Origin of the sequence: Tenacibaculum sp. MEBiC06402 (genome assembly GCF_049239625.1) — a bacterium.
GTDB lineage: Bacteria > Bacteroidota > Bacteroidia > Flavobacteriales > Flavobacteriaceae > Polaribacter.
The window spans coordinates 57,672-115,342 of the sequence record NZ_JBMKKT010000086.1 but is presented as its reverse complement, the minus strand read 5'-3'; the positions used below and the strand labels follow the sequence as shown (position 1 = coordinate 115,342).

Here is a 57,671-nt window from a genome sequence, read left to right as displayed (position 1 = left end):
CCTTTCGAATTTTTAGTAAAAGCGAATATAGAACTTTGTTCTTGTCCAGTAGGAAGTTGGTAATACTTTGGATTTCCTTTATAAAAAGCTTGTTTCGAGTATTTAACTAAATTGTTTACGGAAATTGGTTTTGATAATTCAGGAAAAGTTTCAATTGTTTCGTTTAGCTTTTCCATTTTTTTCAGAGTAGAGAGCTTCATAACACCTTTATCTCTTTTTGTGTCTACCAAAATTTCTAACGGCATAATCCCTCCAAACTCCTTCTCGAAAAACTTAATGTCTTTATAGAACTGTTTTCCTTTAGGCATGTCTTCAATTAAGCTTCCTGAAACTCTTATCATATAAAGACCAACCATGCTTAATATAATGATAACTACGGTTGTAATATAAATTGAAATTCGTTGGTGTCTTACGGTGCGCTCCATCCAATTTACTACATTTTCCATCCATTTTTTCTCAAGATGGTTCAGATGTTTCTTTTGTGGAAGAGGCATGAAACTATATAAAATAGGTATAATCAATAATGCTAATATGAAAATACTAATGATATTAATTGATGCTAAAATTCCAAACTCTCGTAATAGTTGACTTTTTACGAAAACGAACGTTGCAAATCCTGAAGCTGTGGTAATATTGGTCATTAACGTTGCGTTTCCAATTTTTGAAATCACACGTTGTAATGACTTAGCTTGATTACCATGTTTTTTAACTTCTTGCTGATATTTATTAATTAAGAATACTGCATTTGGAACACCAATAACAATAATTAAAGGAGGAATAAGGGCTGTTAAAACGGTAAGTTCATAACCGAGCAAACCGATAAAACCAAAGGCCCAAGTTACACCAATTCCTACTACTAGTAGGGTAATGAATGTAGCTCTGAAAGATCTAAAAAAGAAAAAGAATATAATCGCTGTGATGAGTAATGCACCTGCTACGAAGAGTAACATTTCATCCGCAATATTTTGAGAGTTCAATGTTCTGATGTAAGGCATACCTGAAATACGTACATCTAATTTATTGTCTTTTTCAAATTGTGCTACCTCGGGAATAAGATATTTGTTGATGAAATCGGCTCTTTCAGGAGTATTAACTATGTCTTTTTTGAGATAAATGGCTGTTTGAATCGTGCCCTCATCATTATATAGAATGTTTTTATAAAAAGGTAATTTGTCAAAAAGTTCACTCTTTATTTCTTCTATATCATCTTCAGTTGTTGGTTTTTTGTCAAGAAGTGGGGTAACTTCAAATTTACGTTCTTTTCTGTTAGCCTCGAGTTTTTTGATATCTGTTATAGATACAGTAAGTTCAACTTGCGGGTTATTATCTAGTTTTTTTGCAAGATCGTTCCAAGCATTGAACTTTTTTACATTGAAAACCGTGCTGTCCTTAATACCTAAGATGATAAGATTACCTTCTTCACCAAAAATTTCAAGAAATTTGTCATACTCAACATTCACTGGGTGATTCTCAGGTAGTAAGTTTGCTTCTGAGTAGGAAAATCGAATATTATGAGTTTGGGAGACTAAATATGCAGTAATACCAATAATTATAGCTAATACTAGGTAGCGATTTCGTAAAATAAATCCTGCGATTTTAGTCCAAAAAGTCATTCAAAAAAATTTGTGCAAAGGTAGGTTAAAAAGAGGTAATAGAACAAAAAAAAGAGTGTTGTAAACACTCTTCTTGAAAATTATTTCATTGAATTATACTGTCATAATTTCTTTTTCTTTAACAGTATACTTTTCGTCAATCTGTTTTACGTAATTATCAGTTAAATTTTGGATATCTGCCTCAGTATTTTTCTTCATATCATCCGAAACATCCAACTTTTTAATTTCGTTGTTTGCGTCTTTTCTAGCATTCCTAACACCAACTTTAGCATTTTCAGCTTCAGCTTTGGCTTGTTTTGCTAAATCACGACGACGTTCTTCTGTTAACGGTGGTACATTTATAATAATGTTTTCTCCGTTATTCATAGGGTTAAAACCTAAGTTAGCAACCATTATTGCTTTTTCAATTTCTTGCAGCATGTTTTTTTCCCAAGGTTGAATAGAAATTGTTCTAGCATCAGGTGTATTTACGTTCGCAACTTGACTCAAAGGAGTTGCAGATCCATAATAGTCAACTTGAACATTTGCTAACATTGCAGGCGAAGCTTTTCCAGCTCTAATACTACGTAATTCTTTCTCTAAATGAGAAATTGCACTATCCATTGCTTCTTTGGTGCTGTCTAATATAAAATCTATTTCTTCAGTCATTTTTAGAAAAATTTGTAAGTCGGGTTATTCATCCGATTTTATTTGTAATCAACTATTGTTCCAATTGGTTCCCCAGAAACTAATTTAATTAAATTTCCTTTTTTATTCATATCAAAAACAATAATTGGTAATTTATTTTCTTCACTAAGAGTAAAAGCAGTCATATCCATTACTTTTAAACCTTTTTCTATTACATCTTTAAACGTAATAGTTTCGAATTTAATTGCATCTTTATTTTTTTCCGGGTCGTCGTTGTAAATACCATCAACACGGGTCCCTTTTAAAATAGCATCCGCATCAATTTCGATGGCTCTTAAAACAGCTGCTGTATCAGTCGTAAAATATGGGTTACCTGTACCAGCACCAAAAATAACAACGCGTCCCTTTTCAAGATGTCTTATTGCTTTTCGCTTTATGTACGGTTCAGCAACTTCCTTAATTTCTAAAGCAGTTTGCATTCTTGTATATACACCTTCATCTTCGAGTGCGCTTTGCAAGGCCAAACCATTAATACAAGTTGCTAACATTCCCATATGATCTCCTTGAACTCTATCCATTCCATTAGCTGCACCAGCAACACCTCTAAAAATATTACCACCTCCAATTACAATGGCAACTTCGATACCTTTTTCAACTACTTGTTTAATTTCTAAGGCGTATTCTTTTAGTCTTTTTGGGTCAATTCCATAATCACGTTCCCCCATAAGGGCTTCTCCACTTAATTTTAGAAGTATTCTTTTGTATTGCATAGTTTTGTTGAAAGTTGTGCAAATATACAAATATTAGTAACAAAAAAACCTTGCCAAAAGGCAAGGTTTTTTACGAATTTATGTTCAATTAGAATTATCCTAAAGTAACTCTAACAAAGTTTTTAACTTCTACATTACCGTAAGAAGAAACATATTCAGCAACAGTTTTCTTCTCATCTTTAATGAAGTTTTGGTCCAACAAACACTGCTCTTGATCTAAAGTAGTGTTATCAGAAATAAATCTCTCCATTTTTCCTGGTAAGATTTTATCCCAGATTTTTTCTGGTTTACCTTCAGCTTTTAATTGCTCTTTAGCAGCTTCTTCAGCTTTAGCTAAAGCTTCGTCAGTTAACTGTAACCTAGAAACAAATTGAGGAACGTTCTTTAAAGTTTTACCTAAACGAACTAACTCTTCATTATCTTTAATGATAGCAGCAATTCTTGCATCAGTTTCAGCAGCAACGTACTCAGGAGAGAAATCTTTATATGATAAAGTTGTAGCTCCCATTGAAGCAGCTTGCATAGCTAAATCTTTAGTTAATTCAGCAGCTTTTTCAACTGGCTCAGTAATTCCAACTAAAGCAGCAATTTTACCAACGTGAGTATAAGATCCTACGTAAGGAGCTTCGATTCTTTCAAAAGAAGGAATTTCAATTTTCTCACCGATTACACCAGTTTGCTCGATTAATTTTTCAGCAACAGTGTTACCATCACCAAAATCAGCAGCTAAAAAGTCTTCTTTATTAGTAAAGTTAATAGCGATGTCAACAAATTGCTGAGCTAATTCTTTATAACTATCATTTTTAGCAACGAAATCTGTTTCACATGCTAAAACGATTGCTACACCATAAGTGTTGTCATCACTAACTTTAGCGATTGCTACACCTTCAGATGAATCACGATCTGCTCTTTTAGCAGCAATTTTTTGTCCTTTTTTACGTAAGATTTCAATTGCTTTATCGAAGTCTCCTTCAGCTTCTACTAAAGCTTTCTTACAGTCCATCATTCCTGCACCAGTAGTTTCTCTTAACTTTTTTACGTCTGCAGCGCTAATTTTTGACATTTTATGTTTTTTTATTAGTTGTATTAATAATTACAATGATATAATAAAATAAAGGTTTCAATATGATGAAACCTTTAAATTAAAATTTATTTAGCTTCTTCAGCTTTTGCTTCAGTAGTTTCTGCTTCTTTATCAGTTTTAGCCTTTTCCTTGTCAGCTTTTCTTTCAGCTAAACCTTCAGAAATTGCTTCAGTAACATAAGATAAAACTTTGTCGATTGATTTAGAAGCATCATCATTTGCAGGAATTACAAAATCAATCGGTCTTGGATCTGAATTTGTATCAACCATTGCAAAGATTGGAATGTTTAATTTTTGTGCTTCAGCAACAGCAATGTGTTCTTTTTTTACATCAATTACGAATAACGCACCTGGTAAACGAGTCATGTCAGAAATAGAACCTAAGTTTTTCTCTAACTTTTCACGTTGACGGTTGATTTGTAATTTCTCTCTTTTAGATAAAGCATCAAAAGAACCATCTTGCTTCATTCTATCGATAGAAGCCATTTTTTTTACAGCTTTACGAATAGTTACGAAGTTAGTTAACATACCACCTGGCCATCTTTCAGTAATGTAAGGCATGTTTACTGATTTTGCTTTTTCAGCAACGATATCTTTAGCTTGTTTCTTAGTAGCAACGAATAAGATTTTACGTCCTGAGTTTGCTATTTTTTGTAAAGCTGCAGTAGCTTCGTCAATTTTAGCTGAAGTTTTATACAAGTCAATGATGTGAACACCATTACGCTCAGTATAAATGTAAGGAGCCATGTTAGGGTTCCACTTTCTAGTTAAGTGACCGAAGTGTACTCCGTTTTCTAATAATTCTTGAATGTTTGCCATTTTAAAAAAATGTGTTTACGTTCTGTTTTCGCAATATTTCAGTAGTTATTAAGTCTGAAATATTTAGATACTAAACTGTTAATTAATAATATACTCTTATAAATAACAGTCTCAAAACATTTAAATGATGCCGAAATAAATTCAGCATAAATATTAACGTTTAGAGAACTGGAATTTCTTACGTGCTTTCTTCTGACCGAATTTCTTACGCTCAACCATTCTTGGATCACGAGTTAATAATCCTTCTGGCTTTAATACTGCTTTGTGCTCTTCATTGATTGACACTAAAGCTCTGGTAATAGCTAAACGAATTGCTTCAGCTTGTCCAGTTACACCACCTCCATAAACATTTACTTTGATGTCATAAGAATTTAAGTTCTCAGTTAACATTAAAGGTTGTTGAACTTTATATTGTAAAGTTGGAGTAGTGAAGTAGTTATTTAATTCTCTCTTGTTGATAGTAATGTTTCCATTTCCTTCAGAAACATATACACGAGCAACAGCTGTCTTTCTTCTACCGATTTTGTGAACTGTATCCATTATTTAAGATCGTTAAGGTTAATAGATTTTGGCTTTTGAGCTTCTTGTCCGTGCTCAGTACCAGTGTATACGTATAAATTTCTAAATAACGCGCTACCTAATTTGTTTTTAGGTAACATTCCTTTTACTGCTTTTTCTACTAATCTTGTAGGATCTTTTTCGAAAATTTCTTGCGCAGTAAGCGATCTTTGTCCTCCTGGATAACCAGTGTGACGTAAGTAAGTTTTGTTAGTCCACTTACTTCCTGTTAATTTTACTTTGTCTGCATTAATGATAACTACGTTATCACCACAGTCAACGTGTGGAGTGTAGTTAGGTTTGTGCTTACCTCTAATAAGTTTTGCAACTTTAGAAGCTAAACGACCTAATGACTGCCCGTCCGCATCAACTAAAACCCACTCTTTGTTTACAGTAGCTTTGTTAGCCGATACCGTTTTGTAACTTAATGTGTTCATACACGATTTAGTTTTTGTCTGTTAATAATTTTATTTATTTCCTTAAAAAAGGAGTGCAAATTTACAATTAATTATTTATCTGACAAATAGTAAGTTGCTTTTGTTTTAATTTGTTAAATCGAGATTTTAAATTAACATATTATTAAGAGAATTTGGCGGTACTTTTGAAAACAGATTAAAAAGTACTAATGAGAGTCAGAAAATTACTTCCTTTTCTCGTACTGTTTCTATTTCAAAATGCATTCAGTCAAGAGAATTCGAATACTACTGTAGTTCCGAAGAAGATATACACTACCAAAAAAATGATAACACTCCCAAAGATTGATGGTGTAATTACTGATAAGGCTTGGGATCATTTAGATTGGGGAGGAAACTTTACACAAAAAGTTCCTGATGAAGGTAAAGCGCCCACTTATGATACTAAATTTAAAATAGGTTATGATGAAAAGTATTTATATGTAGCCTTAAGAGCTTTCGATGATGAGCCTGAAAAAATTGAAGAGCGTCTTTCTAGAAGAGATGGTTTTGCTGGGGATAGAATAAATGTTATCATCGATAGTTATCACGATAAACGTACAGCTTTTGTTTTCACTGTAACAGCCGCTGGTGTAAAAGGAGAGGAATTGGCTACTCAAAATGGACAAGATTGGGATGCAAGTTGGAATCCAATTTGGTATACAGATGCTGTTGTAGATGATAAAGGTTGGACAGCGGAAATGAAAATACCTTTAACTCAGTTGCGTTTTGGTAAATCTGAAGAGCAAATTTGGGGATTGAACATCAATAGAACTTTATTCAGAAAACAAGAAAGATCCCTTTGGCAAAGAATTCCAAATGAGGTTTCGGGATTTATTAGTGAAGCTGGAGAGTTGCACGGATTAAAAGGATTGAAGTCGCAAAAGCAATTGGAAATCCAGCCATTTACAGTTTTTCAATATGACACCTATGAGAAGGAAGGAAGTAATCCTTTCAGAGATGGTAGTGATTTTAGTGTTAATGCAGGTTTAGATGCGAAAATTGGAATTACAAATGATTTAACGCTGGATTTAACGGTAAATCCTGATTTTGGTCAAGTTGAAGCGGATCCAGGAGCAATTGCTTTAGATGGATTTCAAATTTTCTTTAATGAACAGCGTCCTTTTTTCGTAGAGAATAAAAATATTTTTGATTTCCGTTTTGCTAATGGGCCAGATAATGTTTTCTATAGTAGAAGAATTGGTAGAGCTCCACAAGGTAGCGTGAGTTTAGCAGATAATGAATTTGCGGATGTTCCTATAAATACAACAATTTTAGGTGCTGCAAAGTTTTCAGGGAAAACAAAAGATGGCTGGTCGATTGGGGTTTTAGAAACAGTTACTTCCAACGAATATGCGGAAATAGATAACAATGGTAATAGGAGAGAGGAACTTGTTGAGCCGTTAACCAATTATTTTGTAGCAAGAGTTCAGAAAGATTTTAATGAACGAAACAGTTACATAGGTGGTATTTTTACATCAACAAACAGAAATCTAACAGACGATTTAAGTTTTCTGAGAAAGAATGCTTACACAGGAGGTTTAGATTTTCGTCATGAATGGCACAATAGAGATTATTATATTCAAAGTAATGTTGTGGCTAGTCATGTTACAGGTAGTAAAGAAGCGATTCAAGCAACACAAGAATCTTTAACGCATTTATTTCAAAGAGTAGACGCAAGTCATGTTGAAGTTGATCCTAATAGAACTTCATTAACAGGTACTGGAGGTCGAGTTTTTGGAGGGAAACGAGGTGGAGGAAACTGGAGATATTGGGCTGGAGTGAATTGGCGTTCTCCTGAGTTAGAGTTGAATGATGTTGGGTTTTTAAGACAAGCAGATGAAATTAGACAGTTTGCAAGTATTCGATACCTATGGCAGGTTCCAACTAAAACATATAGGGATGCAAGTGTTCGATTCCGTCAATTATCTTCTTTTGATTTTGAGGGGAATTATAATCGTATGGAATATAGTCTTCAAGGAAACATCAACTGGATTAATAATTGGTGGACAGAATTAGAATTAGTGCATAAACCAAGAATATTTATCAATACATTTTTAAGAGGAGGGCCAAGATGGCGTTATTCTGAAGAGAATTTCATGGTCTTATTTTTTGGTTCAGATCAGAGTAAGAAGTTTAACTTTAGAACGGGATATATTAAAAGTGGAACAGAACAAAACAATTTCTCTTTTACAAGATATGTATTAGGATTTAATTATCAGCCTTTTGATTCTTTTAGTGCCTCCGTAACAACTGAGTTTACTGAAAATCCTAATAAGACTCAATATGTAGGCGAAGCAGATTTTGGTTCTGTTAAGAGATATCTTTTAGGAAATATCGACCAAAAAACTTGGAGTACAACACTGAGGTTAAATTATAGTATCAATCCTAATTTGTCTATTCAGTATTATGGACAACCATTTATTTCTAGAGGTAGATATAATAATTTTAACTACGTAAATAATTCTATTGCTAAAGATTTAAATGAGAGAGTAACTTGGTATGATGATAATCAAATTCAACAAGCACCAGGAGGAGATTATTTAGTTGATGAGGATAGAAACGGTGTTGTTGATTATCAATTTTCTGATCCTAATTTCTCATTCGTACAGTTCCGTTCTAATTTAGTTGCTCGATGGGAATACATTCCGGGATCTGAGTTATTTTTAGTTTGGGCACAGGGAACTACTGGAAATGTAGATTCTGATAGATCTTTATTAGGAGGATTGAATAATCAAATTTTAGATAATACTTTAGAAAATACATTTTTAATCAAGGCCACATACAGATTCATGTAGAAAGTTATGATTAAAGATAATAAAAAAGCCATCGAAATTTCGATGGCTTTTTTATTTGTATTTTATAATAATTCTATTCTACTTTTTGATCTAGTAAATCAAAGAATTGATTTAAACGAGGTAAAATAATAATTTTTGTACGTCTGTTTTTAGCTTTATTAGCTGGAGTGTCATTTGTTGCTAAAGGAATATAGCTACTTCTACCTGCAGCAATTAAACGCTCAGGAGCAACTTCATATTTGTTTTGTAGTTCTCTTACAATTGCTGTAGATCTTCTAACACTTAAATCCCAGTTATCTTTTAAAGCAGAGTTCTCAGCAATTGGTGTATTGTCAGTATGACCTTCAATCATAACATCCATTTCAGGTTGTGCATTTACAACGGTAGCAACTTTTTTAAGAACTTTTGATGCTTTATCTGTAATTGTATAGCTTCCGCTCTTAAATAATAACTTATCAGAAATAGAGATAAATACTACAGTTTTCTCAACATTAACCTCTATATCTTCGTCATCAATTCCATCTTGTAATTCTTTCTTTAAATGGAAAGCAACAACTAAGTTAAGAGAGTCCTTTTTAGAAGCTGCAGCTCTAATTTTATTGATGTATTTATCTTTCTTGCTTAATTGAGCTAATGTTTCCTTGATGTTATCGTTAGCTCCTTTAGTAAGAACTGTTAAGTTTTCAACTTGTTGAATAGTATTTTCTTTATCCTTTTTCAGTTCTTCGATTCTCGACTCTAAATCTTTTGATCTGTCTTGATACTTATCTTTTTCTACTAAACATTTAGTCAAGTTAGTTTTTACTGTTAACAATTCATCTTTAGTTTGTTCGTGTTTCGCTTTTAATGCTTCAAGTTCTTTATTAGCAGCACAAGACACTAACAAAATAGTGGCTGATACAAATAATACTATTTTTTTCATCATATTTTATAGTTATTGGTAAGATACAAATTTAACAAAATGATTAAACTATGAGGTTATCTTAACGCTATTTTAGCGCAGATTACTTTATTTTTGTTAAATAAACTTAAATCAAACATGTTAAGACAATACCAATTACTTTCAATTTTTTTATTTATAGTTTTTTATGCCTGTAAATCTGAAGAGAAAGATGTTTATTCAAAATTAAGAGGAGATGTTTTTGGTACAACCTATACTATTGTCTATAAAGATAATCAGAATTATCAAGAAGAGATAAATGAGGTCTTCAAAGCTTTTAATAATTCCTTATCTACATACATTCCAAATTCGATAATTTCAAAAGTTAATAATAATGAAGGTTCTGTTATTGTTGATGAATACTTTGTCGAAGCTTTTGAAAAAGCCAAAAGAATTTACAAGGAGACAGATGGTTTTTTTGACCCAACGATTGGTAAGTTAATTAATGCTTACGGTTTCGGTTCTGGAAAAGAAAAGAAGGATTTAATACAAGAAGAAATTGATTCATTAAAAAAGTTAATGGGTTTTGATAAAATTGTTCTTGTTGAAAATAAAGTTCTAAAACCAAATGATATTGAATTTAATGTAAATGCATTTGCTAAAGGTTTAGGAGTTGATGTAGTAGGTAGGTTATTAGAAAGTAAAAATATTCAGGATTACCTTGTTGAAATTGGAGGTGAGATTAGAGCGAGAGGGAAAAGTCCAAGAAATTCTTTGTGGAAAGTGGCAATCGATGATCCTAATACAGATGGTTCAAGAAGTCAATCAAGAACAATTGAGTTAAACAACCAATCGATGGCAACTTCTGGAAATTATAGAAAGTTTAAATTAAATAGTAATGGGGAGAAAGTAGTGCATACTGTAAATCCGAAAACAGGTTTAGCGCAAGAAAATAATTTGTTAAGTGCTTCTGTTTTAATTGAAGGTGATTGTGCTGACGTTGATGCTTATGCTACTGCATTTATGGCAATGGGATTAGAGCAAACAAAAGCTTTTTTAACAAGTCATCCGGAATTGAAAGTAGTATTGTTATATGCTAATAAAGAAGGGGAAATTCTTGAGTTTGCTAATTAATTTTTATAGCAAACAGGCAGGATTTCTGTTTCGTCTAGTGCATATTTTTTCACCAAGTCAGAAGGTATTTTATTTGAGTATTTAATTTCTTCAACTTGAAATCCTGCCGAGCGAAGTTTGTCAAAGTAATCCATGCCGTAAATTCGAACATGATCGTATTGTCCAAATATTTTTGCACGTTCTTTTGGATTCGTAATTGAATCGTCTTCAAAAGTATTTGCTCTTTCAATTTCTTGTGGGACTTGGAAAATTCCATATCCACCAGGTTTCATGACTCTGAATAATTCTTGCATTGCTTTTTTGTCATCAGTAACATGTTCAAACACATGATTACAAAAAATAATATCGAAAGAATTGTCTTCAAAAGGTAAATCGCAAATATCAGCTTTTACATCTGCTAAAGGAGATTCAATGTCTGATGTTAAATAGTCTAAATTATCTTGATGTCTAAATCTACTATAGAAACACTGCTCAGGAGCGATATGTAATAGTTTTTTCTTCTCTTTAGATGTGAAGAAATCCGTTTCATTCTTTAAATACAACCACATTAAACGGTGTCTTTCAAGCGATAATGTAGAAGGGGAAAGCACATTTTTACGTTGTATTTCATATCCATAAGGAAGCATTTTTCTGAACGATTTTCCATCAATTGGATCAGTAAATCTCTTCCCTTTTAACCAAAAAGTTAGGAAAGATCTTACCGGATAACTTAACTTAATAAGTAACGGTCGTGGAATGGTGTTTAATATGGATTGAAAAATAGACAATTTAAAGAACTAAAGGTTGTTGTCTGAATTCATTTTCTTCATCGCTTTCAATACCTAAAGCTTCATAAATGTATTGGAAAGTAGAAAGTAATTCTGGCTTTCCGTCTACAATTGCAACATCATGTTCGAAGTGCGCAGAAGGTTTTCCGTCTAAAGTAGTAATCGTCCAGCCATCTTTATGATGTCTGATTTTTTGTGTTCCCATATTTGTCATAGGCTCAATTGCTACAACCATTCCTTCAACGAATTTTTTTCCTCTTCCTCTTCTTCCGTAGTTCGGCATTTCAGGGTCTTCGTGCATCGTTTTACCAATTCCATGACCAACTAATTCACGAACTACACCATAACCATGTTTTTCTGTAAACTGTTGAATAGCATAACCAACATCTCCAACTCTATTACCCACTTTAAACTCACGAATACCAACGTATAAACTTTCTTTAGTAACGTCTAATAATTTTTGAGTTTCTGGAGCGATTTCTCCTACTGGGAATGTATAAGCATGATCTCCGTAGTAATCGTTTAATATAGCGCCACAATCAATAGAGATAATATCTCCTTCAACTAAAGGAGTGTTATTCGGGATTCCATGAACGACCTGAGAGTTAGGACTCATACAAAGTGTATTTGGAAAGTCGTATAATCCTAAAAAACCAGGAATAGCTCCTTGCTCTCTAATGAACTCTTCCGCTAACTTATCTAAATACAAACTAGTAACGCCAGGTTTTACTTCTTTTGCAAGCATTCCTAGAGTTTTAGAAACCACCAACGCACTTTGGCGCATTAATTCTATTTCTTCTTTAGTTTTTTGTATGATCATAACCTAAAAATAAGAATGCAAATATAGCGTGTATTCCTCAAAAAAGTAAAGGTATCATCCTATTTTTCATAAGCATGTTTGTATCCTTTTTCTGACAGGATTAAAAGCATGTCTTGCTCAAGTGAAGCTCCATCCACTGTATGTTCTACAAATCGTCCAATTTCTTTTCCGTTCTTGTAGAAAATAAAAGTAGGAACTCTTTCAATATCATATCCTTTTTCAATTCCGTTTGCGGTTTTTTCACGATTGACAGTAACTAAATCCAGTTTATTGTAATCAAATCCAGCCTCGTCTAAAATCTTGTAGAAGTTAGGCGTTTCTCTTCGGCTATCATCACACCAAGTTCCCATGAAACCTTTGATGGTAATGTTTTCTAAAAGAGGTTTTAGTTTGTTTACAACGCTTTTATCAGTTTCGTAATACTCGTAGTAGTCATTAAACCATTCGCTTCCATATGGTTCTTGTTGAAAGTCATTTTTAGTAGCATATCCAACCAAATTTCCATCTGCGTTTTTCGTTGCTTTAGGTTTGGTTTGGTTGTTTGCTAATTTTTGACTTGAAGCACATGCGGCTAATACGACTATTGAGACTAATAAAAGTGTTTTTTTCATTTTGAATTTAAACTAACGAATGTTGTGTCATTTCTTCTGGTTGTTCAACTCCAATTAATTTTAAAATTGTTGGAGCCATGTCGCCTAAAATACCATTTTTAATTGACTTCAATTCTTTATCAACTAAAATTAACGGAACTGGATTCGTAGTGTGAGCCGTATTTGGAGAACCGTCTGGATTAATCATTGTTTCACAGTTTCCATGATCTGCAATAACCAGAGTAGTGTAGTCGTTTTCTAAAGCGCTAGTGATAATTTCATTCGCACATTGATCTACAGCTTCACAAGCTTTTACAGCAGCGTCAAAATCACCCGTGTGTCCAACCATATCACCATTAGCAAAATTTAAACAAACAAAGTCAACCTCACCTTTTTCGAGTTCGGGAATAATAGCATCCTTTATTTCGAAAGCACTCATTTCTGGTTTTAAGTCGTAGGTTGCAACTTTTGGAGAAGGACACAGAAGTCTTTTTTCTCCTTCAAATTCTTTTTCCCTTCCACCAGAAAGGAAAAATGTAACGTGTGGATATTTTTCAGTTTCAGCAATACGAATTTGTTTCTTTCCTGCGTTTGCTAAAACTTCACCTAATGTATTTTCAATGTTCTTATTATCGTAAATAACTTTAATTCCCTTAAAAGTATCATCGTAGTTAGTCATTGTAACGTAGTACAATGGTAACTTCTTCAGGTTTTGTTCTGGAAAATCTTTTTGGTTTAAAGCTTGTGTTAATTGACGTCCACGATCAGTTCTAAAGTTGAAGAAAATCACAACATCATCTTCTTTGATTGTCGCTTTTGGTTGGTTATTCTCATCAACCATAATAATCGGTTTGATAAATTCATCAGTCACATTTTCAGCATAACTCTTTTCAATACTTTCCAATGCATTTGTAGAATTTTCTCCTTCACCATTAACTAAAGCATTATAAGCTAAAGCAACTCTTTCCCAACGATTATCTCTATCCATTGCATAATAACGACCAGTAATAGTAGCTAATTCTGCTGACGTCGAACTCATGAAAGTTTTGATATCATTTATAAACCCTTTTCCAGATTTTGGATCAGTATCTCTTCCGTCAGTAAAAGCATGTAGATAAACATTTTCTATTCCGTAATCATCTGCTGCAGTAATTAATCCTTTTAGATGATTAATATGTGAGTGAATTCCACCATCAGAAACTAAACCTAATAAGTGAATAGTTTTATTGTTTTGTTTTGCAAATTCAAAAGTATCAACTAACACTTTTTCAGAAGCTAATGTATTATCTTCAATAGCTTTATTGATTTTTGCTAAGTTTTGATAAACAATTCTTCCAGCTCCTAAATTGATATGTCCAACTTCAGAATTTCCCATTTGTCCAACAGGAAGACCAACGTGTTCTCCGTCTGTTCTTAATTCTGAATGAGGATACTTTTCATATAAAGAATCAATAAAAGGGGTATTTGCTTTGTCAACTGCAGATACTTTTGGGTCAGGTGAAATTCCCCAACCGTCTAAAATCATTAAAATAACTTTCTTGTTCATTAGATTTCGTTTGAAAAGTAAAAGTAGTAAAGATTTAGAACCTAATACTAAAATTTAACGAAACCGATTGCGAGTTTTAATAAGTTTAGAATTTAATTTCTTCTCTAAAATTTTAACTGAATCAAGAAATAAGCAATTCCCATAGCAATTATAGAAAGTCCGATTGCGTTAATAATTAATTTTCTCTTGTTTTCTAATTGTAATCTTTTTCTAATTGAATCTAATTCTTCTTCCGTAGCCTTGTTTTTAAAAACCAAACGGTCTGATGGTGATGAATAATTTGTGTGCTCTTTCATTTTTTTAAAAGCACTTTTTCGTTCTCTTTTGTTGTTTTTTAGACTGCTGATCATAGCAGATACTGATCCTCCAAATCCCATAGCAATTAATTTTGAATTTACTTATTAGTAGGTAAACTGTTAAAAATGTTACGTTTAAAAAGTTGAAGTGTTAATTTTTAAATATGATTTTGGCGTGTCAATTTTATTCGTAAATTTGCACCCCCAAAAAAACAACGTAATGTTTGTGACTTTTTTAGAGGAATTGTTTCAAACACTAGTGTAAGTAAAGAATAAATAAAAGTACAATACAAGATGAAATTATTTAAAATTATCCCTGCACTTGTTTTAGTGTGTTTAAATATTCAGTTTGCCTTTGCTCAAGAGGTTTCAAAGGAAGATAGAAAACAAATTAAAACTCAAGAAGAAGAAATCAGAGTAAACGAAGATATGCTAGTTTCTGGAGTAAAAGGTTTGTCAAGAATCAAAAGTCGTTTAGAAAAAGATAAAAGTAAAAAGAGAATTTCTCAAGCAGAAGTTGAAAGAAAAGAAAAAATTATTAGAAATGTAGAGTCACGCCTTTCATCTCTTCAGAGTAAAATCACAGAGCAAAAACTAGAGTTACGTGATTTTAAAAAGAGTTTAAAAATTAATGTTGTAGAAGAAAGTGATATTGAAGTAGCTGAAAAAGTAGTTATCGAAGATGAAACTGCATCTGATATCAAAGAAAGAGAAGAAAAACTTGAGTTAGCGAAACAAAAATTAGCTCAACAGATAAAGGAGAGTGAGGAAGCTTTCAAAAGACAGCAAGAAGCGCTAAGGAAAAAGAATGAGGAATTATCTAAACTAGATAATAAGTTAAAGGCCGAAAAGAAAGCGATTCAAGATAAGCTAACTGAAGAGAACAGACAGAAGATAATGGAGTATGAAGATGATATTAGTGTAAATGAGGAAATACTTGTTAGCGGAAGAGAAGGTTTAAAAAGAAAGAAAGAAAAGTTAGAGGCAGCTAAGAACGATGGTTCATTAACAAAAGAATCAATAGCTAGACGTTCGTCAGTAATCGAAAGAATTGAGAAAAGATTAAATAATATAGAAAGAGAGATAGAAACTAAAAAAGAAGCTATTAAAAAGCTAAAAGGAGCTTAGTTTTCAAAATTGTTAGAACCAAAAAAGGCTGATATCTACATATCAGCCTTTTTTTATTTACCATACTTTTTAATGGCTTCTTTTATTTTTTGAATTCTATTTTCTGGGTCAGGATGTGTACTTTGAAATTCTGGGGTTCTATTTGGTCCTGCAGCAGCTTTAAGAACCTCCATAACATTAATTAAATATCTTGGTTCGTAACCCGCATCGAGCATTAATTTTACACCTAATTCATCACTTTCTAATTCATCGCCTCTACCATTTTTAAGTAACGTACTTTGTCCAACATTGTTAGCCATTTCTCCTAAATCAGCGCCAACTGAGGCTCCCATTGTAATTAACTTCCAAAAATTAGCTTCACTAATACGCTCATTAGAATGTCTTCCTAAAACATGTCCTATTTCATGACCTAACACTCCCGCTACCATATCTTCACTGATTCTACCTGAATTATCGGTAAGTCTAGAAAGTAAGGCATATGTAATGAATATTTGTCCACCAGGTAAAGCAAAAGCATTTATTGTTCTGTCGTCTCTTAGTAAATGAAATTCGTAATTATATTCAGACTTTTTTGCCATAGAATTATCAACTAATCGTTTACCTATTTTGTCAATATAAACTTGATAATCGTTGTTTGGATGCAAACCTCCGTGTTGATTTGCCATAGCAGGAGCTTGTTGCAGTCCGATAGCAATTTCTTGCTCAGCGCTCAAACTAATGGTCTGTACTTTTCCTGTGTATGGATTTTCCTGACGTTGACTACATTTTCGTAAATAAGCAAAGGCAACAATTATTAAACCAATTAACAGGCGGAATTTCAAACCTCCTCTTCTCATTTCTTCTTATTTTTTGAGTTACTTGTAAAGATACAAAAATGAAAAAATTAAAGGTTATTAATTTTCAAATGAGTATTTTTATGCTTACAAACAACCTTAAGATTTTTAACTTATGAATACTCACTTTGAGCTTAATGAGGTTACTAAGAAGTTGCCAAAACATTTGCACAAGTTTGTGGTAAAGCAGCCTTATGATGAATATACTCCTCAGAACCAAGCTGTATGGCGATATGTAATGAGAATGAATGTTGATTATTTAAGCAAGGTTGCACATGGTTCATACATTGAGGGATTGAAAAAAACAGGTATTTCAGTTGATACTATTCCCAAAATGGAAGGTATGAATAGAATTTTAAAAGAAATTGGTTGGGCTGCTGTGTCTGTTGATGGTTTTATTCCTCCGAATGCTTTTATGGAATTTCAGGCATATAACGTGTTGGTTATAGCTTCCGATATGAGAACTATTGATCATATAAAATATACTCCAGCTCCAGATATTATTCACGAAGCTGCAGGTCACGCACCAATTATTGCAAACCCTGAATATGCGGAGTACTTAAGAAGGTTTGGTGAAATAGGAGCAAAGGCAATTTCATCGGCACGAGATTATGAAATGTATGAAGCTATTCGATTGCTTTCTATTTTAAAAGAGAATCCAAATTCTACACAAAAAGAAATCAATGAAGCTCAAGAAAAAGTGGAATGGTTACAAGATAACATGGGTGAACTTTCTGAAATGTCTCAGATTAGAAATTTACATTGGTGGACCGTTGAGTATGGTTTGATAGGAACTTTAGAAAACCCAAAAATATATGGAGCAGGATTATTATCTTCCATAGGAGAAAGTAAATGGTGTATGCAAGATGCGGTAAAAAAATTACCATATACTTTAGAAGCTTCAAATGTGTCTTTTGATATTACGAAACCACAACCACAGTTATTTGTTACTCCAGATTTCGCACATTTAAGTCTTGTATTAGAACAGTATGCAAACACCATGGGAATTCGAAAGGGTGGATTAAGTGGAATTAATAAGTTAATAGATTCTCAAAGTGTAGGTACTATTGAGTTGTCAACTGGAGTTCAAATATCGGGTGTTTTCACAAATGTTATTACGGATGCTAATAACAAACCTATTTACATTCAAACTACTGGAGAAACAGCTCTTGCTAATAGAGATAAAGAGTTAATTGGTCATGGAACTAATTATCATAAAGAAGGTTTCGGAAGTCCGATAGGAAAGTTAAAAGGAATCAATATTCCTATTGAAAATATGAGTCCGAGAGACCTAGAAGCATACGGAATTTATGAAGGCGAGAAAGTAAGTTTAGAGTTTGAAGGTGGTGTAAAAGTTGAAGGAGAGGTAATTACTGGAACAAGAGATTTAAGAGGAAGAATCCAATTGATATCTTTTAAGAACTGTACCGTTACTTATTTTGATACTGTTCTATTTCATCCAGATTGGGGAATTTATGACATGGCTGTTGGTGTTGAAGTTGTTTCAGCGTATGCGGGGCCTGCTGATGTTAACTCTTACGGTGATATTGGAAAAGTTTCAGAAACTAAAACACACAAAATTAATTACTCTGATTCAGATTGTGAGTTGTATAGTTTATATAACCAAGTTCGACAAATGAGAGAGAATAATTCGGTTACAGAAGAAGCAGTTTTAGGAACTTTTGCTCTAATTCAAGAGAAATTTAGTAGTGATTGGTTGTTGGCATTAGAATTGTATGAGTTAGCAGAAGAAAAAGGATATGAGATTCAGCATGAGATTAAAACATATTTAGATGAACTTAAAGTTGATGAAGAATATACAAGTTTAATCGATGATGGTTTATCTATAATCCATAAAGAACAAGTAGTTTAAAAAATGAAATTATTTAATTTATTATTTAGAAAGAAAAATATGGCAAATGAAATTCAAGAGTACCTAGATAAAGGTGCCGTTGTATTAGATGTTAGAACTTTAGGAGAATGGAATGAAGGACATAGTGAAGGAGCAAAGCATATTGTTTTAGATACAATTCCTAATAATGTAGAAGAAATTAAATCTTGGAATAAACCTGTAATTGCAGTTTGTAGAAGCGGAGGAAGAAGTGGACAAGCAACTGAGTTTCTTCAAGGTCATGGAGTTGATATTATCAATGGAGGACCTTGGGGTAATGTTGATCAATATTTATAAGATATTTTAATAATTGCGAAAAAAAGATGCTTTGTAGCATCTTTTTTTGTTTTTTAAAACATTTTAAACTTTTTTTGTAGTCGAAAAATAAAAAAGTTAGCTATGAAATTTATTCAACAATTTTGCCTAATTATTGGGCTCTTGTTAACAATAACAGTTTGCGCTCAAAAGAAAATTCAAATAGGTCTTCATGGGGGTTTAAATTATTCTTCACTTAGGTTTGAGGATGAGAATGTATTTGAACACGATTCTGAAATAGATTACCTATCAGGATTGAACGCAAATTTCTATTTTGATTCTAATTGGTCAATTCAAACAGAAGTTAATTATGAAAGAAAACGCGTAAGTGTTTTTTCTCCTGAGTTTGTTTTAAATGGACAACTTATAAACAGTTATAGGATATATGATTTGTATGAATTTATTACTATCCCGTTAACAGTTCAGTATGATTTCAGAGAGAAGAATTCATTTTACGTGAAAGCAGGGGTGTTTGCTTCTGTTTTTCTAAAAGCAAGAGAAAAGATTAATAATCGTGAGTGGAGTGGGGATTTATCACAGTATTTTTCAAAGTTAGATTCAGGAGTATCTTTTGGAGTTGGAAAACTTTTTGATATCAGTGAGCACTTTTGTTTTTTTCTTGAGTTAAGGAATCATTTAGGAATTAAAAACATAGAAAGTGAAGCACATTTCGATTATACAAAAACAAATTCTTTAGCTTTTATAATGGGCTGTAAATTTGAAATCTAAAAATTTATAAAAGAGAATTCTTTTTTGAGTTGCTCTTTTTTTAATGTTAGTTTTTCCAAAAACTTCTGATGTGCTTCTGAGTTAGGATTAAAAGGTTTGTGAGTTAATCCTTTTTGGATTTCTTCAACTCTTTTCATAGTTGATAATGAAGATGCATTAAACCAACTATACACGAATTTTTCCCAGATATAATGAATAGCAGTTTGGTTGGGATGGATCATATCTTCTTTATAAAAGCGATAATCACGGAGTTCGTCCATCATAATTTCATAAGAAGGAAAATAATGAATGTTTTTTCTTGGTTCGATGACGTTGTGAATTCCAGCAATTAAATGCGATTTACTTTGTTGATTTTGAATAAAACCATCTTTTATATGTCGTACTGGAGAAACCGTGAAAATTATGGAAGCTTTAGGGTTTATTGATCGAATTAAAGCTGTTATACTTTCTACGCTTTCAGTTACTTCATCAACCGATAGCAGTTCTTTTAAAAATTGCTTTTGCGGAATCTTATGACAGTTTGCAACTATCATATCAGAACTAATGTATCTATAGACCCAAGCAGTTCCTAGGGTGATTATAATGTGCGTTGAATTGGTAAGTTGTTCTTTAGCTATTTTTACTGATGTATTTAAATTTTTAAGCAGTTCTTCTTTAACATTATTGCTTAATTGAGAATGTGCATCAAAACAATGCCAACGTTCATTTAATTCGAATATATCTTCTTCTGTATATTCTTTAGCGTTAATTGAGTTTAAAATTAAATGTTCAATAGCCTTTGGATGAAACAGAATACCCAATGGGTTTTGAGTTGATTGAAACTTATAATATGAAAGTTTATTTCCAATGTTTTCTGAGAAACAAGAACCTAAAAGGAACAACTTAGAAGTATAGTCAATTTGATGATGAACTTCTTTTTTAAGTGGTATTTGAGTTTGTAGATTCATGTAAAGAGTTTAAATCAATTTAGTTTTTGATACTACAATTCCATCTTCATCACAATAAATATAGTGACCAGGAGTAAAATCTATATCGGCAAAAGAGACTTTAATATTTACTTCTCCCTCAGGAATTTTTATACTTTTTCTCGGTGTCGTATTCAATGCTTTTACACCGATATTCATCGTTGCTATTTCTCTGCTATCACGAATACAACCAAAAATAACAACTCCGTTCCAATTATTCTCTATCCCCATTGAAGCTAAACTATCACCCATAAGAGCACAATTTAATGATCCACCACCATCAACAACTAAAACCTTTCCAGTTCCGTCAGAATTAAGAGTTTGTTTTACTAATGGGTTCTTTTCAAAACATTTTACAGTTACAATTTCACCATGAAAGTTCTTCTTAGCACCATAATCTTTAAATCCAATTGGAGTGGCAACTTGAATTACATCAATAAAATCATCACATAAATCGGCTGTATAAATTTCCATAGGGTTGATTTTGGAATAAAACTAAACAAAAAAACCAACTTTTCAGTTGGTTTCTAATATGTGTTTTAAACTATATAATCTTTAGCGCGTTCTAATGCTTTCGGAATACCTCCTGGATTTTTACCACCAGCTGTAGCGAAGAAGTTTTGTCCACCACCACCTCCGTGGATAAGTTTTCCTAATTCTCTAACTACTTTACCTGCATCATAACCTCTCTCATTTGCTAGTTCTTTAGAAACATAACAAGTTAACATTGCTTTTTCTTTAGACGGTGAAGTGGCAAATAATACGAAAAGGTTATCAACTTCTCCTCCCAATTCAAACATGATGTTTTTAATACTTCCTTGATCTAAATCTACTTTTGTAGCTAAAAAGTTTACGCCATTTATTTCAGTGATTTGATTTTTTAAATCACCTTTCATGTTTTTGGCTTTATCTTTTAGTAATTGTTCAATTTGCTTCTTTAATGCAGCATTTTCATCTTGTAATGAACTAACTGATTTAGCTACATCTTTTGGGTTTTTAAGTAAAGCTTTTACTTCTGAGAAATTACGTTCTACATTTTCGAAGTATTCTCCTACAGCAACATTTGTAATGGCTTCAATACGACGAATACCTGCCGCAACAGCTCCTTCTGATTTTATTTTGAAATACCAAATATCTCCCGTTTGTTGAACATGTGTTCCTCCACACAATTCCATTGATTGTCCGAAACGAATTGCTCTTACACTATCTCCATATTTTTCTCCAAATAATGCAATAGCTCCTTCATCAATGGCTTGTTGCATTGGAATATTTCTCTTTTCCTCTAATGGCAAGTTTTCACGAATTCTAGCATTTACAAATTCTTCAATTTCTGTAAGTTGATCTTTGTCTACTTTAGAGAAATGAGAAAAGTCAAAACGTAAATAATCTGGACTAACTAATGATCCTTTCTGCTCAACATGCGTTCCTAAAATTGTACGTAGAGCTTGGTGTAATAAGTGTGTTGCAGTATGATTGCTAGCTGATAAATTTCTAAACTCATTATTTACCACTGCCTTAAAAGTCTCATTAAGATTCTTTGGAAGATTTTTAGTAAAGTGAATAATTACATTATTCTCCTTCTTAGTGTCCACAATATAGATAATATCTCCATTTTGAGTCTCTAAAAATCCTTTATCTCCAACTTGTCCACCACCTTCTGGGTAAAAAGGTGTCATATTGAACACTAATTGATATTGATCACCATCTTTTTTGGTAGTTACTTTTCTGTAGCGCGTTAATTTAATATCAACCTCTAATGTATCGTAACCAACAAACTCTTCAGTTTCATCTTCAAGTAATGTTATCCAATCTCCGGTTTCACTTGCAGATGCGGCACGTGAACGATCTTTTTGAGCTTTCATTCCTGCGTTAAACTCATCTTCGTTAATCTCGTAACCTTTCTCACGAGCAATTAACTGAGTTAAATCTAGAGGGAAACCATAAGTATCGTATAATTCAAATGCTTTCTTTCCAGAAACCTCTTTACCTTTTGTGTCTTCAATTACTTTATCGAGTAATAATAATCCTTGATCTAAAGTTCTTAAGAAAGATTGTTCTTCCTCCTTAATTACATTATGCACAAGTGTATCTTGTTTTCTAATTTCAGGAAAAGCATCTCCCATTTGGTGAGAAAGTGTTTCTGCTAACTTGTAAATGAATGGCTCTTTTTTGTTTAAGAAAGTAAATCCATAACGAATAGCTCTTCTTAAAATTCTACGAATTACATATCCTGCTCCGTTATTACTTGGTAACTGTCCGTCAGCAATTGCAAATGAAACAGCTCTTACGTGATCAGCAATTACACGAATAGCAATGTCAACTTTTTTATCTTTTCCGTATTCAATTCCTGTAATTGTTTCAATTTCTCGAATTAATGGAGTGAACACATCAGTATCGTAATTAGATTGAACTCCTTGTAAAACCATACAAAGACGCTCAAATCCCATTCCTGTATCAATATGTTTTGCTGGTAATTCTTCTAATGAACCATTCGCTTTTCTGTTGAATTGCATGAAAACTAAATTCCAAATTTCAACAACTTGCGGATGATCTTCATTTACTAAAGATTTTCCATCAATTTTTGCTTTTTCTTCTGCAGAACGAATATCCACATGGATTTCAGAACATGGTCCGCACGGTCCTTGTTCTCCCATTTCCCAGAAATTATCTTTTTTATTTCCCATTAAGATACGGTCTTCAGAAATATATTCTTTCCAAATATCATATGCTTCTTGGTCCATTTTAGTTCCGTCTTTTTTGTCTCCTTCAAAAACGGTAACGTATAAAATGTCTTTGGGAATTTTGTAAACTTCGGTAAGTAGTTCCCATGCCCAAGCAATTGCTTCTTTTTTGAAATAATCACCAAAACTCCAGTTTCCTAACATTTCAAACATGGTATGGTGATAGGTGTCATAACCAACCTCTTCCAAGTCATTGTGTTTTCCTGATACACGTAGACACTTCTGAGTGTCAGAAATTCGTGTATTTTTCGGGGCGGCATTTCCCAAGAAATATTCTTTAAACGGAGCCATACCTGAGTTTGTAAACATTAAGGTTGGGTCGTTTTTTAACACCATTGGTGCAGAAGGAACAATTTCATGTTGTTTAGACTTGAAAAATTCTAAAAACTTAGTTCTTATCTCTTGAGATTTCATTCTTTTTTAGTTAAAATATTTCTAATTGAGAGTAAAGAATGCTTATATATTGAAACATTTCATAAATTTGTAAGTCTAACCTATAAGTCGTTCTTTACTAAAGGACACAAAAATACTACATTTGGTCGTATGGCAAAAGTAAAATATTATTATGACCCAGAGACATTATCTTATCAGCAAATTGAGGTAAGAAAAAGGGACAAATTTAAGAACAGTATTATTTTTTTACTGGCGGCTGGTTTGTTTATGATATTGGGGTTTGTTGTACTTAGTCAGTTTTTTGAGTCACCAAAGGAAAAGGCTCAAAGGAGAGAGCTTGAAAATTCAAACTTACATATTCAGCTGTTAGGTAAACGAATTACTGAGTTAACAAGTGTTGTCGAAGATTTACAAGAACGAGATAACTATATTTATCGTACTTATTTTGAAGCCAATCCAATTCCGGATGAACAGCGAAAAGCTGGTTTCGGAGGAGTGAATAGGTATAAAAATTTAGAAGGTTTTGATAATAGTGATATGATTATCAACTTAACTAAAGACTTAGATGTTTTATCGAAACAAGTTGTGGTACAATCAAAATCGTTAGATGAAATTGTTGAGTTAGCGAAGAAGAAAGAGAAGATGTTATCTTCCATTCCTGCCATCAAACCAATTAAAAATGAGGATGAGACAAGAATGGCTTCAGGGTATGGAATGCGTTTGCATCCAATTTTGAAATCATGGCGTATGCACAATGGTATGGACTTTACTGCACCAACAGGAACACCTATATATGCTTCAGGAAACGGTCAAGTAACACGTGCAAATAGAAGTGCTACCTTTGGAAAAGTTGTTTATATTGAGCATGGTTATGGTTACAAAACTATATATGCTCATATGAGTAAAATTGTAGCGAAAAGAGGTCAAAAAGTAAAACGTGGTGATCTAATTGGTTATGTTGGTAATACGGGTCGTTCAGCGGCTCCACATTTACATTATGAGGTTCATAGAAACGGAAGACCTGTAAATCCGATTTACTATTATTACGGAGACTTATCACCTGAGGAGTTTATTGCAATGCAAAAAGCATCACAAGAGCAACGTCAATCTTTTGATTAATTTGTAACTTGCAAATAAAAACTTTGAATGCACGTTGAATTACCTGAAAAAAGATACTACAGAATAGGAGAGGTGGCTAAAGCCTTTAACGTGAATGCATCTTTAATTCGTTTTTGGGAAGGAGAATTTGATATTATTAAGCCTAAGAAAAACGCTAAAGGAAATCGACTATTTACACAACAAGACATTGAAAACTTTAAACTAATCTATAATTTAGTTAAAGAAAGAGGTTTTACCTTAGACGGAGCGAAGCAAAAACTAAAGCAAAACCCTGAAAAGGTTGTGGACAATCAGGAAATAATTACTAGATTAGAAGCGGTGAAAGCCGAATTAATTAAAATAAAAAATCAATTAGAATAACTAAAAGAGAGAAATTATGAAAAAATGGTTAGTGCCTGTACTAATAATTGGTGCGATATTATTATATGCTTATAGCACAGGAAAAGGATTTTACAATTCAACAATTAAATTAAATGAAAATATAGAAGAGTCTTGGGGTAATGTTCAAACGGCTTATCAAAGAAGAGGTGATTTAATTGGAAACCTTGTTAAAACTGTTCAAGGAGCTGCGGATTTTGAAAAGAGTACTCTAACAGATGTTATTAATGCAAGAGCAAAAGCCACACAAACCACAATTGATGCAAGCAATATTACTCCTGAGAACATAGCACAGTTTCAGCAGGCTCAAACAGGATTAACAGGAGCACTTTCTAAATTATTGGTTTCCGTGGAGAGATATCCTGATTTGAAGGCAAACCAAAACTTTTTAAAACTTCAAGATGAACTTGCAAGTACAGAAAATCAAATTTTAACTGCAAGAACAAGATTTAATGAAGCTGTAAAACCATACAACAACCATGTGAAAAAATTCCCTAACAATTTTTTTGCTAGCTGGTTTGGTTTCGAGGATAAGCCATATTTCAAAGCTGACCCGGGTAAAGAGAATGCTCCAGATATTAATTTTGATTTTGGAAACAAAAAGTAAATGTCTAGCGTAGAAAACTTTCTTTCATTAGAAGAAGAGCAGGAAGTTGTTAAAGCCATAAGAACAGCAGAGCGAAATACTTCAGGAGAAATACGAGTGCATATTGAAAGGACTACAGAACTTTCGCATTATGATCGGACTTTAGAAGTTTTCCAAGAGCTGGAAATGCATAAAACAGAACAACAAAATGCAGTATTAATTTATATTGCTGTTGACGATCACCAGTTTGTTATCTATGGAGATAAAGGTATCAACGAAGTTGTTCCATCTGATTTCTGGGAAAGTACAAAAAATGTCATGCAAAGTTTTTTTAAAGAAGGAAAATTTAAACAAGGAATAGTTGAAGGGATTTTGCAGGCAGGAGAAGAATTGAAAGCACATTTTCCTTGGACTACTGAAGATGAAGATGAATTACCAAATGAAGTTTCAAAAGGATAGATGAATAAGAAGCTAAATACTTTACTAATTTTTTTTATCGGGATTCAAATTGCATTATCTCAGTTTGATGTTCCAAAAAAACCTGATTTCCAAACTAGTGTTTACGATTATATTGGATTGTTATCTGAGTCCCAAAAATCTCGATTAGAGAATAAGTTGGTGAAATACTCTGATACAACATCAACCCAAATAGTTGTAGCAGTTATTAGTTCTACCAATAATGAAAGTATAGGTGTTTTAACTCCGAGATGGGCTCATAAATGGGGAATAGGACAGCAAGATAAAGATAATGGTGTATTTATTTTACTTGCAAAAGATGATAGAAAGATATGGATTTCTCCTGGATATGGTGTTGAACATAAACTAACAGCAGGAATAAATGGTCAGTTAATAAGAAATGTTATAATACCTGAATTTAAAAAAGGAGATTATTATAGCGGATTAGATAAAGGAACAGATGCCATTTTTAAAGTTCTTCAAGGAGAGTATAAGGGAACCAGGAAACAATCTAAAAATAGAAAGGGGGGCAATTTTGCTTTCGTAGTGTTTATTATCATTCTTATCGTCTTTTTTATTTTAATTTCTAGAGGAGGCAGAGGTAAAGGAGGTAGACGAAATTATACTGATTCTGATTCTCGAGATATATTAGAAACCATTATTTTAAGTAATGCTGGAAGAGGTGGTTATCGAAGAAGCGGAGGCTTTGGAAGCGGCGGTTTTGGAGGGAGTTCAGGAGGCTTCGGAGGAGGCGGATTTGGTGGCGGCTTCGGTGGAGGAGGCTTTAGTGGTGGTGGTGCTGGCGGTAGTTGGTAAACTTCAATTATAAAAATATTTGAGCTCCTGATTCTAGGAGCTTTTTTTATCTTTAATACTATGAAAATAATACAGGTTTTCTTTTTGTTATTAGTTCTTTATGGATGTACGGACTACAGTCAAGTGACGTATGTTGCTAAACTTCCTAAAAAACTGAAAGAAGTTTCTGGTCTTATAAAAGCTAACGATTCTAATTTCTGGATGCATAATGATGGAGGAAATAAAAACGAATTGTATTTAGTTAGTACTTACGGAAAAATAGTTAAGACTTTAAGCATTAAAGCAAAAAATACTGATTGGGAAGATATTACATCAGACGAGGAAGGGAATATTTATTTAGCTGATTTTGGAAATAATAATAGTACAAGAAAAGACTTAACTATTTTAAAAATTAAAGCGGAAGATTTAGTTAATCAGAAATCTGTTGAAGTTGAAAAAATCGAATTCGAATATCCTGAACAATATAAATTTCCACCAAAAAAGGGAGATAGACATTTTGATGCCGAGAGTATTCTTTACTTTAAAAATCATTTATACATTTTTACAAAGAGTAGAGTAAAAAACAATTATGGAAAAACAAGTTTATACAGATTACCGACCAAAGCAGGAAAATATCAAGCAGAATTAATTGGAAAGTTTGATAATTGTTCAAATCGAGATTGTTGGATAACCGGTGCAGCAATTTCAGATGATAACTCAAAGGTTGCACTACTCACTTCGAATCAAATTTTATTATTTACCAATTTTAAAGCGGATAATTTCTTTAGTGGAAAGTTAACTAGAATGGATTTAGGATTTTCTTCCCAAAAAGAGGCTATCGACTTTATGGATAATAACACCCTTTACTTTTCGGATGAAAGATCCCATTCATCTGGAGGGAATTTATATAGTATCCAACTAGTGAAATAATCGCTTTAGCTTCGTTTTTTGTCAATTTATATTCAGTATTCTAACTGCATATTTTTAGGTTTCATTCCTATGCTTTAAGAGTAAGACTAAGGTTAGTTTTATAGAGTCTAACCAAATAATAGTCATTATGAGTTTAAGAAGAAAATTTAGAAATTTCGGAAGAAAGGTAAAAAACGGCGCTAAAAAAGTAGGTAGTGTTGTTAAGAAAACAGCAAAGAAACCTGTAACTACCGTAAAGAAGGTTGGTAATGCGATTAAAAATACGGTTACAAAACCAGCAACTACAGCAAAGAAAGTTGGTAGTGCGGTAAAAAAGGTTGCAACAACTTCAGCAAGAAAAGTTAAGAACGGCGCTAAAAAGGCAGGAGGAGTGGTTAAAAATGCCGCTAGAACTACAAGCAGAGTGGTTAAAAACACTGCCAAAAGAATTACAAAAACAGCTGATTTTAAATTGAACTGTCATTTCTTTATTTGCCATGATGAAGTGCCTTTTACAGATAATGAAGTTACAACTTGGATAGAAAAAAGAGTAAAGGTGGCAGAAAAACTTTTTGCAATGAAACCAAGAATGAAAATCAAGTACAGTTTTTCAAGAGTAAAAAACGGTAATGATTTTTAATAATGGATTTTAAGTCAGGTAAAGATTATAGTGCTTTAATGAATAGCAAATTCGATAACAAGGCCAAATTTTTGAGATATGGAAGTTTAAATTTTTTAGTTGCTGGTGAATGGAAAGTTGATGGAAAAGACTTATGCGGTAAAGCATTTTTCCCATTATATCCAGGCTGGAAAAAACATGCTATTTATTTAGATAAAGATTGTAGTATTTCTACTTTATCACATGAGATAGGTCATGTATTAGGTTTACATCATACTTTTGAAAGAGGTGGATTGTGTACAGCCAACTATAAAAAGAAGAAAGGTGCTACAGAAAAAAATGGAAGAATTAATTTGATGGATTATGAGCGTGAGGGTAAAATTGTTTTTATAAACGATTGCCAAGAGCGTACAGCTGCGATGACCAGAAGAAGACTAATGTCGGTAACCGGAAAAATCAAATACAAAAGATTGTCAGGATGGATTTAAAAATGCAGGCTTGAAAAGTTTTGGTAATACGCTTATTATTGAAGTTTTTCAAGTACTGTTTTTGCGGCTAATTCACCAGAAAGCATCGCAGCGTTTAAAGAACCATTACATAATTGATCTCCCGCTAAAATAATTGACTCATTAACTTCAATTGTTTCTCTAGTTGGAGCGTATTTTAAAGATTCTAATTTTGGAAGCGCTTTGGGAATGTCAAACATCTTCACAAACTTCGAGACTTCAATTCCACAAATTTCCCTGAGTTCTTTAATAACTTCTTTCACTAATAGAGTTTCATGTAAGTTATGATCTCTTACAATAGTAACAGATAAAAGCTCTTTTTTTGATGAATTATTGTTCGCTATTGAAGTGGTAAAAAAGATGTTATTAATTAGTGAAAACTCATTAGCGAGTAATCCAATAATTGGTTTGCCAATGGTTCTTTTTAGTGTTTCAAAATATAACGTTTGGCATGATTTCCATTCTTGTTTTGTTGATTTTCTATTTGATAACAAATTTGAAGAATCTGTAGCAATAATTGTCATGTTACTCTCTAAAACATCACCATTAGATAATTTAATTGAATCTTTTTCAACTGAAGCTACTTTTGTATTATATAAGAAAGTTGTAGATTTTAATTTGTTTTTTAACTGATTCGGGATAGCACCAATTCCTGCTTTTGGTAATGCAGCATAACCTGTTCCGAACATTTTATAAACAAATTCGAACATTCTACTCGAAGTACTTAAAGTAGTTTCTAAAAAAATACCACTGAAAAAAGGAGTAAAAAAGTTGTGGATAGCCTTTTGTGAAAACCCAAAGTTTTTCAAATACTCTAAAGTGGTGGTTTCTTCTTCAGAAAAAATATCGTCAAGCGTTTTGTTTTTCAGAATACGATTTAGCCTAAGTATTTTAAACTTATCCCCAAAAGTAACTTTGTTTGTTGTTAATGTTGAAAAAAGCAAATTGAAACTTCTTAAACCATCTCCAAGAATAGAAGAAGACTTATTTTCGAAAATTACAGCACCAGGAAGAAATTTTTGAAGTTCTAATTCTTCATAGTTCAAATACTTTTGTGCAGCAGGATAAGAAGTTAATAATACTTGAAATCCATGATCTAATTGAAAACCTTCATAAACATCAGTTTTTACTCTACCTCCAACAGAATCCGAAGCTTCTATAATAGTTGGATGATAACCATTTTTTTCTAATTCAAGAGCAGCTATTAGTCCGCTAATCCCTGCTCCAATAATATAAATGTTTTGATGTTTTTTCGAAGTCATTCAATAAAATTAAGTTAGACTACACTTTTTCCCAGATTTGATCAGCATTTAAAATAAAGCTACCGACATAATTAAAATTACAATGTTCAGGGGCAATTAAAGACAAAAAATGCTCTTCTTTCTTATTTAAATATAAATGATATGTTTCACCTATTATGGGTTCGAAAGAAAAGTTAGCGTTTAGAATTAAGTTGTTGTATTCGAACTCTTGCATCATTCTTTCGTATTCAGCTTTAAGTTCGAGGTATTTTGTTTTTATCTTATGATTTACCTTATTAATGCTTCTGTTTTTCCAAGCAGTGGTGTCATTAGGTGTAATTACGGGAGCTCCAACAGAAGTTGCGTAGGGTTTTAATGCGGCATCATATTTTTCAGTTTCTGTATTATATACAACCGAATCTGGCTTTTTTTTCTCAGTCATGTTAAGATTGTTTTTCTAAAGCTTCAATTTGTTTCATTACTTGCTCAGCTTCATAAACCTTTTCATCACTCAATTTTCTGTTTGAGGTAGATAATTTATGCGCTTCTGCCAATAATTTAGCGTATAATTTCTGAAGTTTTTCCTTTTCGGATTTCTTTTTGAATAAACCAAACATAATATGACTTTTTGAGTCACAAAGATACAAAATGTTTAATATATTTTAATTAAAGTTAAACAAAAATATAAATAACAGGTTCTTCTCCTTAAGTAAAACTATTTTTTACAAGAAATTGACTAGTAATAAAATCCAACCAATTAATAAGCACAAACCACCAATTGGAGTAATTGGACCAAGGATTTTCATTTTTTTGCCGAATGCATCTGATAAAACTAAACCGTAAATACTGAACGAAAATAAAATAGTTCCGATGATAAAAAACAGTGAAGCATTACCTAGGTTTGATTGGAAATTAAATCCAACTAATAATAAAATAATAGCGTGATACATTTGATATTTTACGCCGGTTTCAAAACTGGTTAATTGTTCTGAAGTTAATTTTTTCTTCAAGGCATGTGCTCCAAAAGCACCTAAAATAATTGATAAAGCTCCAAAAATAGAAGCTGTGGCTAATACAATTTGTTGAGTCATTATTAAAAGTTGAATCCTACGCTGAAGGTAAATCTACCTCCGTCATTTCCATTAAACATTGCTAAATTTATGGTAAACATATCTAATCCGCTTAACCATAAAGATCCTCCATAACTTGAATTCCAAGATTCAGAGTCTGTTGGAGCGAAAGGACTCCATACTTTTCCGTAATCGAAACCTCCCGTAACTCCTATTTTCATAGGAATAAAAGCTTTAATATCACCTAAACGTAAACGTAAATCGTTTGAATGATAAAAACTTTCACTTCCTGTAAATCGCTGACGATTATATCCTCTTAAATTTCTATTACCACCAAGTGTTGCTGCATGATAAATTTCAAATCTATTTCTGAAGTTTAAGTGAGTTCCTACTTCCGAAGCGAAAACCAAACTTCTATTAGAAACTAAATTTTGATAAATTGCTAATGAAGTTCTAATATAACCAAAGTTACGATCTGTATTTTCAGCATTCATTTTTGCTCCCATGATGAAATCGAAATTCATTCCTTTTGTCGGGAAACTGTTATTATCAGTTCTTGTATGATTGAAATTTAATTCTCCACCCACAAAGTAGTTTCGATCAAAAATGTCGGTTACTCCATTTGTAAAGTTTGTAATATTTCTTCCCGGAGTATTTTCAACTTTAATAGCTTCAAAAGTTCCGGTAAGTTTTAAAGTACTTCCCCAATTATATTGTCTAACTAAAGATGGTAAGAAAGTGAATTCTTCTCTTTTTACACGGTAAAAATCTAGATCTCTAGAATCAGGAAATTCAGTTTGATTTCCAAATCCAAAAAAGTTGAAAGCATAATTACTACTAGTCGCTCTACCTTTTAATTCTAGCATCCAATTACCAATAAATTCTGCGAACTCACCAGTATAGCTAATATCAAAACCGTTGGTTCCTGAATAATAGTTAGCTGTTAAATTATGGCGATTATCAAAAGGTCTTTTCTTAAATCCGTAACGAGTATGAGTAGCGTTTACTACAAAGAACAAACCATCATCAGGGTTAAATCCTAAACTTGGGAAAATTAGCGTTGTGTTATTTTCAATGTCTCTGTGGTTGTATGTGTTTTTAAAGTAATTATCTTCTCTTAAATCAGCTAATTCTTTCCCTCCTTTTACGGTGTTTTTCTTTGATAGATAATCGTAAACTTTGGTTTTTTTACTCCAACCAGAAACATGCGATGTATCTTCATAAACATCATGATTATGTCCACCGATTAAACGAATTAAAATACTATCATCAACATCACCAGAAATGTAAAACTCATCATCACCATTTAAACCGTATAATTGAACTTCATCAGTTTCATTAGTCAAGAAAATTCGGCTATAAATTTTATCTTCTTTTCTAAAGATTTCAATACTAGTTTCATTATCGTTTAATCTCTTTATAATGAATTTATCGTCTTTATCTGTACCAACAACTTGAACTTTTTTAGCCTGTTTTTTATAGTATTTAAAAGCAAATTCTTTTAGTTTATCTCTTCTTGATTTAATTTTAGCAATCAACTCATCACCATCAATATCGTAAATGCTTTTTGGAAATTGTTTGATGGCATTTTCAATAACTTCGTCTGTAAGTTTGTTTTGAATATATTCAGCTTCTGTAAGCCATTCTTTCAACGTAAGTTGATTTAGGAATTCTCCATCAAAGAAACGCGGATAATTATTATACCATTTCATATCAGTAATGTCAAAATCCATTGATTGCATATTCTTGATAAGCGGAGTATTTAATTTTAATAATGGAATTAAAATTCCATCAAATTTAGAGAAGGGTTGGTCTCTATCTCTAGGGATTGGTCTGTAGTATTTTTTACCATCTTCAGTTTCAAATCTAGCAAAACGCCATTGATCTTCATGACGATCCCAATCTCCAATAACCATATCAAATAATCGAGAACGAACAGTAAAGTTTTGATCGACAGAATGCTTTCCGTTTTTTCTGATTTTCTCTAAAACATCGTAAGTACTAATTATTTTTTTAGAGTTTCCGAAGGTTGCCACATCTTCTCTGTTTCCAGCCGGACGTTCTTCTAGCAAATACATTCCACCACCAAAAACATCATTATACATTCCTAAAGCAGGTTGCTTTGGCATATAGTATAATTTCGGATTTGTATGATAAATTCCCACAGCTTCAGCCATATCTGGAATAACAAATGCACCATATGGATGTGACATGGTGAAAATATCTTGAACAACATCAACTAAAAAAGTTCCTTTTAAAACTCCTCCCATAATTCTACTTCCGTCTTTATACATAGAACGAAGTACATATTGTTTTCCATCAGGATTTTCGAGACGTAATGAATTGGTTTGATTTCCTCCTCCTCTACGAATTGGTTTTAAGCCGCCAAAAACGTTATCTAATTCTAAAACAGGAACTGTTATTTCTTTTCCATATTTTTCACGATTTAAATCTCCCCACATAAATTTATGAAATCCACTTTTTGTTACATCTTCTTTATTGTAAAGAGAAGTGGTTACTTCTTTTTTATGTAGTTCAAATTCAGAAAAATCAAAATTTGTTTTACGAATTACTGGATCAATAATTTGCTTACTGAATAATAATTTATTTTCATCTTTTTTATTTGCTGAGTAATATTCTACAATTGCAGAACCATCTTCGTAGAAGTTTAATTTTGAATATCCGTAGTTTCCATAAGTAAATTCTGCTCCATATCCTACCAATGCAGGTGATTGCTTAGAACCAGCTCCACTTACTATTTGTTTGAATCCATTGTTTTCAATGTATTGTAAGTTATGCTCATGTCCACTTACAAAAACGATATTATTCTTAAAGTCTTCAGCAATTGTTTCTATTTGACGAACAAAATCTTGATAACGTTGATGGAAATTGTCGGTTTGGATTCCTGCGTGAGAACGTAACATGTTTTTAAAAGTTCCTAAAACCGGAATAGGTTTCATATGATCTTTTACTGAAAAGCTTCCACCGTGAGGCCCATTCGAATATAATGGATGGTGTAGAGCAACAACAACATTCTTGTAACGATTCTTTTTGAATAAACTCCATAACTCTTCGATAAAACGTTCTCTGGTTTTAATATCACAATTATCATTGATTTTTGGTTCATTATCCCAATTCATGATGTACCATTCACTATCAACAGTAATTAAAGTCAAGTTTTCGTTAATATCAACTTTGTCAATACCGCAACCATTTTCAGGTAAAAAAGTATTTTTACCTAGAGCCTTTTCAACTAGTTTTTCCTGTCTTTTGAGTCCATCAACTCCGTTGTACCAATCGTGATTTCCAGGAATAAAAATTGTTCTTCCTGAATTGTTTTTTACAGCGTCAGTTTGGATCTTTAATCGATGTTTAACTAGTTTATAGTCTTTATGTTTTTTAGGATATATTCCATAAGGATATACATTATCACCTAAGAAAAGTGTTGTACTGTTTTTATCGGCCTTGTCAATTTCTTTTTGAAAGTATTCTAAAGAAACTACAGATTCGTTCATCTTAGCATTACCAGCATCGCCAATTAAATAAAAAGAATGTACGGGTTTTTTTGTCGTAGTTTGATGAGAATATTGTTTTGAAGCATATTGCGCTTTGTAAGTTGCACATCCATAAAATGATAGAAGTACAATAAAAACTGAGTAAAGTTTTTTCATCTTGTTTAGTTGCGGTAAAACAAATATACAAATTAGTTCAGAGTCCTAAATTTGGCGGGAGTCATACCTGTTTTTCTTTTAAAAACTTTACTGAAGTGTTGTGGATATTCAAAGCCTAAATTATAAGCAATCTCACTAACAGATTTTGTACTTCCTAAAAGTTGGTTTTTAGCTTTGTTTACAACAAAAGTAATGATATGATCTTTAGCACTTTTACCTGTTTCTTTTTTTAATACATCACTTAAATAATTCGGGGACATATTAAGTTGTTCTCCACAATACTTAACCGAAGGAATCCCTATTTCTTGTGGCTTTTCTGATGAAAAGTAACTCTTTAATAGTTTTTCAAACTCTGTAATATAATCTTGGTTTAAGTTAGTGCGAACATAAAATTGACGGTCATAGTAACGATTGCAATAATCTAATAAAAGCTCAATATTTGAAATGATGAGCTTTTGGCTATGCTTATCAATATTCTGATTGTATTCTCTTTTTATCTTTAAAATAATATCTGATACAATTTTTTGTTCTTCATCAGAGAGATGCAGCGCTTCATGAACTTCGTAATCAAAGAATGAATAAAGGTCTATGTTTTTACTTAAAGCTGACTTTCGAATTAAATCTGGATGAAAAAAAAGCAACCAACCTTCAGAATCTTTAGCTATAATTTTTTCATTGTCTGAAGATATTACTTGATTTGGTTTTGTGAAAACCATAGTTCCTTTAGAAAAATCATATGAATTTCTACCATAATTTAATGAACAAGATACCCCATCTTTTAAAGAAATCATATACATATTCATGGTGCATTTATTTTCCTCAATATCTGCATTATGAATATCTGTTTCTTTAATTACAGATATTAAAGGGTGTTTAGGAGCAGCGAGTCCTAGAGCTTCGTGCAATTCTTCTATGGAATTTATATGAACAATCATAAAGCTTATTTAGTTTGTTGTAATGTACGAACTTGTTTTAGAAGCATCTTTTTAGGTGTAAAAGGAACCATTTTCATCATTAGCGATTGCGAAAAAGTTAATCCAGAAATAACATCTAATTTACCATTAATCATTCCGTTGTAGCCATCTTCTGCAACAGATTTGGCGCTAGCTGTTTTATTAAATAACTCCGTTTTATCCATTCCAGAAGTTGCTCCGAATTCGGTTGCAGTTGCTCCAGGCATCAAGTTGGTAACAGTAACGTTTGTATCATGTAACTCTTCATTAATGGCATTACTAAAAGAGGTTACATAAGCTTTTGTAGCATAATATACAGCTTGCAGAGGTCCAGGTAACAAACTTGCAGTAGATGAAACGTTTAAAATCTTTCCACTATTTCTTTTTACAAAATCTGGAAGAAATAATCTTGTTAAGGCTGTTAATGCAATGATGTTTAAATTAATCATATCTAAATCTTGTTGCCATTCACGTTCATGAAATTTACCTACACCTCCAAAACCTGCATTATTTATTAAATAATGTATTTCAATTTCATCATCTTTTATTTCCTTGTAAATTTCGGTTGGAGCATTATTATTTGTTAAGTCTTTTACAATAACTTTTACTTGAGCATTAAACTTAGATTCGATTTCATTTTTTAGTTTATTTAGTTTCTCTTCTCTTCTAGCAACAATTACCAAATCTCCGCCTTTCTCTGCATGTATTAAAGCAAATTCTTTACCTAATCCGCTACTGGCTCCTGTGATTAATGCAACATTTTTCATTTTTTTATTTTTATGTTATATACTACAAAATTAGGTTTGAAATACGAGTGAATTGTATACTTTTTACTGAATGTAGTATACAAATTACTTATTAAAATACTTTTATTATATATTGATAATTAGATTTTTATATAAATATTGAATAAAAATAATACTTTTGCGTAGTAAATTAAATCCCCAATCACACTATGAAGAGATTCATACTTATGCCTGCGTTGTTGTTTTCTATAGCAACCTTTGCTCAAATTCCTGCTTATTATAATGATGTAAATTTAAGTTTGACAGGAACCGACCTCAAAGATGAGTTAGCAACAAAGATTATAAATACTCACACAAACAGTCTTTCTTATTCAAATATTTGGGATGCTTCAAAAATAACAGATGTCAATCCTTCAAATAGTTCTGAAGTATTACTGATATATGGTTATAGTGCATCAGGAATAACTTCTCGAACAAGAGGTATTAATAATAATGGTGGTAGTAATGGCCAATGGAATAGGGAACATGTTTTTGCAAACTCTTTAGCAAATCCTGATTTAGATGCTTCTGGAACGAGCGGCCCTCCATATGCTGATGCTCATAATTTAAGGCCTTGTGATGTACAAACAAATTCTACAAGAAGTAATCAATTATTTGCCGATGGAACTGGAAATGCTGGTTCTGTTACTGGCGGTTGGTATCCTGGAGATGAATGGAAAGGTGATGTTGCTAGAATTGCAATGTATATGTATTTACGATATGGTAATCAGTGTTTACCAACATATTTAGGAGTTGGAAGCAGCGCTGGAACTCCAGATGATATGATTGACTTATTCTTAGATTGGAATGCTGAAGATCCCGTTTCTGATTTTGAAAAACAACGAAATACGTATCATGATAGTGCTGGAACGTATGCTCAAGGAAATAGGAATCCATTTATAGATAATCCTGCTTTTGCTACAGAAATTTGGGGAGGTCCTCAAGCTGAAGACCTTTTTGGAGGTGGAAGTAGTGATACAGAAGATCCGTCTGTACCAACAGGACTGGTTGCTTCGAATATAGCAGCAACTTCTTTTACTATTTCTTGGAATGCTTCAACTGATAATACGGCTGTTACTGGATATAACATTTTGTTAGATAATGTTCAAGTAGGAACTTCAAATACGACTAGTTATAATGTAACTGGCTTAACAGGTTCAACATCTTATAATTTGACTATTCAAGCATACGATGCAGCAGGTAATACTTCAGCTTCTAGTTCTCAGTTAATGGTTATGACTGCTGTTCAAACTGGATTTACTTCGGAATTATTGTTCTCGGAATATATTGAAGGATCGTCATTGAATAAAGCCGTAGAAATAGCAAATTATACGGGAGGTTCAGTAGATTTAAGCGTGTATTCAATTAAAAGACAAACAAATGGAGCAGGAGCATGGTCAACAGGTTTAGCATTATCCGGAACTTTAGCTAATGGAGACGTGTATGTAATTGCACATGTTGATGCTGCAACGGATATTACAAGTAAAGCTAATCAAACTTCAAACGGTTCTGAAGTTCAATTCAATGGAAATGATCCTGTTGGATTATTTAAAAATGACGTGTTGATTGATATTATTGGAACATTCGATGGAGGTTCTACTAATTTCGCAGCAAATACAACGTTGGTTCGAAAATCTACAATTACAAGTCCTAATACTACGTATACAGCAAGTGAATGGGATTCTTTTACTTCTGATACTTTTACTAATATTGGATTTCATGTAGCGGGAACTACTAATATTTTTACGGGTAATACCGATAGTAATTGGGATACAGCATCAAACTGGAGTTTTGGATCTGTTCCTAGTAATACTGATGTTAAGATTGAACCAGGAAAGCAAGTTACTGCAACTGGAAGTATTTCTGTTGCCGACTTTACATTGGAAACAGGTGCTTCGTTAACAGTTGGTTCCAATCTTACAACTTCAGGAACGGTAACTGTGAATTCAGGAGCATCTTTAATTACACAAAATTCTACAAGTTTCGATTTGACGTATAATAGATCTTTAGGTACCACAAATTGGTATTTAGTTTCTTCTGCGGTAACAAATGAAACTATTGAAGATATTATTAGTAACCATAGCTTAGCTTCTGGTACAGCTGGAAATATTGGTATTGGAGATTATAATAATTCAACTCCGGGTTGGATTTATGCTAATGCATCTACCACAGGAACTTTGGCAAGTGGAGAAGGACGCTCAATAAAATTAACTTCGGCAGATGATATTTCATTTAGTGGAACAATGCCTTTAAACGACGTGAATATTGCTATAGCAGATGGAGGAGCAGGAGGAAATGGTTTCAATTTGATAGGGAATCCGTTTCCATCATACCTAGCGGCAAATAACACTTCTCCTTCAGTAGCAAATAATTTATTAAGCTTAAACACTGGAGTTTTAGAGGAAGAAACTATTTGGTTTTGGAATCAAGCAGCTAGTCAATATTCTTTGGTAAATCAAGCTACTGCAATTTTAGATGGAATATATTACATCGCACCGGGTCAAGGATTCTTTGTAAGATCAAATGTGACAGGAGGTAATTTTACATTTCCAGAGTCAATGCAAAGTCACCAAACCAATGATACTTTTGCTAGAAGTGCTAATCAAAATTACTCTAGTATAAAGTTGAAGTTAAGTGTTAGTGGAAGTTCTGATAAAGAAACCGATATTTTGTATGTTCAGGGAGCAACTACTGGTTGGGATAATGGTTGGGATTCTACTATTTTTGATGGAGCAAATACTGATTTGATTATTTACTCTGAATTAGTTGAAAATAGCCAAGGACAGAAATTAGCCATTCAATCACTTTCAAATGATACGTTTGACGAAATTATTCCTCTTGGAATTAATGCATCAAAGGATATGGAAATAACGATTTCTGCTGAAGCTACCAACCTTCCTGATGGTTATGAAATGTATTTAGAAGATAGAGTAGAAGGAACGTTTACTCTTTTGGATGCAACTACCAATTATCAAAAAGTACTTACTGAAAATGCAAATGGAGCTGGTCGCTATTACATACATACCAGTCAAGCTGTTTTAAATGTAGATGAGAATAATTTAAATACAGTTAGTTTGTTTGTTGATGCTAACAACACTGTTCATCTTAAAGGAATTCAAGAAGCATCAGAAATGACTATTTTCAACATCACAGGGCAGAAAGTATTTGCAACTTCTTTTGCGGGTAACGGAAATAATAGTATTTCAATTCCAAAGGTAACTACAGGATTATATTTAATTCAATTGAATACAAACACAGGAAGCATTACAAAAAAAGTAATTCTTAAGTAATAATTTAAGAGCTACAAGATAACGTAGAACAACCTACTTTATGACGTGCCCATTCAGGACGTTTGGTAAACCACTTTTCATAAGTAGGTTGTTCATTATATGGTTGTTTTAAAAGTTCGTATAATTCTTCGATTACATCATAGTTATCTTTATCGGCTTCATCAATGGCTAATTGAGCCATGTAATTTCGTAAAACATATTTCGGATTTACAGTATTCATTTTTGTGGCTCTTTCTGTATCGTTGATATTTTGCTTTTGAATTGTTTGAAGGTATTTATCAAACCAACAAAGCCATTTTTCTTTTACAGAGGAATTTAGTTCTTCTTTATTGTAAAAAGAATCCATTACTTTACCTAGAGCCTCCAACGAAGTATCAGTTTGTAGAACTGAAGCTAAGTTTCTAAAGAAAATTGTATAATCAGTTTCTATTAACTGTAATGTTTTTTCTAATTCAGAAATTAAGGAAGCGTACTCATTCTTAATATCTAGACCTAATTTTTGCTTCATCATAGCGTCATACTGAGCTAAATAAATAGTTTCGTATTCATTTAAAACAGCTTGTAGTGGTTCAACTTCTTCAATTAACGGATACAAAGCATTGGCTAGTTTGTATAAATTCCACATACCAATGTAAGGCTGATTACCAAAACGATATCTTTTATTCTGCGCGTCAGTGGTGTTTGGAGTCCATTCGTAATCAAAACCTTCTAACCAACCGTAAGGACCGTAATCAATAGTTACTCCTAAAATGGACATGTTATCGGTATTCATTACACCATGAACAAAACCAACACGTTGCCAATGCACAATCATATCAATAGTTCTATTTCTAACTTCTGTTAGGAAATCTAGATACTTTTGTTTTCCATTTGAAGTAATTCCTGGATAAAAATGCTTGATGGTATAATCAGCAAGTTTTTTCAGAGTTTCATGGTCTTTTCTTGCAGCAAAAATTTCAAAATTTCCAAAACGAATAAAACTTGGCGCAACTCTACACACAACAGCTCCTTTTTCATAAGCAGCATTTCCGTTGTACATAATATCACGCAATACTTCGTCTCCCGTTAAACTTAAGGATAAAGATCGTGTAGAAGGAACTCCTAAATGATGCATTGCTTCACTACACAAATGTTCACGAATAGAGGAACGAAGTACGGCCAAACCATCGGCTGTTCTAGAATATGGAGTTTCACCAGCGCCTTTTACTTGAAAAGCCCAATGTTTATTGTTATGATTAATTTCAAATAAATTAATAGCTCTTCCGTCACCTAATTGACCAGCCCAATGTCCAAACTGATGTCCGCCATAACACATAGCGTAGGGACTTGTCCCATCAAGGACACTATTTCCTGTAAAAAGTGAAACAAATGCATCTGTTTGAACATCTTCCTTGGTAATTCCTATCTCTTCGAGTAATTCATCAGAAACATGAATTAATTTTGGATTGGAAGTTTCCTTAGGTGTAACATAAGAAAAGCAAGCATTATATACTTGCCTTCTTTTATTCTCTAACTCAATATCAGCAGGAAGCTCTTTGGTAAATGTATTTGAAATTTTAAAATTCATTATTTTAATTTGTCTGCATATAATTTTCTAAGCTTGGTAAGCTTAGGAGTAATTACAAAGTTACAATATCCTTGCTCCTTATTATTGTTATAATAATTTTGATGATAATCTTCTGCAGGATAAAATGTTGGTAACTCGCTAATTTCTGTAACAATCGGATTGTCAAAGTAAGGTTGAACTTGCTTGATAACTTCTTCAATTACAGATTTCTCTTCTCCGTTAGTATAGTAAATTACTGAACGATATTGCGTGCCAACATCAGCGCCTTGTCTGTTTAAAGTTGTTGGATCATGAGTAGTCATAAAAATGATTAAAATCTCTTCATATGAAATAACTTCAGGATTATAAGAAATTTGAATAACTTCTGCATGACCTGTTAAACCAGAACATACCTCTCTGTATGTAGGATATCCAGGAACATTTCCTCCAGCATAACCAGAAACTACTTTTTCAACTCCTTTTATTTGATTAAATATGGCTTCAGTACACCAGAAACATCCGCCACCTACAGTTGCTATTTTAGTTTTCATTCTCTAGTTCAATTGATAATGAGTTTACACAATATCGTAATCCACTTGGTTTAGGACCGTCAGGAAAAACATGCCCCAAATGTGCATCACAGGTATTACACAAAATTTCCACACGAATCATTCCGTGTGAAGTGTCTTTATAATACTTGACCGCATTTTCTTTGATGGGTTGCGTGAAACTAGGCCATCCAGAACTTGAGTCAAATTTAATTGAGGAATCAAACAAAGGTGTATCGCAACAAACACAATTGTATTTTCCTACACTAAAAGACGTGCAATGTTCGCCGCTAAAAGGTCTTTCGGTTCCTTTTAATCTCGTAATCATAAACTGTTCTGGAGAAAGGAGAGCTTTCCACTCTTCATCTGTTTTCTCAATTCTTTTTTCAGGTGAAGGATTTCCATTCACCGTAAAGTCGATAATATTTTTCCAAGTAAGCATATTGTTTTGTCGTGAAATTGTAAGAAACCTTACGTTATTAAAAATTGCTAAAGTTTAGTTACTTTTACTAAACTAAATTACTGATTTATGAGCACTCTTCTAGAAAAAACAGAAAGTTTTGTTGTAGATACTTTGAATGAAAAATTAGATAAAAGAATTGTTTATCATGGATTGTCTCATACACTTCGTGTTGTTGAAAAAGCTTCGGAATTAGCTGAAGAAGCAAAACTAGAAGAAACGGAAAAGGAGCGTTTAGTAATAGCAGCGTGGTTTCATGATATTGGTTTTACTTTAATGGTTGATGGACATGAAGTAGAAAGCTCAAGGATTGCTTCGGAATTTTTGCACAAAGAAAAAGTAGATGCCAGTTTTATTGAAGAGGTAGACCAACTAATATTGGCAACAAAAATGGATGTGTCTCCTACAACAAAGTTAGAAAAGTTACTTAGAGATGCTGATTGTTCACATTTAGGAAGTAAAAATTACACTGAATTTTCTCAATTATTACAAAAAGAAATAGAGTTATTATCAGGAGAAAAAATAAAAGAGCTCGATTGGGTTAAAAAGAATATTGATTTTTTAACACATGGACATCGTTATCATACAGATATAGCAGTACGAAAGTGGGAAAAACAAAAAGCAAAAAATCTAGCTCAGTTGTTAAAAACAGAAAAGAAATTAAAACAAGAAAACAAGAAGCTGTCGCAAAAAAAAGAAGAACTACAACTTAAAAAAGATAAGGTAGAATTACCCGAGCGTGGGATAGAAACGATGTTTAGAGTTGCTTTGAGAAATCATATTACATTAAGTGATATAGCAGATACAAAAGCCAATATTTTATTATCGGTTAATGCAATTATTATTTCAATGGCATTATCTACGTTAATTCCTAAACTAGATAATCCTTCAAATAGTTATTTGATAGTTCCAAGTATTATTTTTATTGTTTTTACAGTGGTTTCGATAATTCTATCAATATTAGCAACAAGGCCCAATGTAACGCAAGGAAAGTTTACGCAAGAAGATATTATCAATAAAAAAGTGAACTTGTTATTCTTTGGTAATTTCCATAAAATGAACTTACAAGAGTTCGAATGGGGAATGAATGAAATGATGAAAGATAGAGATTATTTATACGGGTCTCTTACGAAGGATTTATATTTTCTAGGATTAGTTCTAAATAGAAAATATAGTCTACTTAGAACTACTTATACAGTTTTTATGATAGGAATTATTGTAAGCGTTGTTGCTTTCGTAATTGCTTTTTACTTGCAAAGCGGAAGTACTCCAGTTAGTTAATTTTTGTTCCAATAATGATTGAACGAATTCGAAATAAAGTTTTAAAATTAACTCTAGCTTCGACTCCGCTCAGCTACCAATATGATGGTGATTGAGCGAAGTCGAAATTATACTTTTGAATAAGTTCTAATTTGGACTCCGTTCATTTACCATTTCGTTTTCTATAGAATTTTATTTCATGTCCTTAATCAATTCATCAATTGATATGGAAGACTTTTCATTGGTTTCAGTTTCATAAAGCACCTCTACTCGAATTGCTTTTAATCCTGAAACACCTTGTAAATCCTCGAGTTCTAATAACTCAACTTTTCCTAGTTGATTTTTAGACTGTAAGAACTTGATATATTTTAAATACTCATCAGCATCTTTATCCTGAGAATATACTATTGAAATCTTTCCCGGAACTGTTAATCGCTCAGTCGTACCTTTAATATTAGCTTTGTCAATTCTCTTTTTTATAATTTCATAACGAATGTTATATGCACCATCAACGTCAAATTGTTTTTCATCCATTCTAAATTCAATAGAAAGTGGATTGCTATGTACAAGAATTAAGGAAGCAACTCGTAAATCATGATCTAAATCTTTTCTAAGTTTATAGGCAACATTCTCCATTTCATAGGTAGTTTGTAATTGCCATAAACGAAGGTTATATAAGTAAAGTGGATCGTATTTATGTTCTTTAGTTATAGATTGACCAATGTACATATTGTATTCAACACCATCTGTTTTGTATCGTTCAAAATAATGTGGAAATATCTTTTGCGCTTCTTCTTGTTTTTTGTCTATAAACTTTGCAAGTTTATCATTTAACTTAGTAACGCTATTCTCGTAGTCCTTTCGTTTTTCATAAACTACTTGTAGATTTTCGTCTAACAGGGCTAAATAGCAATCAACAACCTCCCTAAGTTCATCGTTAATTTCTTTGATATGATTAAAAACAGGATATATTTCACGTTTTAAAAAATCAAGAATTGCTACTTCATCACCAGCTTTCATACCTTTTTCAACATCGACCAAATATTCTTCAACACGATACATCAATTCATCATAAATTGGCAATGTTTCTTTTTTACAAGCTTCGCGTAAAACATGAATGGCAGAACTTAACTGCTTTGTTAAATCCTCTTTAATCGCTTTGTTTCTGGCCAATGAAGATTCTTTAATATCTGACTGTCCAAAAAGTGGGTACACATCATGAAAAGCGATTTTTTCAATTTTAGCATCCTCGTCTTTATCGAGAATCGCATTTTGATAATTCTCAGCAGCTTCATAAAAACGCCATTTTACCGATGGATGAATCGATGTGTAAAACTCTTGAATAGTAGCTTCTAATATATTTAAATATTCTTCAGAGTTACGTTCAGCAGCAGCCTTAAACATTGGTATAATGTCTTTAAGTTTTTGTTTGTTTACTGAATTTAATTCGTAAGCTCTTGGAGAAGCTATTTCAAGCAATAATAAATCCTGATTATTTGAGGTTTTAATCGGAATCAGGATAATGCTGTTGATTTCTTTATCTTCCAGATTTAAAGAAAACTTATTACCTCCTGAGAGTTTTTTATAATTCTCAACATCTGAAATGACAATACTTTCATTGTCGACAAAAATTTTATTGATAACATGATTACAGAAATACTTCTCGCAAGTGATTTGCTTTTCTTCTGTTAATAGAATGCTTTCAGAACGTTTTATTTTTACACTACCTTCATCTAAATGGCTAATATCAAAAACAGAGTATCCAACTTTTAAATCAGCAATACCAAAGAAATCTCTCAGGTTGTTTCGGATTTTTTCGGTCATTGAATCGTCTTCTCGACCAATTAAATTATTTTGAATAGAATTAATAGTTTCATCCGTAGTTACATCAAAAAGGTTCATGATTCCAAAACCTTTAAAGATGTATGAGTTGGGCGGAAACTTTTCTCTCCAAATATCAATATTGTTGAAATTATCTAACAGTAACTTTATATCATCTTCAGTTATTTCTGGAGCATCTTCGGTTTTAGTAATGTCCATGAAATCGCCGTTAAAAGCAACTCTGTAATGCCTTGTGAATCCTGTATTTTTATCAGGAATATCAAAATAGAAAGGACGTTTTAAGTCTACATTGTAATTGTAAATTGTTCCAAGAATTAATGTACATGCATATATATACATAGCATCTGGCTCAAAGTTTCTTACTTCAAATATATAATCATCTCCCGCATTGTCTAAGATATTTTCAAATCGGCTTGTAAATTTGAAACAAGTAAACGAAAATGGAACGGTAGCAGCTTTAATTTCATTTGAAGTTAATATTTCAGGGAATAATGGGTCTAAGAGAAGATTAATAAGTTCTTCATGTTTCTCCAACAATGAGAAGTCAGAGAAACCCTCAATTAACTCAGGAATTTTGTTGATCTCTTCAACCATGTGTTTAGCAGAGATATGATACGGATGACCTTTGAATTCCTCATTAGTATACTTTTTAAAAAGGTCGTAAACCACTCTAAAACTAATATTAATGTGTAACGGTAATTCTAAGTCTGAGCTACTATGAAAGTTACGAATTGTCATTTTTTCCCTTCTTTATCTGTAATTACAAAATTACGAAATGTTTACTTTAGTCTATTAAATCTAGAAAACCTTACAATTGAGACAAAAAAAACCGCCATATTTGGCGGTTAGTTTTTTAAAAGTGAAAATCGTAATCTCTTATTTTTCCTTTTTGACCTAAACTGTTGAATTTCCAGCTAAATCCTAACATGAAGTATTGTTGTAAAACAGTACTTTCAGAATCTTCAATATAGTTGGAAGTTGCAATTCTTCTAGCGTTGGTATTTTGATTTAATAAATCGTAGGCTTTTAAAGTAATAGTAGCTTTGTCGTTTAGTATTGAATAAGCTAAAGTTGAATTCCAGAACCAAGCCGATTGATTAAATCCTATAACGTTTGGATTATACGTATAATTTACATCATTTCTCCACTCTAACTTTTTAGGGAAGTTTGTTTTTGTTCTAATACGTAAACGATGACTCGTGAATTCTTGATCTAAGAACGAATTTACATTATATGAAGTTTTAGAAAAAGTAATATCATATCTTGGTTCAATCGAAACTATTTTATTCCAATTAAAAGAGAACCCAAAGTTTGGAGTTACCGAGAAAGTTTCAGCAATGTTATCTACGTTATTTAAAATATTAACACTTCTATTTCCGCTTAACCTTGTTCCTAATCTAAAGTTAATAGTTGTAATTGAATCTATCTTTACATTTTTGTTGTAATTAGCTCCACTCCAAAAGTCGTAAACGCCATCTGCATTATCATAGGTTGAAGTTCTCACTAAGTTATCATCAATACTTGTTCTACTTACAATTTGATTATTGGTTAAACTTCCTCCCATATACATGAAGAACCCTGTTCTTTTTTGCCAATTATATTTATTGAAGTTTGCATAAACTCTATGTGTTTGACTAGGCTTTAAGTTTGGATTACCAGTTACGATATTAGAAGGATTGGTAACATCACTAAAAGGTTGTAACTGATTAATGCTTGGAGCGTTATTGTCTAAGGAATAATTTAAATAAATTGAGGCTTTTGAGTCAAAACGATATCTAAAAGTTCCATCTAAAATAATGTTATTGAAATCTTTTTCAAGACTTAAGTTTGGTCGTAACAAATCAATATTTTGAAGAGTTCTATTTACCTGTCCAACTTCAAAGTTAAAACGCCATTTTTTAACGTTGTAAACTAAATCAATAGAAGGAGTTTTAGTAATGTCGTTATAAGTAAAGTTTGTACTTAAATCAGTATTAAAATTGGTGTAATCTTGTGTAGAGTTTTCGAAATCAAAAGTACTTTCAACATTGGTTCGTTCATCTCTTCTATAACGATATTTAGTATCTAAGAATAACTTTTTAGAAATTAAAGGAATCCTATAAGAAATTCTAGATCGAATGCTATTTAATTCATTGTCAATTATACTTTTTTGGTCTCTTACTTCAGAACTTGGATTTGTTCCGAAAATAGAAATTGTCGATTGATTAAAATCCTCTCCGTCAGATTGATCTATTTGGTTTTGAATAGAAGCTTTGATAAACGAACCTTTTGCCCCAAATCGTTTTGTGATGTCAATCGTATTCTGAAAATTTTTCGCATCAAACTTAGAGAAGGAGCTACTAGAAAACTCATTCGTTAATACTTGGTTTTCATCTAATGATTCTTCAAATCTATTAAAGATACTTTCTCTTCGATTAAATACAAACGAAGGATTTACATTAATTAAAAAAGTAGAATCAATTTCAACATCTAGTTCAGCATTAATACTGTGATTATGGTTTTCGTTATCTGAATTAGAATTTGAATTTGTGAAGTAACGTCTGTCCGGAAGTGTATATTCTCTATTGTTTCTTGAAACGTCTTTAGAATTACTTCCAGAGTAAAAATAGTCAGCATTTACGTCGAATCCCTTTTTGTATTCGTCTGCATAGGTAGCCCCAGCAGTTCTTGAAGAAATAATTCCACTTCCACCACCAAAACTTCTTCCATTGACACTAAAACCGCCATTTCCGTTAAACCAAACGCCGCCACCATTACCAAACATTTTTTGAATTTCGCCAAAACTAAAACCTGGAGAGTTAATGTTATTTGCACTGGCTAAAACACTAAAACGTTGATTATTATCAAAGCGATTTACCATAGTTGCACCTTCGTAACGTTCATCAGTTCCTCCGCCAGCAGAAACTCTACCAAACCAACCTTTGTTATTTTCTTTTTTAATGGTAAGATTGATGGTTTTATTATTAGCATCTCCTTTTTCACCAGAAAAAGCCTCGGATTTCGATTTAGTATCTGTAATTTGAACTTTTTCAATAATCTCTTTCGCCAGGTTTTTCGTTGTAATTGTAGGATCGTTTCCGAAAAAAGGTTTTCCGTTAACTAATATTTTATTTACAGGTTTTCCATTTACAGTAATTTTACCTTCTTCATCTACCTCAACTCCAGGTAACTTTTTTAATAAATCTTCGACATTAGCATTTTTTTTAGTTTTAAAAGATTTAACGTTGAATTCTAAAGTATCTTTTTTAATAGTAATTGGAGCTCTCGATTTTACCACTACTTCATTCAAAAGGTTTGATTCTTCTTTTAAAGAGATGGTTCCAAGATTAAGGTTCGGAGTTTTGTCTAGAGAAATAACTTTTGAATAGTTATCCATTCCGATAAATGAGATGAATAGCTTTGCTTTTTTGTGAAAAGATTTACCCTCTAGAGAAAAGTTTCCTTTCTCATCAGAAATAGTATAAGATACAATAGCGCTATCTTTAATTTTTTCTAAGTGGATTGTTGCGGCTTCAATTGGAGTTTTATCTTTTTCTGTTTGTATTTTTCCCGAAATACTAAATTTATAAGACTGCGCTTTTACACCTATAGCAAAGGTTAAAGCAATTAAAATCAGTACTTTTTTCATAGAAATTATTATTGTTTTTGATTGTCGGCGCAAAAAAACAAAAAAATCAACCTTTCAAAAAGTTAATAAAAGTTAATTTATGTTATTTTTTGAAAAGTTGATTCTGAGGGTGTATCAATTATTTGCGCAATTTAAAGCGCCTGATTTTACTTTTGTCTGAAATAAATACTAATAGGAACACCAGAAAAATCATAATGTTCACGAAGTTTATTTTCTACAAAACGTTTGTATGGATCTCTAATATATTGAGGTAAGTTAGCAAAGAAAGCAAACTGTGGAGTATGCGTTGGAAGTTGCATACAATACTTAATTTTTATGAACTTACCTTTAATTGCTGGAGGTGGCGTATGCTGCATAATCTCCAACATTGTCTCGTTTAATTTACTTGTTTGAATTTTGCGCTTTCTGTTTTCAAAAACTTCTACAGCAGTTTCAATTGCTTTGAATATTCTTTGTTTTGTTAACGCAGAGATAAATACTATTGGAATATCAGTAAAAGGAGCAACAGTTTCACGGATTTTTCTTTCGAAATCACGCATTGTATTTGTCTCTTTTTCAACCAAATCCCATTTATTCACCAGAATTACAATTCCTTTTCTGTTTTTTTCTGCTAACCAGAATATCTTTTCATCTTGTCCCTCAAAACCACGAGTTGCATCAACTACAACAACAGCAACATCACAATGTTCAATTGCACGAACAGCTCTCATTACAGAATAGAATTCTAAATCTTCTTTAACCTTCGATTTTTTACGAATTCCAGCGGTGTCAACTAAATTGAATTCAAAACCAAAACGATTGTATTTCGTATCAATTGAATCTCGTGTTGTACCAGCAATGTTCGTTACAATATTTCTGTCTTCACCAATTAAGGCATTAATGAAAGAGGATTTTCCAGCGTTTGGTCTTCCTACAACTGCAAATCTTGGTAATTCATTTTCTTTATCGTCATCTTCAGATGGTTCTGGAATTTTTTCTACAATAGCATCTAATAAATCACCAGTCCCACTACCATTTACTGAAGAAATAGTGTGGTAATCTCCTAATCCTAAGTTGTAAAACTCAACCGCGTCAGCAGCTCTCATTGCATTATCAACCTTATTTACCGCCATAAATAAAGGCTTTTCTACTTGACGTAAAATTTTAGCAACAGCATCGTCCATTGGTGTAATACCTTGTTCTACATCTACAACAAAAAGAATAATATCCGCTTCATCTAAAGCAAGCTGAACTTGTTTTCTGATTTCTTCTTCAAAAATATCATCTGATCCTACTACATATCCACCTGTATCAATCACAGAAAACTCTTTTCCATTCCATTCAGATTTACCGTAATGACGATCTCTTGTAACTCCACTTACTGAGTCAACAATAGCTTCTCTACGCTTAATTAATCTATTGAAAAGGGTTGATTTACCTACATTCGGTCTTCCTACAATGGCAACAATGCTACTCATTCAAAAATAAATTTTGGGCAAAGATACAATTTACTGAAAGGAAACCATCAGTATTTTTAAATACTATGCTTTTTTTGCTAACTTGTATGGTATTAACCTTATAAATATGGATGATCAGTTATACAATCAGATTTTTTTAAAACCTCGATTTCAACTTGAAATGAATTTACCTGCGACTGAATTAGTAGCTAAAATTTTAGATGTTGTTGATAAGGAGGAAAATTATAAAATTAAGATAGTTGATCATCATATAATAATTGATGTTCCGGAGAAAGAAAGTCATTTTTGGTCGCCACAATTACACATGGAAGTTGAAGATGGCGTAGATGAAAAGGCAAAAATCAGAGGATTATTTGGTCCGAAACCTCACGTTTGGACTTTATTTATGTTTATTCATTTTGGGGTGGCGTTGGCATTTTTCATCTTCGCCGTAATTGCTTACACAAATCATTCTTTGGGAAATAGTGTTACGTTTCCGGTAATCATGTTAATTGTGTTGCCTTTACTTTGGATTACCTTGTATTGGATTGGTAGAGTAGGGAAGTCTTTCGGGCAAAATCAAATGGATGAACTTAAAAGCTTTACTGAATCAATACTTAGAAAAGTAAAATAAAAAACAACCATTATTTTTAAACAATGGTTGTTTCTTTAAAAGAATGAAATTTTGATTACTGTACGTTTTGATAAATACTTACAGTTCCACTATCTTCATTTGAAACTAATAATAAGTCTTTTCCGTTCGGACTATCTTTAGCTGGAATAACTAATAAGCCTTCTGGAGCTTCATCTCCGTTATGAGATAAAATGCTTAAGAACATTGGCGAAGTTGGATTAGTAATATCATAAACCATTATTTGATCCGTTCGTTCTAGTCCAACAAAAAGAATACAACGTTCGTTATTTATATTTAAAACTTCTACAGCTTCTGGTTCTGCACCTTTGTCATCACTTCTTCCGTCATCATCATTAAACGTAGCTGGAGTTAATTCTAATGTTTTCTTAGAAATACTATTTCCGCTATCATAAATTAAAGCACCATTTTCAGACCAGATAGAAAAAGATCTTCCTCCATAAGAATAAAGCTTATCATAGTCTCCATCATTATCGGTGTCGCCCAAATCTAAAGCGATTTTTAATCTTCCTAAATTTTCTTCTTTTTGTAATTCAGTGGCATTTGGAAAAGCTGTAGGATCTAAATCAATTTTTTTGATTCTTTCTTCATTTACAAAGATTTCTTCGTCGTCATCTTCTGTGTCTGTTCCTTTATCATCAATATATTCTCTCGCGTCTCCTTCGTTTGCTGAAATAATATATCCTGTTCCATTAATATTCACATAAGTAATAGCATCTGGTTGATAGATTCCATAAACAGGAATATTGCGTAATTCTTTTTTACCGTCTTCATTACTCGGATCAATGGCATTTCCTGCAACATTATAATTTTTAAATCCTAAAGGATATATTCCTTCGATAGTTTTTGTAACTAAGTTTACTTTTTGCTAATCCGTTGTTTTCTTGCAAAGAAACCCAAGCTGTTTTTGAATCATCTGAAACTGCGATATATTCTGGTTCAATATCTTTTGTTAAATCAGCGTTCGGTCCAAATACTCTAAAACCGCTGCTTTCTAATGAAGCTTCCTGACTATTAAATGCAGCGAAGTTTAAAGTTGTAACATTACCGGTTTCAACAGTAATAATACTTATACTTCCTTCAGGGTCATTTGTATATAAACTATTTGGTTCTCCTTCATTTGCACAAATAATTAACTTTTCATCTTTAGAAAAAGTAACCATGTCTGGTAAAGCTCCTACAGTATAAGAAGAAATTAAAGTATTGTTTTCAGCATTATATAATGCAATTCTACCATCGTTTTGTTTTACGGCATCTTCAAGAGCTACTGCGACTTTTCCTTCATAAGTACTAATACTATTTGGCGCACCAGACATAACAGGTATTGATCCTGTTTTAACTGGAGCGTCAATATCTTTTAAGTCATAAACAGAAATTTCTTTTGCTTCTGAGTTAACAACAAATAGTTTTTGAGTTTTAGATTCGTATGCAGATATCTCTGCAGCGCCTTCTCCACCGACATTAATAGTGTTTACGTATTGGAAGTTAACTTCGGTGTTTATAGGTGTAATTCCGCTATTATCGTCCTTACAACTAAATAAAGTAGTCACTAATAATAGTGATAAAGTTTTAAATAAAATTTTCATGGTTGATAGTTTTGACAAAACTTCATGTAAAACTTTATTCAAAAGTTATGTAAATAAAAAGAGTTTGTTAGCGAATAGAGGCTAATGTTAAATTATTCTTTATAACCGAATCTTCGAAGTTGTTTATCATTCGATCTCCAGTTTTTATTTACCTTAACATAGAGGTCTAAATAAATTTTCTTATCAAAAAATTGTTGCAGGCTTTTACGCGCTTCTGTTCCTACTCTTTTGATAGCTGTACCACGATGACCTATAATAATTCCTTTTTGTGTTTCTCGCTCCACCATAATTACAGAACGAATTTTGATGATATTATCTTCTTCAACAAAACTTTCTGTTTCAACTTCAACAGAATAAGGAATTTCCTTTTTGTAATGCTGTAAGATTTTTTCTCTAATGGTTTCGTTCACGAAGAAACGTTCAGGTTTATCCGTCAATTGATCCTTTGGATAAAAAGGCGGTGAATCTGGAAGTAGCTCAATTATTTTATAGAAAACAGTTTCTACATTAAATTTTTCTAGCGCGGAAATGACATACACAAATGAATTTGGAACTTTTGAACGCCAATAAGCAACTTTTTCCTCGACTTGATCTTGTGTTGACTTATCTATTTTATTTAATAATAAAATTACTGGAATTTTACTATTAATAATTTTATTGAAGAAAGCTTCATTTTTTAATTCGGTTTCTCCAATTTCTACCATATAAATTAAAACATCAGCATCATCGAAGGCAGCTTTTACAAAATCCATCATGGAATCTTGTAATTCATAGGCTGGTTTGATAATTCCAGGTGTGTCAGAAAATACAATTTGATAATCTTCTCCATTAACAATTCCCAGAATTCTATGTCTGGTTGTTTGTGCTTTAGATGTGATGATAGATAATTTTTCACCAACCAAAGCATTCATTAAGGTCGATTTTCCAACATTTGGATTCCCGATAATGTTTACAAATCCTGCTTTATGTGTCATGCAGGCAAAGGTAAGTGTTTTTTATTCTGTTGATTATAAAAGACTCCTATAGTTTTTTTAAAAAAGGTTAATTTTTATTTGGATATAACTGAAAAATGTTTGTATCTTTGCCGTCCAATATCGCGGGATAGAGCAGTAGGCAGCTCGTCGGGCTCATAACCCGAAGGTCGCTGGTTCGAGTCCAGCTCCCGCTACTAAGTAAAACCGATTCAAATCTTGAATCGGTTTTTTTATTTTAATTCTTTGGTAAAACAAAACTATAGAATTAATTAAGCTGATTTTTAGGTTTTTCACCATTTTTCCAAGAAGTTAAATTTTCAACGGTGGTTTCACAAATATTTGTAATCGCTTCTTCCGTAGCAAACGCTTGATGAGGTGTTAATAATACTTTCGGATGATATATCAATTCTTTTAGCAACGGATCTTCAATTTCTTCCGAATCATGATGGTAGAAAAATACACCACTTTCTTTTTCGTATACATCCGTAGCATATCCTTTAAGTTTTCCTGATGCTAAAGCATCTAAGATAGCGGTTGTTTTAACGATACCACCTCGGGCTATATTGACGAGTATTAAATCGTCTTTTTTAATGATGTTAAAGAAATCTTCATTGATAAGATATTTAGTTTCTGAAGTAAGTGGTAAACTAATAATGATAATATTAGCTTGTTCACAAATAGCTTCTAATGAAGTGTACTTTACATCATACTTTTGTATTAATTCTTTATTTTCTTCTCTATCATTTACAAGAATTTCGCAATCAAAACCGTGTAAAATTTTTATAATAATGCTTCCAATCTTTCCACTTCCTAAGACACCGACTGTTTTGTTTTCAACATTTGAACCGACGAGATTGCCTAATGCAAAATTGTTCTTTTTTACCTGTTTATTTGCGGTAATAACGTGTCGTTTTAAACTCATGAGCAACGCAATAGCATGTTCTGCAATCGCATTTGGTGAATACTCAGGAACATTTGCAACTTTCAAGCCATATTTCTTTGCTGTGGTTAAATTTACGTTGTCATAACCAGCTGATCTTAAGGTGATATACTTTACACCGTTGCTTTTTAACTTGGCTAAAATGTTTTCTGAAGCATCGTCTGCTGAAAAAATAGAAATAGCATCAAATCCTTTTGACATTTCCGCTGTTTCTAAAGTTAATCGTTCAGAGGTATAACCAAATTCATATTCGGTATTATGCACAGAGGCTTCTAGAAAAGGTTTTTCAAAAGGTTTAGTACTGTAAATTAATGTCTTCATAAAAGTAAGTAGAGGTAATTTTGATTAAGATTTGATTTTTCCTATCATACAACTCACATAAGAAGTTGCTTTTTTACCGAGGCTATTTTCATCTCCTGAAATTGGATACCCTAACTTCGATAGTTTTTCTATTGCTTTTTGGACACTATTTTCGTTAGAATAGTCTAATGTTATTGAAGAATTCTCATGATGAATGTTCACCTCGTCAATTCCTTCAATTTTTAAAAGATTATCAGTAATCGTCTTTTCACAACCGCCACATTTTAGGTTTTGTATTTCTAGTGTGATTTTCATTTTAGTAATCGCTTTTATCAAAATTAATTAAAACATACCTCGGTAGAAATGATAATTCTCAGTTCGGATGTACATGATGGAAATCATTTTAATTATAAGTGAGATTATGTTGCTTTATATAAATTTTAAGATGTTAAAAAATGAAAATACAGCACTTAGATGAACGAGTTATAGATTATAAAGAATCTATTAAAACTGTTGTTGATAAGAAAAAAATGTGGGAAACGGAAACTAAAAAATTGATAGTCGACACGTTAAATGAAATCGTAGCACAGTATGATATAGGTTGGATTGTACAAGAGCTTAATTGGATAAATAATAACGAGGCTGTGAATATTACATTCAATTCATTTCCAGCTGAATTAATGGATTGTACCAATCAAATTCCATCGTATCAATTTATTCAAGGAGGCACATTGGTTTTTACAGAATCCTACAGTGGTGATGTGTATATATTTATAATGTTTCCTTTTGTAGAAAACTTAGACAACTCTAGTGTAGAATTAGGATTTTACACACCACAAGAAATTACAGAAAGATTGATCATAGAAAAAGTAGATGAGTTTTTAAAAGAAATGATTAAATGGGAAGTGCCAACTTATAAAAAAGGTTTAGGATTTAGAAGTAAAGAAAGTTGATAATCAATCTTATTTAATTATCAACTTTCTTTAGTTTTTTTAAAACTTTAAAAACGAGTATTCTCTAATCTCATTATCTGAAAAAAGAGAATATCTGTAGTATGTTATTTTTAAATAATAGCAGGGGAACATCTCTGATATTTCAATTATTCCGTTCTATATTTTCCAGTTATTGAATCGACTACTATTTTAAAAACAATAGGAACTTTATCATAATACATTTTACTTGAAAACTCCGAAATAAATAATGGTTTTTTATCTTCTTTTCGCGAGATAAGTTCTTTTATTCCTAGAGCGAATTCTCTCAAATAAGCTTTCGAATCAATACTCGAAAGTTTTTCAAAAGAACCTTCTGCTAGTACGGATTTCCAATTATTGATGTTTTCAATTTCTGTCACTCCAATCGAAACAGCATTGTTTTTTTCTAAAGCCTCGGTTTTATGACCAACTGAAGAATACATTATAAAAGCATTCTTGTCGGCATCAAAAAAATACGTGATGGGAACTACATAGGGTTTATTGTTATAGATGTACGATAAATTCCCGATGTAATTATCAGCTAAGATAGCTTTACTTTCCGTTAAGTTTAAGTCTCTAATCATCTGGTTATCATTTTAATATTTACTTGAAAGTTACACGAGATAGAGTTTAAAAACTATGATATTTATCACTTCTTAAGGGTGATGCAAGTAATTTCAGGAGGCATTCCTAATCTGCCAGGAAAACTTAACCAACCTAAACCTCTATTTACATATAAATATTGATTATTTATTTCATAAAGACCAGCCCAATGCTTGTATTTATATTGTATTGGACTCCAATAATATTTTTTATACTGAAAACCAGCTTGCATTCCGTGAGTATGTCCTGAAAATGTTAGGTTTATTCCTGTTTTGTATATTATTTCTTCTTCCCAGTGACTAGGATCGTGAGTTAATAACATTTTAAAAGGAATATTTTTAACAAGTTTATGAGCTTTTTTTAAGTTGCCATATCTTTTAAAAGGAGGATTTCCCCAATTTTCAACACCAATAATTGCTATCTGCTCATTATGTTGAGTTACGATTTCAGCATCATTCAAAAGAAGATAAAAATTGATGGTTTTGTAAAATTGTTTTATGCTATTAAAGTTTTGCAATTTATCTTCTTCAGAATCCCAATCACTATAATCGCCGTAATCATGATTTCCTAAAACTGCATATTTTCCTTTAGTAGCTTTTAGTGTAAGAAATATGTTTTCCCAACCTTTTAATTCCCAAGCATAATTGTTTACCAAATCACCGGTAATAAAAATGTAATCCGGATTCAACTCGTTAATTATATTAAAAGCATTTTCTAAAATTGAATACTTGTAGTTAAAGCTTCCTAAATGGATATCAGAAATTTGAACAATTTTCAATCCGTTAAAAGCCTTTGGAAG

54 protein-coding genes, 1 tRNA gene and 1 pseudogene (2 of these 56 cut by a window edge) are annotated in these 57,671 nt (G+C 32.2%); 19 read left to right on the top strand and 37 right to left on the bottom strand.

Features of this window, described 5'->3' with window-relative positions:
* The 7 genes from ACOSP6_RS04480 to rplM all read right to left on the bottom strand — a co-directional run.
* On the bottom strand, window positions 1-1,613 hold the 5' portion of the coding sequence (locus ACOSP6_RS04480) for an efflux RND transporter permease subunit (RefSeq protein ID WP_422094144.1). Its footprint begins 757 nt before the window's first position; 1,613 of the gene's 2,370 nt are visible here — the first part of the coding sequence; the start codon lies at window positions 1,611-1,613; the stop codon falls past the left edge of the window.
* 93 nt (window positions 1,614-1,706) lie between these two features.
* Window positions 1,707-2,261, bottom strand: a complete 555-nt coding sequence (gene frr, locus ACOSP6_RS04475) for a ribosome recycling factor (RefSeq protein ID WP_422094145.1) — start codon at window positions 2,259-2,261, stop codon at window positions 1,707-1,709.
* Window positions 2,262-2,299: 38 nt separating this feature from the next.
* Window positions 2,300-3,010: a UMP kinase gene (pyrH, locus tag ACOSP6_RS04470; protein WP_422094146.1), complete on the bottom strand. Its 711-nt coding sequence runs from the start codon at window positions 3,008-3,010 to the stop codon at window positions 2,300-2,302.
* A gap of 94 nt (window positions 3,011-3,104) precedes the next feature.
* Window positions 3,105-4,073, bottom strand: coding sequence for a translation elongation factor Ts (tsf, locus tag ACOSP6_RS04465; RefSeq protein ID WP_422094147.1), 969 nt, complete (start codon window positions 4,071-4,073; stop codon window positions 3,105-3,107).
* An 86-nt stretch (window positions 4,074-4,159) separates the two neighbouring features.
* Window positions 4,160-4,912: a 30S ribosomal protein S2 gene (gene rpsB / locus ACOSP6_RS04460; protein ID WP_422094148.1), complete on the bottom strand. Its 753-nt coding sequence runs from the start codon at window positions 4,910-4,912 to the stop codon at window positions 4,160-4,162.
* A 153-nt stretch (window positions 4,913-5,065) separates the two neighbouring features.
* Window positions 5,066-5,452, bottom strand: a complete 387-nt coding sequence (gene rpsI, locus ACOSP6_RS04455; protein ID WP_422094149.1) for a 30S ribosomal protein S9 — start codon at window positions 5,450-5,452, stop codon at window positions 5,066-5,068.
* A complete protein-coding gene (gene rplM, locus ACOSP6_RS04450) occupies window positions 5,452-5,907 on the bottom strand; it encodes a 50S ribosomal protein L13 (protein WP_422094150.1) in 456 nt (151 codons plus the stop codon). The genes rpsI and rplM overlap by 1 nt, the downstream gene beginning before the upstream one ends.
* A gap of 188 nt (window positions 5,908-6,095) precedes the next feature.
* Between rplM and ACOSP6_RS04445 the strand changes: the two genes are divergently transcribed.
* Entirely contained in the window at window positions 6,096-8,720 is a 2,625-nt protein-coding gene (locus ACOSP6_RS04445) for a DUF5916 domain-containing protein (protein ID WP_422094151.1), read from the top strand.
* A gap of 73 nt (window positions 8,721-8,793) precedes the next feature.
* Here the strand turns inward: ACOSP6_RS04445 and ACOSP6_RS04440 are convergent, their stop codons facing one another.
* Window positions 8,794-9,645: an OmpA family protein gene (locus ACOSP6_RS04440; RefSeq protein ID WP_422094152.1), complete on the bottom strand. Its 852-nt coding sequence runs from the start codon at window positions 9,643-9,645 to the stop codon at window positions 8,794-8,796.
* Between the two features lie 114 nt (window positions 9,646-9,759).
* On the opposite strand from ACOSP6_RS04440, the gene ACOSP6_RS04435 reads away from it, so the two are divergent.
* Window positions 9,760-10,734 (top strand): FAD:protein FMN transferase, encoded by a 975-nt coding sequence (locus tag ACOSP6_RS04435; RefSeq protein ID WP_422094153.1) that lies wholly within the window; start codon window positions 9,760-9,762, stop codon window positions 10,732-10,734.
* On the opposite strand, the gene ACOSP6_RS04430 is transcribed toward ACOSP6_RS04435, so the two are convergent.
* From ACOSP6_RS04430 to ACOSP6_RS04410, 5 genes are all read right to left on the bottom strand, one after another.
* Complete coding sequence (locus tag ACOSP6_RS04430) at window positions 10,731-11,501, bottom strand: class I SAM-dependent methyltransferase (RefSeq protein ID WP_422094154.1); 771 nt, start codon at window positions 11,499-11,501, stop codon at window positions 10,731-10,733. The genes ACOSP6_RS04435 and ACOSP6_RS04430 overlap by 4 nt on opposite strands.
* 1 nt (window position 11,502) lies before the next feature.
* A complete protein-coding gene (map, locus tag ACOSP6_RS04425) occupies window positions 11,503-12,321 on the bottom strand; it encodes a type I methionyl aminopeptidase (RefSeq protein WP_422094155.1) in 819 nt (272 codons plus the stop codon).
* A gap of 59 nt (window positions 12,322-12,380) precedes the next feature.
* On the bottom strand, window positions 12,381-12,932 hold the full coding sequence (locus tag ACOSP6_RS04420; protein ID WP_422094156.1) for a thioredoxin family protein: 552 nt from the start codon (window positions 12,930-12,932) through the stop codon (window positions 12,381-12,383).
* Window positions 12,933-12,939: 7 nt separating this feature from the next.
* Complete coding sequence (gene gpmI / locus ACOSP6_RS04415) at window positions 12,940-14,457, bottom strand: 2,3-bisphosphoglycerate-independent phosphoglycerate mutase (protein WP_422094157.1); 1,518 nt, start codon at window positions 14,455-14,457, stop codon at window positions 12,940-12,942.
* 104 nt (window positions 14,458-14,561) lie between these two features.
* Window positions 14,562-14,834, bottom strand: coding sequence for a hypothetical protein (locus ACOSP6_RS04410; protein WP_422094158.1), 273 nt, complete (start codon window positions 14,832-14,834; stop codon window positions 14,562-14,564).
* 213 nt (window positions 14,835-15,047) lie between these two features.
* On the opposite strand from ACOSP6_RS04410, the gene ACOSP6_RS04405 reads away from it, so the two are divergent.
* Window positions 15,048-15,881, top strand: a complete 834-nt coding sequence (locus ACOSP6_RS04405; protein WP_422094159.1) for a hypothetical protein — start codon at window positions 15,048-15,050, stop codon at window positions 15,879-15,881.
* A 53-nt stretch (window positions 15,882-15,934) separates the two neighbouring features.
* On the opposite strand, the gene ACOSP6_RS04400 is transcribed toward ACOSP6_RS04405, so the two are convergent.
* Window positions 15,935-16,717, bottom strand: coding sequence for a M48 family metalloprotease (locus tag ACOSP6_RS04400; RefSeq protein ID WP_422094160.1), 783 nt, complete (start codon window positions 16,715-16,717; stop codon window positions 15,935-15,937).
* A gap of 112 nt (window positions 16,718-16,829) precedes the next feature.
* On the opposite strand from ACOSP6_RS04400, the gene ACOSP6_RS04395 reads away from it, so the two are divergent.
* The 3 genes from ACOSP6_RS04395 to ACOSP6_RS04385 all read left to right on the top strand — a co-directional run bounded on the left by ACOSP6_RS04395 (window position 16,830) and on the right by ACOSP6_RS04385 (window position 19,649).
* A complete protein-coding gene (locus tag ACOSP6_RS04395; RefSeq protein ID WP_422094161.1) occupies window positions 16,830-18,587 on the top strand; it encodes an aromatic amino acid hydroxylase in 1,758 nt (585 codons plus the stop codon).
* A gap of 3 nt (window positions 18,588-18,590) precedes the next feature.
* A complete protein-coding gene (locus ACOSP6_RS04390) occupies window positions 18,591-18,902 on the top strand; it encodes a rhodanese-like domain-containing protein (RefSeq protein ID WP_422094162.1) in 312 nt (103 codons plus the stop codon).
* Window positions 18,903-19,004: 102 nt separating this feature from the next.
* The gene (locus ACOSP6_RS04385; RefSeq protein ID WP_422094163.1) at window positions 19,005-19,649 is read left to right on the top strand and encodes a porin family protein; all 645 of its coding nucleotides are present in this window, start codon (window positions 19,005-19,007) and stop codon (window positions 19,647-19,649) included.
* On the opposite strand, the gene ACOSP6_RS04380 is transcribed toward ACOSP6_RS04385, so the two are convergent.
* The 3 genes from ACOSP6_RS04380 to alaS all read right to left on the bottom strand — a co-directional run bounded on the left by ACOSP6_RS04380 (window position 19,646) and on the right by alaS (window position 23,769).
* Window positions 19,646-20,596 (bottom strand): GSCFA domain-containing protein, encoded by a 951-nt coding sequence (locus ACOSP6_RS04380; RefSeq protein ID WP_422094164.1) that lies wholly within the window; start codon window positions 20,594-20,596, stop codon window positions 19,646-19,648. The genes ACOSP6_RS04385 and ACOSP6_RS04380 overlap by 4 nt on opposite strands.
* Before the next feature lie 9 nt (window positions 20,597-20,605).
* Entirely contained in the window at window positions 20,606-21,088 is a 483-nt protein-coding gene (rraA, locus tag ACOSP6_RS04375; protein WP_422094165.1) for a ribonuclease E activity regulator RraA, read from the bottom strand.
* A gap of 65 nt (window positions 21,089-21,153) precedes the next feature.
* The gene (alaS, locus tag ACOSP6_RS04370; RefSeq protein ID WP_422094166.1) at window positions 21,154-23,769 is read right to left on the bottom strand and encodes an alanine--tRNA ligase; all 2,616 of its coding nucleotides are present in this window, start codon (window positions 23,767-23,769) and stop codon (window positions 21,154-21,156) included.
* A 129-nt stretch (window positions 23,770-23,898) separates the two neighbouring features.
* On the opposite strand from alaS, the gene ACOSP6_RS04365 reads away from it, so the two are divergent.
* From ACOSP6_RS04365 to ACOSP6_RS04330, 8 genes are all read left to right on the top strand, one after another.
* A complete protein-coding gene (locus ACOSP6_RS04365) occupies window positions 23,899-24,867 on the top strand; it encodes a M23 family metallopeptidase (protein ID WP_422094167.1) in 969 nt (322 codons plus the stop codon).
* Window positions 24,868-24,894: 27 nt separating this feature from the next.
* On the top strand, window positions 24,895-25,227 hold the full coding sequence (locus ACOSP6_RS04360) for a MerR family transcriptional regulator (RefSeq protein WP_422094168.1): 333 nt from the start codon (window positions 24,895-24,897) through the stop codon (window positions 25,225-25,227).
* A 16-nt stretch (window positions 25,228-25,243) separates the two neighbouring features.
* Window positions 25,244-25,852, top strand: a complete 609-nt coding sequence (locus ACOSP6_RS04355) for a LemA family protein (protein ID WP_422094169.1) — start codon at window positions 25,244-25,246, stop codon at window positions 25,850-25,852.
* Window positions 25,853-26,290 (top strand): TPM domain-containing protein, encoded by a 438-nt coding sequence (locus tag ACOSP6_RS04350; protein ID WP_422094170.1) that lies wholly within the window; start codon window positions 25,853-25,855, stop codon window positions 26,288-26,290.
* Window positions 26,291-27,103 (top strand): TPM domain-containing protein, encoded by an 813-nt coding sequence (locus ACOSP6_RS04345; protein ID WP_422094171.1) that lies wholly within the window; start codon window positions 26,291-26,293, stop codon window positions 27,101-27,103. It begins immediately after the preceding gene.
* A gap of 60 nt (window positions 27,104-27,163) precedes the next feature.
* Window positions 27,164-28,012, top strand: a complete 849-nt coding sequence (locus tag ACOSP6_RS04340; RefSeq protein WP_422094172.1) for a hypothetical protein — start codon at window positions 27,164-27,166, stop codon at window positions 28,010-28,012.
* A 127-nt stretch (window positions 28,013-28,139) separates the two neighbouring features.
* Window positions 28,140-28,631: a hypothetical protein gene (locus ACOSP6_RS04335; RefSeq protein WP_422094173.1), complete on the top strand. Its 492-nt coding sequence runs from the start codon at window positions 28,140-28,142 to the stop codon at window positions 28,629-28,631.
* A 2-nt stretch (window positions 28,632-28,633) separates the two neighbouring features.
* Window positions 28,634-29,098 (top strand): M43 family zinc metalloprotease, encoded by a 465-nt coding sequence (locus ACOSP6_RS04330; RefSeq protein WP_422094174.1) that lies wholly within the window; start codon window positions 28,634-28,636, stop codon window positions 29,096-29,098.
* A 35-nt stretch (window positions 29,099-29,133) separates the two neighbouring features.
* Here the strand turns inward: ACOSP6_RS04330 and ACOSP6_RS04325 are convergent, their stop codons facing one another.
* The 7 genes from ACOSP6_RS04325 to ACOSP6_RS04295 all read right to left on the bottom strand — a co-directional run bounded on the left by ACOSP6_RS04325 (window position 29,134) and on the right by ACOSP6_RS04295 (window position 36,818).
* Complete coding sequence (locus ACOSP6_RS04325) at window positions 29,134-30,378, bottom strand: protoporphyrinogen/coproporphyrinogen oxidase (protein WP_422094175.1); 1,245 nt, start codon at window positions 30,376-30,378, stop codon at window positions 29,134-29,136.
* 19 nt (window positions 30,379-30,397) lie between these two features.
* A complete protein-coding gene (locus ACOSP6_RS04320) occupies window positions 30,398-30,799 on the bottom strand; it encodes a DUF2452 domain-containing protein (protein WP_422094176.1) in 402 nt (133 codons plus the stop codon).
* A gap of 1 nt (window position 30,800) precedes the next feature.
* On the bottom strand, window positions 30,801-30,974 hold the full coding sequence (locus ACOSP6_RS04315; RefSeq protein ID WP_422094177.1) for a Lacal_2735 family protein: 174 nt from the start codon (window positions 30,972-30,974) through the stop codon (window positions 30,801-30,803).
* A 105-nt stretch (window positions 30,975-31,079) separates the two neighbouring features.
* Window positions 31,080-31,448, bottom strand: coding sequence for a DUF423 domain-containing protein (locus ACOSP6_RS04310; protein ID WP_422094178.1), 369 nt, complete (start codon window positions 31,446-31,448; stop codon window positions 31,080-31,082).
* 2 nt (window positions 31,449-31,450) lie between these two features.
* Window positions 31,451-35,098: a metallophosphoesterase gene (locus tag ACOSP6_RS04305; protein WP_422094179.1), complete on the bottom strand. Its 3,648-nt coding sequence runs from the start codon at window positions 35,096-35,098 to the stop codon at window positions 31,451-31,453.
* A 32-nt stretch (window positions 35,099-35,130) separates the two neighbouring features.
* Window positions 35,131-36,033 carry a helix-turn-helix domain-containing protein gene (locus tag ACOSP6_RS04300; RefSeq protein ID WP_422094180.1) on the bottom strand — a complete coding sequence of 301 codons (903 nt, stop codon included), beginning with the start codon at window positions 36,031-36,033 and terminating at the stop codon, window positions 35,131-35,133.
* Between the two features lie 5 nt (window positions 36,034-36,038).
* Window positions 36,039-36,818 (bottom strand): SDR family NAD(P)-dependent oxidoreductase, encoded by a 780-nt coding sequence (locus ACOSP6_RS04295; protein WP_422094181.1) that lies wholly within the window; start codon window positions 36,816-36,818, stop codon window positions 36,039-36,041.
* A gap of 188 nt (window positions 36,819-37,006) precedes the next feature.
* On the opposite strand from ACOSP6_RS04295, the gene ACOSP6_RS04290 reads away from it, so the two are divergent.
* Window positions 37,007-40,126: an endonuclease gene (locus ACOSP6_RS04290; protein WP_422094182.1), complete on the top strand. Its 3,120-nt coding sequence runs from the start codon at window positions 37,007-37,009 to the stop codon at window positions 40,124-40,126.
* Window positions 40,127-40,130: 4 nt separating this feature from the next.
* Here the strand turns inward: ACOSP6_RS04290 and ACOSP6_RS04285 are convergent, their stop codons facing one another.
* Genes ACOSP6_RS04285 through msrB form a run of 3 tightly spaced genes read right to left on the bottom strand, consistent with a single transcriptional unit; the run spans window position 40,131 to window position 42,662 of the window.
* Complete coding sequence (locus ACOSP6_RS04285) at window positions 40,131-41,693, bottom strand: protein adenylyltransferase SelO (RefSeq protein ID WP_422094183.1); 1,563 nt, start codon at window positions 41,691-41,693, stop codon at window positions 40,131-40,133.
* The gene (msrA, locus tag ACOSP6_RS04280) at window positions 41,693-42,223 is read right to left on the bottom strand and encodes a peptide-methionine (S)-S-oxide reductase MsrA (RefSeq protein ID WP_422094184.1); all 531 of its coding nucleotides are present in this window, start codon (window positions 42,221-42,223) and stop codon (window positions 41,693-41,695) included. Before msrA ends, ACOSP6_RS04285 begins: the two co-directional genes overlap by 1 nt.
* Window positions 42,213-42,662 (bottom strand): peptide-methionine (R)-S-oxide reductase MsrB, encoded by a 450-nt coding sequence (msrB, locus tag ACOSP6_RS04275; RefSeq protein ID WP_422094185.1) that lies wholly within the window; start codon window positions 42,660-42,662, stop codon window positions 42,213-42,215. The genes msrA and msrB overlap by 11 nt, the downstream gene beginning before the upstream one ends.
* An 87-nt stretch (window positions 42,663-42,749) precedes the next feature.
* On the opposite strand from msrB, the gene ACOSP6_RS04270 reads away from it, so the two are divergent.
* Window positions 42,750-43,961 carry a Pycsar system effector family protein gene (locus ACOSP6_RS04270; protein WP_422094186.1) on the top strand — a complete coding sequence of 404 codons (1,212 nt, stop codon included), beginning with the start codon at window positions 42,750-42,752 and terminating at the stop codon, window positions 43,959-43,961.
* A gap of 171 nt (window positions 43,962-44,132) precedes the next feature.
* Here the strand turns inward: ACOSP6_RS04270 and ACOSP6_RS04265 are convergent, their stop codons facing one another.
* The 3 genes from ACOSP6_RS04265 to der form a co-directional block, all read right to left on the bottom strand.
* Window positions 44,133-46,520 (bottom strand): GAF domain-containing protein, encoded by a 2,388-nt coding sequence (locus ACOSP6_RS04265; protein ID WP_422094187.1) that lies wholly within the window; start codon window positions 46,518-46,520, stop codon window positions 44,133-44,135.
* Between the two features lie 115 nt (window positions 46,521-46,635).
* Window positions 46,636-49,410 carry an outer membrane beta-barrel protein gene (locus ACOSP6_RS04260; protein WP_422094188.1) on the bottom strand — a complete coding sequence of 925 codons (2,775 nt, stop codon included), beginning with the start codon at window positions 49,408-49,410 and terminating at the stop codon, window positions 46,636-46,638.
* A 146-nt stretch (window positions 49,411-49,556) separates the two neighbouring features.
* Complete coding sequence (der, locus tag ACOSP6_RS04255) at window positions 49,557-50,867, bottom strand: ribosome biogenesis GTPase Der (protein WP_422094189.1); 1,311 nt, start codon at window positions 50,865-50,867, stop codon at window positions 49,557-49,559.
* A 106-nt stretch (window positions 50,868-50,973) separates the two neighbouring features.
* Here der and ACOSP6_RS04250 point away from each other — a divergent pair, with 106 nt between their 5' ends.
* Window positions 50,974-51,480: a GTP-binding protein gene (locus ACOSP6_RS04250; RefSeq protein WP_422094190.1), complete on the top strand. Its 507-nt coding sequence runs from the start codon at window positions 50,974-50,976 to the stop codon at window positions 51,478-51,480.
* A gap of 55 nt (window positions 51,481-51,535) precedes the next feature.
* On the opposite strand, the gene ACOSP6_RS04245 is transcribed toward ACOSP6_RS04250, so the two are convergent.
* The 3 genes and pseudogenes from ACOSP6_RS04245 to era all read right to left on the bottom strand — a co-directional run.
* The gene (locus ACOSP6_RS04245; RefSeq protein ID WP_422095702.1) at window positions 51,536-52,330 is read right to left on the bottom strand and encodes a choice-of-anchor I domain-containing protein; all 795 of its coding nucleotides are present in this window, start codon (window positions 52,328-52,330) and stop codon (window positions 51,536-51,538) included.
* Window positions 52,311-53,084 carry a choice-of-anchor I domain-containing protein gene (locus tag ACOSP6_RS04240; RefSeq protein WP_422094191.1) on the bottom strand — a complete coding sequence of 258 codons (774 nt, stop codon included), beginning with the start codon at window positions 53,082-53,084 and terminating at the stop codon, window positions 52,311-52,313. Before ACOSP6_RS04240 ends, ACOSP6_RS04245 begins: the two co-directional genes overlap by 20 nt.
* A 92-nt stretch (window positions 53,085-53,176) precedes the next feature.
* Window positions 53,177-54,067, bottom strand: a pseudogene (era, locus tag ACOSP6_RS04235) (GTPase Era); the annotation flags it as partial.
* A gap of 112 nt (window positions 54,068-54,179) precedes the next feature.
* Here era and ACOSP6_RS04230 point away from each other — a divergent pair.
* Window positions 54,180-54,252, top strand: a tRNA-Met gene (locus ACOSP6_RS04230).
* 71 nt (window positions 54,253-54,323) lie between these two features.
* Here ACOSP6_RS04230 and ACOSP6_RS04225 read toward each other — a convergent pair.
* Both ACOSP6_RS04225 and ACOSP6_RS04220 read right to left on the bottom strand, forming a co-directional pair.
* Window positions 54,324-55,319: an NAD(P)-dependent oxidoreductase gene (locus ACOSP6_RS04225; RefSeq protein ID WP_422094192.1), complete on the bottom strand. Its 996-nt coding sequence runs from the start codon at window positions 55,317-55,319 to the stop codon at window positions 54,324-54,326.
* A 24-nt stretch (window positions 55,320-55,343) separates the two neighbouring features.
* Window positions 55,344-55,613, bottom strand: a complete 270-nt coding sequence (locus ACOSP6_RS04220) for a heavy-metal-associated domain-containing protein (RefSeq protein ID WP_422094193.1) — start codon at window positions 55,611-55,613, stop codon at window positions 55,344-55,346.
* A gap of 140 nt (window positions 55,614-55,753) precedes the next feature.
* Here ACOSP6_RS04220 and ACOSP6_RS04215 point away from each other — a divergent pair, with 140 nt between their 5' ends.
* Window positions 55,754-56,251: a hypothetical protein gene (locus ACOSP6_RS04215; RefSeq protein WP_422094194.1), complete on the top strand. Its 498-nt coding sequence runs from the start codon at window positions 55,754-55,756 to the stop codon at window positions 56,249-56,251.
* A 146-nt stretch (window positions 56,252-56,397) separates the two neighbouring features.
* On the opposite strand, the gene ACOSP6_RS04210 is transcribed toward ACOSP6_RS04215, so the two are convergent.
* Window positions 56,398-56,853: a pyridoxamine 5'-phosphate oxidase family protein gene (locus tag ACOSP6_RS04210; RefSeq protein ID WP_422094195.1), complete on the bottom strand. Its 456-nt coding sequence runs from the start codon at window positions 56,851-56,853 to the stop codon at window positions 56,398-56,400.
* A 65-nt stretch (window positions 56,854-56,918) separates the two neighbouring features.
* Window positions 56,919-57,671, bottom strand: partial view of a metallophosphoesterase gene (locus tag ACOSP6_RS04205; RefSeq protein WP_422094196.1) — the 3' portion only. Its footprint extends 462 nt past the window's final position; the window shows 753 of its 1,215 coding nt (coding positions 463-1,215); its start codon lies beyond the right edge, outside the window; the stop codon is at window positions 56,919-56,921.

Excerpts from the sequence above, each read along its gene's own strand:
- ACOSP6_RS04335 (WP_422094173.1), top strand. The coding sequence starts at position 28,140 with ATGAGTTTAAGAAGAAAATTTAGAAATTTCGGAAGAAAGGTAAAAAAC.
- ACOSP6_RS04350 (WP_422094170.1), top strand. The coding sequence starts at position 25,853 with ATGTCTAGCGTAGAAAACTTTCTTTCATTAGAAGAAGAGCAGGAAGTT.
- ACOSP6_RS04240 (WP_422094191.1), bottom strand. The coding sequence starts at position 53,084 with ATGAAAATTTTATTTAAAACTTTATCACTATTATTAGTGACTACTTTA.
- ACOSP6_RS04290 (WP_422094182.1), top strand. The coding sequence starts at position 37,007 with ATGAAGAGATTCATACTTATGCCTGCGTTGTTGTTTTCTATAGCAACC.
- ACOSP6_RS04440 (WP_422094152.1), bottom strand. The coding sequence starts at position 9,645 with ATGATGAAAAAAATAGTATTATTTGTATCAGCCACTATTTTGTTAGTG.
- ACOSP6_RS04360 (WP_422094168.1), top strand. The coding sequence starts at position 24,895 with ATGCACGTTGAATTACCTGAAAAAAGATACTACAGAATAGGAGAGGTG.
- ACOSP6_RS04380 (WP_422094164.1), bottom strand. The coding sequence starts at position 20,596 with ATGAATCTACAAACTCAAATACCACTTAAAAAAGAAGTTCATCATCAA.
- ACOSP6_RS04265 (WP_422094187.1), bottom strand. The coding sequence starts at position 46,520 with ATGACAATTCGTAACTTTCATAGTAGCTCAGACTTAGAATTACCGTTA.
- ACOSP6_RS04395 (WP_422094161.1), top strand. The coding sequence starts at position 16,830 with ATGAATACTCACTTTGAGCTTAATGAGGTTACTAAGAAGTTGCCAAAA.
- rplM (WP_422094150.1), bottom strand. The coding sequence starts at position 5,907 with ATGAACACATTAAGTTACAAAACGGTATCGGCTAACAAAGCTACTGTA.
- ACOSP6_RS04345 (WP_422094171.1), top strand. The coding sequence starts at position 26,291 with ATGAATAAGAAGCTAAATACTTTACTAATTTTTTTTATCGGGATTCAA.
- tsf (WP_422094147.1), bottom strand. The coding sequence starts at position 4,073 with ATGTCAAAAATTAGCGCTGCAGACGTAAAAAAGTTAAGAGAAACTACT.
- ACOSP6_RS04300 (WP_422094180.1), bottom strand. The coding sequence starts at position 36,033 with ATGATTGTTCATATAAATTCCATAGAAGAATTGCACGAAGCTCTAGGA.
- ACOSP6_RS04390 (WP_422094162.1), top strand. The coding sequence starts at position 18,591 with ATGAAATTATTTAATTTATTATTTAGAAAGAAAAATATGGCAAATGAA.
- msrB (WP_422094185.1), bottom strand. The coding sequence starts at position 42,662 with ATGCTTACTTGGAAAAATATTATCGACTTTACGGTGAATGGAAATCCT.
- msrA (WP_422094184.1), bottom strand. The coding sequence starts at position 42,223 with ATGAAAACTAAAATAGCAACTGTAGGTGGCGGATGTTTCTGGTGTACT.
- ACOSP6_RS04355 (WP_422094169.1), top strand. The coding sequence starts at position 25,244 with ATGAAAAAATGGTTAGTGCCTGTACTAATAATTGGTGCGATATTATTA.
- ACOSP6_RS04365 (WP_422094167.1), top strand. The coding sequence starts at position 23,899 with ATGGCAAAAGTAAAATATTATTATGACCCAGAGACATTATCTTATCAG.
- ACOSP6_RS04340 (WP_422094172.1), top strand. The coding sequence starts at position 27,164 with ATGAAAATAATACAGGTTTTCTTTTTGTTATTAGTTCTTTATGGATGT.
- rpsB (WP_422094148.1), bottom strand. The coding sequence starts at position 4,912 with ATGGCAAACATTCAAGAATTATTAGAAAACGGAGTACACTTCGGTCAC.
- ACOSP6_RS04385 (WP_422094163.1), top strand. The coding sequence starts at position 19,005 with ATGAAATTTATTCAACAATTTTGCCTAATTATTGGGCTCTTGTTAACA.
- ACOSP6_RS04400 (WP_422094160.1), bottom strand. The coding sequence starts at position 16,717 with ATGAGAAGAGGAGGTTTGAAATTCCGCCTGTTAATTGGTTTAATAATT.
- ACOSP6_RS04410 (WP_422094158.1), bottom strand. The coding sequence starts at position 14,834 with ATGGGATTTGGAGGATCAGTATCTGCTATGATCAGCAGTCTAAAAAAC.
- rpsI (WP_422094149.1), bottom strand. The coding sequence starts at position 5,452 with ATGGATACAGTTCACAAAATCGGTAGAAGAAAGACAGCTGTTGCTCGT.
- map (WP_422094155.1), bottom strand. The coding sequence starts at position 12,321 with ATGATCATACAAAAAACTAAAGAAGAAATAGAATTAATGCGCCAAAGT.
- ACOSP6_RS04210 (WP_422094195.1), bottom strand. The coding sequence starts at position 56,853 with ATGATTAGAGACTTAAACTTAACGGAAAGTAAAGCTATCTTAGCTGAT.
- ACOSP6_RS04295 (WP_422094181.1), bottom strand. The coding sequence starts at position 36,818 with ATGAAAAATGTTGCATTAATCACAGGAGCCAGTAGCGGATTAGGTAAA.
- ACOSP6_RS04405 (WP_422094159.1), top strand. The coding sequence starts at position 15,048 with ATGAAATTATTTAAAATTATCCCTGCACTTGTTTTAGTGTGTTTAAAT.
- ACOSP6_RS04225 (WP_422094192.1), bottom strand. The coding sequence starts at position 55,319 with ATGAAGACATTAATTTACAGTACTAAACCTTTTGAAAAACCTTTTCTA.
- pyrH (WP_422094146.1), bottom strand. The coding sequence starts at position 3,010 with ATGCAATACAAAAGAATACTTCTAAAATTAAGTGGAGAAGCCCTTATG.
- gpmI (WP_422094157.1), bottom strand. The coding sequence starts at position 14,457 with ATGAACAAGAAAGTTATTTTAATGATTTTAGACGGTTGGGGAATTTCA.
- rraA (WP_422094165.1), bottom strand. The coding sequence starts at position 21,088 with ATGGAAATTTATACAGCCGATTTATGTGATGATTTTATTGATGTAATT.
- ACOSP6_RS04215 (WP_422094194.1), top strand. The coding sequence starts at position 55,754 with ATGAAAATACAGCACTTAGATGAACGAGTTATAGATTATAAAGAATCT.
- ACOSP6_RS04260 (WP_422094188.1), bottom strand. The coding sequence starts at position 49,410 with ATGAAAAAAGTACTGATTTTAATTGCTTTAACCTTTGCTATAGGTGTA.
- ACOSP6_RS04305 (WP_422094179.1), bottom strand. The coding sequence starts at position 35,098 with ATGAAAAAACTTTACTCAGTTTTTATTGTACTTCTATCATTTTATGGA.
- ACOSP6_RS04285 (WP_422094183.1), bottom strand. The coding sequence starts at position 41,693 with ATGAATTTTAAAATTTCAAATACATTTACCAAAGAGCTTCCTGCTGAT.
- ACOSP6_RS04310 (WP_422094178.1), bottom strand. The coding sequence starts at position 31,448 with ATGACTCAACAAATTGTATTAGCCACAGCTTCTATTTTTGGAGCTTTA.
- ACOSP6_RS04220 (WP_422094193.1), bottom strand. The coding sequence starts at position 55,613 with ATGAAAATCACACTAGAAATACAAAACCTAAAATGTGGCGGTTGTGAA.
- ACOSP6_RS04420 (WP_422094156.1), bottom strand. The coding sequence starts at position 12,932 with ATGAAAAAAACACTTTTATTAGTCTCAATAGTCGTATTAGCCGCATGT.
- ACOSP6_RS04315 (WP_422094177.1), bottom strand. The coding sequence starts at position 30,974 with ATGTTTGGTTTATTCAAAAAGAAATCCGAAAAGGAAAAACTTCAGAAA.
- alaS (WP_422094166.1), bottom strand. The coding sequence starts at position 23,769 with ATGAAATCTCAAGAGATAAGAACTAAGTTTTTAGAATTTTTCAAGTCT.
- ACOSP6_RS04320 (WP_422094176.1), bottom strand. The coding sequence starts at position 30,799 with ATGACTGAGAAAAAAAAGCCAGATTCGGTTGTATATAATACAGAAACT.
- ACOSP6_RS04250 (WP_422094190.1), top strand. The coding sequence starts at position 50,974 with ATGGATGATCAGTTATACAATCAGATTTTTTTAAAACCTCGATTTCAA.
- ACOSP6_RS04445 (WP_422094151.1), top strand. The coding sequence starts at position 6,096 with ATGAGAGTCAGAAAATTACTTCCTTTTCTCGTACTGTTTCTATTTCAA.
- ACOSP6_RS04330 (WP_422094174.1), top strand. The coding sequence starts at position 28,634 with ATGGATTTTAAGTCAGGTAAAGATTATAGTGCTTTAATGAATAGCAAA.
- frr (WP_422094145.1), bottom strand. The coding sequence starts at position 2,261 with ATGACTGAAGAAATAGATTTTATATTAGACAGCACCAAAGAAGCAATG.
- der (WP_422094189.1), bottom strand. The coding sequence starts at position 50,867 with ATGAGTAGCATTGTTGCCATTGTAGGAAGACCGAATGTAGGTAAATCA.
- ACOSP6_RS04325 (WP_422094175.1), bottom strand. The coding sequence starts at position 30,378 with ATGACTTCGAAAAAACATCAAAACATTTATATTATTGGAGCAGGGATT.
- ACOSP6_RS04270 (WP_422094186.1), top strand. The coding sequence starts at position 42,750 with ATGAGCACTCTTCTAGAAAAAACAGAAAGTTTTGTTGTAGATACTTTG.
- ACOSP6_RS04435 (WP_422094153.1), top strand. The coding sequence starts at position 9,760 with ATGTTAAGACAATACCAATTACTTTCAATTTTTTTATTTATAGTTTTT.